Genomic DNA, 57,671 nt, shown 5'->3' with positions numbered 1-57,671 from the left:
TAACATTAATTTTGATCATAACTTACACTGAAAAGAGTAATTTTAAAACAAAATTGATAAAAAATATCTGAAATGTAGATGAGTTAGATTGCATAACAGGTCATATTTTTTATATTTAATAATATGATTTGTTATGGTTTAAAAGTGGGATATTGAATGAAGGTGATTATTGGTGTTGAGCTAAATAAGCCTTCATTTGTTGTTGTGAATGTTTAAGGCCGACTAGCAAATAAGCAAGGAAACCAACAAACATGAAATTAAACCCTACATAGTAGATTATATGAATGAAATCGATGTGTGTTTGATTACCTAGGTTATCTTTCATTTCAATTGGCATACTTGAGAACATGCCATAATTACCGAGAATCACCAGCCCAAAGCAGAGTAAGGATGCAAAACCACTCATTTTAATTAAGGCTGAAAGAGATTGGGTATTCATAATAATTATTCCAAAATAAATATAGCTGAAATTTACTTTTTTTTGCTTATTTTAGGAATAGAGAAAAATGGAATATAGGTGTGCGAAATCTGTTTTATAGTCAATCCAAATTACTTTCAGTGTACTGAAAAAGCACAATTTCATATTTTAATGGGCAAAGGCGTTTTTTTTTCGTCCAAACTTACTGTTTTATTACGATTCAATTTGGATTTAGACGCTGCTTTCTTTAGTATGTATCGTTATGCGATTTTATATCTCCCTTAAGGACGCCACCTGTGGGTGGATGAGGATACGATGCAACATCTAGACGAGATTATTGCCAACGCAACGGCAGCTATTGAGCAGGCTGATTCATCAGTTGCTCTGGACGAAGTTCGAGTTCAATTTCTAGGCAAGAAGGGTCATTTAACTCTTCAACTACAAGCCCTAGGTAAATTACCACCAGAAGAGCGTCGCACTGCTGGTCAAGAAATCAATAAAGCGAAGCAAGTAGTACAAACATTACTTGTTGAGCGTAAAGATGGTCTACAACGAGCAGAGCTTGAAGCAAAGCTTGCCGCTGAGACTGTTGATGTTTCTTTACCAGGTCGTCGTATTGAAAACGGTGGTCTTCACCCAGTGACTCGTACCATTGAACGCATTGAAAGTTTCTTTGGTGAGCTTGGCTTTACAACTGAAGCTGGCCCTGAAATTGAAGATGCTTTCCATAACTTTGATGCGCTAAACATTGCTGAAGATCATCCAGCACGTACCGATCACGATACGTTCTTCTTTAACCCAGATCTTATGCTACGTACGCACACTTCTGGTGTTCAGATCCGTACAATGGAAAGCGGCAAACCGCCATTCCGTTTCATTGCACCAGGTCGTGTTTACCGTAATGACTACGATCAAACTCACACGCCAATGTTCCACCAAGTGGAAGGTATGTTAGTTGATGAAAACGTAAACTTTGCTCAGCTTAAAGGTATTCTTCACGATTTCCTTTGTAACTTCTTTGAAGAAGAAGTTGAAGTTCGTTTCCGTCCTTCTTTCTTCCCATTCACAGAACCTTCAGCTGAAGTTGACGTGAAAGGCAAGAACGGTAAGTGGTTAGAAGTACTAGGCTGTGGCATGGTACACCCTAATGTTCTACGTTCAGTTAACATCGATCCTGAGAAATACTCAGGCTTTGCATTTGGTATGGGCGTTGAGCGTCTAACTATGCTTCGTTACGGCGTTAACGATTTACGTGCGTTCTTTGAGAACGACTTACGTTTCCTAAAACAGTTTAAGTAAGCACTAGGGGCTAGAAATCTATGAAATTCTCTGAATCTTGGCTACGCGAGTGGGTTAATCCTGCAGTAAACAGCGAAGAACTAGCTCACCAGATCACAATGGCGGGTCTGGAAGTTGACGGTATTGATGCGGTTGCTGGTGAATTCACTGGCGTTAAAGTCGGCCAAGTTGTTGAGTGCGCTCAACACCCAGACGCAGACAAACTACGCGTAACAAAAGTAGATGTTGGCGCTGAAGAGCTACTAGACATCGTTTGTGGCGCATCTAACTGTCGTCAAGGTATCAAGGTTGCGGTGGCAACTGTTGGTGCTGTTCTGCCTGGTGATTTCAAAATCAAGAAGGCAAAACTACGTGGTCAACCTTCGCACGGTATGCTTTGTTCTTTCACAGAACTTGGTATTGATATTGAATCTGATGGCATCATGGAATTAGCAGCAGACGCTGTTCTTGGTACTGATTTCCGTGAGTTCCTAGGTCTTGACGATGTTATTATCGATGTAGACCTAACGGCTAACCGTGCTGACTGTCTAAGCATTGCTGGTCTTGCTCGTGAAGTTGGCGTATTGAACCGCGCTGAAGTGACTGAGCCTCAGTTTGATATTGTTGCGCCAACAGCGGCTGATACGATTTCAATCGAAGTTAAAGCACCTGTTGCATGTCCACGTTACCTTGGCCGTATTGTTCGTAATGTTAATGCGCAAGCTGAAACACCATTATGGATGCAAGAAAAACTACGCCGTTGTGGTACTCGCTCAATTGATGCAATCGTAGATATTACTAACTACGTATTGCTTGAAATGGGTCAGCCAATGCATGCTTTCGATCTTGCTAAGATTGATGGTGGTATTGTGGTTCGTATGGCAGAGCAGGGCGAAAAGCTTACTCTTCTTGACGGCAACGAAGCGGAGTTAAACGACAATACACTAGTGATTGCTGACAACAAGCAAGCACTAGCGATTGCGGGTATTTTCGGTGGTCAATTCTCTGGCGTTAATGCTGAGACTAAAGACGTACTACTTGAGTGTGCATTCTTTGCACCTGACGCAATCCGTGGTCGTGCTCGTAGCTACGGTCTACACACTGATTCTTCTCATCGCTTTGAGCGTGGTGTTGATGCAACACTACAAATGAAAGCAATGGAGCGTGCAACTGCACTTCTTGTTGAAATTTGTGATGGTGAAGTAGCACCAATCGTTGAAGCTGAATCAGAAGCTGATTTACCTAAAGCTGCAACAATTGAATTACGTCGTTCTAAATTAGATCGTCTATTAGGTCATGCTATTGCTTCTGAAGAAGTAGTAGAAATCCTAACGCGTCTTGGCTGTGATGTTGAAACAACAGATGCTGGCTGGAAAGCAACGGCACCCGCATGGCGTTTTGACATGGCAATTGAAGAAGATTTAGTGGAAGAAGTGGGTCGTATTTTCGGCTACAACAATATCCCTAATCAATCGCCTGTTGCTGCACTTAGCATGAACTTACATAAAGAAGCGAATTTACCGCTTAAACGTGTACGTGATTTGCTTGTTGGCCGTGGTTTCCAAGAAGCTATTACTTACAGCTTTGTAGAGCCTGAGCAACAAAAACTTATCGTGCCTGAAATTGAGCCATTGATTCTGCCATTCCCAATTTCTGCGGACATGTCAGCAATGCGTTTAAGCCTATGGACTGGCCTACTAAATACAGTAGTGTTCAATCAGAAGCGTCAACAGTCACGTGTACGTTTGTTTGAAGCTGGTTTACGTTTTGTACCAGAGCAAAATGCTGAAAACGGTATGCGTCAAGATATGATGCTTGCCGGTGTTATTGCTGGTACGCGTAGTGATGAGCATTGGGACATTGAAACTAATACTGTTGATTTCTTTGATCTTAAAGGTGATTTAGAAGCCATTCTTGAGCTAACAGCAAAAGATAGTTATAGCTTTAAAGCTGCTAAACACCCAGCACTTCACCCAGGTCAAACAGCAGCGATTGTTGTTGATGCTGGTCTTGAAACTGAGCGTGAAGTTGGCTTTATTGGTACTGTTCACCCTGAGCTTGAGCGTAAGTTTGGTCTTAATGGCCGTACTATTGCGTTTGAAGTTGAGTGGGATGCTATTAATAAGCGTGACTTACCAGAAGCAGTAGCACTGTCTAAGTTCCCTGCTAACCGTCGTGATATTGCTGTTGTTGTTAATAATGACGTAGCTGCGAATGATATTATTGCAGCATGTCGTGATAACGGTGGCGAGTTATTAAGAGCGGTTAATCTGTTTGACGTTTACACCGGCAAAGGTGTTGATGACGGTCAGAAGAGTCTTGCAATTGCGTTAACGTTACAATCAGCTGAACGTACATTAGAAGAAGCCGATATTGCAGCGGCAGTAGAAAGTATAGTTAATGCATTGGCTGAAAAATTTGATGCATCACTTCGTGATTAAAAAAACATCATAATTAATTTTAAGTCTTTGTTTTCGAAAAGCAGTCCTTACGGGCTGCTTTTTTTTGATCTAGATCTAAAAAATAATAACAGTTTGATAAATAGTTATATTTTCTAATTGTACGCAATGAATTAGAGTTTTAAACTACGCATTGCTTATTTTTTAGTGATTTAACACTGTTGAGTATAAAAACAAGATCAACTAGATGCATTGTTATAGTAAAGTTTAGCGACTAAAGTGGAGTTATTTGACATGAAGTTAACGTAAAAAAGTTGGCGAAAATCAGCGAGTTGGCTTAGACTGAGTCTAGTTAATAGTGAGAGGGATAATATAGTCCCGTAGTTTTGAATGTTTTAAATTACATCTCTAATTAACATATACCTTATTCACAGTGGCATACTTTTTATATTGTAGGTATGAACACTATCTATTCAACATAGTCTTGAGGGAGTTATCTATGGCGCTCACAAAAGCCGATTTGGCTGAGAACCTGTTTGAAAATGTTGGATTAAGCAAACGGGACGCCAAGGATACGGTGGAAGTCTTCTTTGAAGAAGTTAGGAAGGCTCTAGAAAATGGTGAGCAAGTTAAATTATCTGGTTTTGGTAATTTTGATTTGCGTGACAAAAATGAGAGACCTGGAAGAAACCCTAAAACAGGGGAAGATATTCCTATCTCAGCCCGCCGTGTCGTTACATTCCGTCCTGGTCAGAAGCTTAAGGCGCGTGTCGAAAGTTTAGAAGTTAATAAATAAATCTTTCGCAAGTTTGCTGATCCGAACCGAAACCCAAGTAGATGTATTTTTACTTGGGTTTTTTATTATCTTATTTTTACGATTGTGTTGACTTTGCCACTATATTTTAAAAATAGAGGCGATATTATTTTTATAATCAGGATGACATAAGAGTAAATACTGAGGATTACTTAAATAATTAACATGGAGGTAGTGATGACATTAATTGAGCAGATCAAACGAGGGCGATTTCTTGATGCGGCGTGTGATTTCTCGCAACCGTTTATAGCTGACGAATGGACTTTAGATTCTGGACTACATTGTCAGCTATTGTACCGTGGTGTATTACAGATCACGCCAAGAGAGCTATCTTGTGATGCAAAAGACATTATTTTGTCTTCTGGTATCCACGGTGATGAGACATCACCAATAGAACTTATTCAGCAAGTTGCCTCAAGCATATTACTTGGCCATATTCAGCCAATACACCGATTATTGTTAATTATTGCTCACCCTGAGGCTGTTAATTATCAGCAACGTTTCATGACTGAAAATATGAATCGTTTGTTCCAAGTAAGAAATCCTGAACGCAATAATGAATGTTGCATTGCAAATGCGTTACAGTTGGCCATTAATAGTTTCTATGGTGCTTCTATTGCCATAAAGCCTGAGCGATGGCATCTTGACCTGCATTGCGCTATTCGCCCTTCACAACACGATACCTTTGCTATTAGCCCTTATACCGATAAACAGACCCGCAGTAATAAATTATTTAGTTTCATTCATCATGCAAAACTCGATGCGGTATTGTTATCTAATACGCCGTCACCAACTTTTGCTTGGTACAGTGCTGAATATCATGGCGCACAGGCACTTACAGTAGAACTCGGGCGAGTGGGTAAAATTGGGCATAATGATTTTACGTTATTAGTACCTTTTAGAGATGCAATGCTGCAATTAATTACTGGTGCTGCTTTACCTATTATTTGGACAAGTGAAGTTGAGGTGTATCAAGTCAGTCGCACTATTATTAAACATCGCGATGATTTCTCTTTTACCTTTAATGACGATGTCGCCAATTTTACTTTTTTTGCAGAAGGTGATGACTTTGCAATTGAAGGGGATCAAACTTATAGTGCCAGCATTGGTGGTGAGGCGGTCGTTTTTCCTAATCGACATGTGATTCTTGGGCAACGAGCTGCATTAATGGTTAAGAAAGCGAATTTAATCTTTGATGAGCAAGTTCGAGTTTGTACTAGAACTAACGCATCATATTGATAATTAAATTTAATGTTTCTATTTTTCCTGTGTTTGTTTGCATTATAATATTGGCAATGTATGGTATTTAGCCTAATTCTTTGAGCGTAATAAGTATTGATGTTGTTAAATGAATTATTATCTCGGCAACAGCAAAGGTGGCGTACTTGTTTGATTGTTGCGTCTTTATTGTTAGTGGTTATTTGTGTGTTTGCTGTTGCAGTCGGTGAAGTCTGGATTTTACCGTGGGCACCGAATGGCGCACTTGAGCAACAATTATTATTACAATTACGAATACCACGCGTATTAGCCGCCTTAATTGTTGGTGCGGCATTGGCAAGTTCAGGGGCGGTATTACAAGTATTATTAGGTAATCCATTAGCAGAACCTGGTGTGTTAGGTATTTCGGGTGGTGCCAGCCTGGCCGTAGTGCTATTACTTTTTGTGACCGCTATTACACCAACGCCTTTTATTACCATGATGGCAGCGATGGCTGGTGCATTATTATTTACTCTTATTCTCGTTGGCTTTTCTCGGCGCCAAAAAGTCTCTATGGCACGCTTATTATTAATTGGTGTTGCGCTTGGTATTTTATCGGGGGCAGTGGTGACATGGGCGTTTTATTTCAGTGATGATTTAAGTATGCGCCAATTGATGTATTGGTTGATGGGCAGTGTCGGTGGTGTGAGTTGGGAGCAATTGTCACTCTTATTTGTGATTGTGCCAGTATTGGTCGTGCTTTGTATGCAAGGTAAATCATTGGATGTGATGATGCTGGGTGATGTGGCTGCGCGGCAATTAGGCGTCGATGTTAGGCGTATTCGATGGTTATTGATTTTGATGATCTCGTTATTGGTGGGCTGTTCGGTGGCACTCGCTGGGGTGATCGGATTTGTTGGTTTAGTTGTCCCGCACTTATTACGGTTACAGTTTGGTACTGAAAATCGGTATTTACTGCCTCTTTCTGCTATTTGTGGCGGCATATTATTAGTATTAGCTGACACCTTATCACGAGTATTATTAGCTGACGCAGATTTACCTATTGGAGTAGTGACAACGTCACTAGGCGCGCCCGTGTTTATTTGGATGCTGATGCGTTCGCAGTTGGATTAAATTATGGCAACAAAATTGGATAATGACGTGAGCTCGACATCAATGACTGTCGTTTTAACTGCTCAAAATATCGCTTTTGTGCCACGGTTGTTACCGTTGTCATTAACTCTTTATTCTGGGCAAATCACGCATGTTATAGGGCCTAATGGTAGCGGTAAGAGTACAGTACTTTCTATTTTATCAGGATTATTTGATTATAGTGGTCGTATTAAATTACTGAATATTGATTTTGCGGATTATGATTTGCCATCGTTAGCACATGTTCGCAGTTATTTATCACAGCAAGATAAACCCAGTTTTTCTATTCCTGTATTTCAATATTTATCTTTGGCGGTTTCTGCTTTGCAGAATGTTGGCATGACGCAATTGCAACTGGCATTAGATGAGATATGTCAGCGTCTAGATCTTCAAGATAAGTTATCACGCAATATTCAACAATTATCTGGTGGTGAGTGGCAACGAGTACGACTTGCTGCTGCATGTTTACAAGTTTGGCCAACGATTAACCCCCAAGCAACGTTGTTATTGCTTGATGAACCTGCTGCCGCTTTAGATATTGGTCAAGAAGTGGCGATGTATCAATTAGTTCGAAAAATGTCACAGCAGGGGATTACAGTTGTTATGGTGAATCATGATCTCAACCGAACCTTACGCGAAGCGGATAATGTGATGTTGCTAGATCAGGGACGATGTGTTGCGTTTGGTGGTGTTGAGCAGGTTATGACTGTTGAGAGTTTACAAGCGGTGTTTAAAACCGATATTGATAAAATAGATCATAATGGAAGGCCATGTCTGGTGTTTATTGATTAACTGAAGTTATCTAATGATGTGATATTTTTCTGGAATAAGTAACAGCCATTATCGTCTGAATACTAACGATAATGGCTGTTTTTTGTTATCCAATCCAGAGTAGGATAGCCAGTATTTGCGGTGATAAAATACGTAAACACATAACGAGTGGATAAACGGTAGCATAAGAAAGTGCCGCAGCACCATTACTAGGATGCAGTCCATTTGCAAATGCTAGTGCTGGTGGATCTGTCATTGATCCGGCTAACATGCCACACATAGAAAGGTAGTTAAGTTCACCAAATATGCGCGCAATACAGCCTGTAATGATTAAAGGAATGAAAGTGATTAAGGCACCATAAGCCATCCAACTAAAACCATCACCATTGACCAAAGTGTCAATGAAACCACTGCCTGATTTTAATCCCACCACCGCCAAGAATAAGACAATACCTATTTCACGTAATGCTAAGTTAGCGCTAGGTGGCATAAACCAATAAAGTTTACCAATACTACCAATACGAGCCAGTATTAAGGCAATAATTAAAGGACCACCGGCAAGACCAAGCTTGAGTGCGGCAGGAAATCCTGGCAGATACAAAGGAATTGAACCTAATAAGATACCTAAGCCGATACCAATAAAGATAGGTAGCATTTGGACGTGTTGGAGTTTTTGTTCGGCATTACCCACCATGCCGCTTACGGCGGCAATAGCATCTTTACTACCAACAAGGTTAAGAATATCACCAAATTGAAGTGATGTTTGGCTATTAGGCACCAATTCAACACCGGCTCGGTTAAGCCGAGAAATCACAACATCATATTTTTCTTTTAATTCCAATTCACGAATTTTTTTGCCTAATACAATTTCATTCGTGACCACTAAACGTTCAACTTGTAAATCAGTACCTTTTGTTGAAAGGGAGATATCAACAATATCACCAATCACTAATCGTGCTTTCTCAAGTGCTACTTTTGTCCCCACTAAATGTAATACATCGTTGAGTTCAATCGTGGTTGATTCTTTAGGTATCGACAGTTGATTACCTCGTTTTAAGCGTGAACAAATAATAGCGCCTTCGGTGATCGCTGGAATTTGAACAAAGGTAAGGCCATTTAAATTAGGATTGCGAACGGCAACGTTGAGCGTTTGTAAGCCTTCTTTTTTGTCACCACTGTTAGAGTTGTAAACCATTGCTTCTTTATCAATATTAACTTTAAAAATTAATCGTAATAGCCACATTGTGATGAGGATGCCACAAATACCAAAAGGATAAGCGACGGCATAGCCCATACCGGTTATATCTAATAAATCAGTAGAAACACCAAGCTCTGATAGAATTTGTTGCCCTGCACCTAATGCTGGCGTATTTGTGACAGCACCAGAATAGATACCCAATAAAATGGGGAGTGGTACATCAAAAACAATATAAAGCATGATTGCGACGACACAGCCTAATAATACGACCAGTGCTGCAAAACCATTGAGTTTTAAACCAGAACTTCGTAAAGATGCAAAAAAGCCAGGTCCGACTTGAATACCAATAGTGTAGACAAATAAAATCAAACCGAATTCTTGAATAAAATGTAAAGTATGTGCATTTAAAGTGATGCCCATTGTTTCGGTATAATGCCCGACAATAATTCCGCCAAATAATACGCCACCGATACCTAGACCCACGCCTTTAATGCGCCAGTTTCCCATCCATAAACCGAGTACGGCTACCAGTGATAATATACTGATAGATAAAGCAATATCACTCATAACAAGCACCTCCTTGTTAATGTTAAAAATCCATTTGTAGCTATTTATAATAAGTGGCTATTTTGTACGACAAATTGAACGTGAGTGTTATCGTTTTTTTATTGAAATGGGGCGGAGTATGAAGAATTAACTGCAAATACAATGATGGTGTAATATTTGAAAGATATTGATAGCGAGAGCGTTGATATTGGAGTAGGTGGTTTTGAACGTAATAATACTTTTATTCGTTATTGTTATTTATTTGTTTTTGAATAAAAAAATACCTGCCAATGACAGGTATTTATAACAGAACATTTATATGATTATTGTTTGTTTTTTAGATAATCAATGGTAGCTGCTAAATCTTGTAGGTTCTTATGCGCGCTGGTATTTACAAGATATTTGCCATTGATTAGGAAGGCAGGCACTGACTCTAGTGCTGCATTACGGACAATCTCTTCTGACTGTTGGAACATCTTAAAGACTTCTTTTTGTTGAGCTTCTGTTAGCTCATAAGGGCTTTTTAGTTTGTTGTCATGGAAGATTTTATCAATAGCCGTTTTACGTTGCTCTACACTCATGTCTTTAGGTGAGTCTTGTACAAACGCAAATAATTGCTCAACTAATGCATGGTTTGGGTTGTTATCTGTTTGTACCATTGCTGCATAGAAAATAAAGGCAGCTTTTTGAGCGCTTTCATTAAAAATAACGTGCACTTGCTTAATATTGCTATTCGTTAATTTCTTTATTTCCGGGAGGATGCTTTCCATTTTACGACAATGGCCACAAGAAAGAGAAAAAATTTCAGTGATCCCCTTCATTTCAGGCATAGGCGTTGGGATCACTGAGTATTGATCACCTTCTTGTGGTGTTTTTGAATCAGAACAGCCAGATAATGCAAACACTGTAAAGAGTAGAACAAAAAAAGCTTGATAAATACGTTTCATGTTTCGGTACTTTTATAAATAATAATTATTCCATTATGTCGATAATTTATGATAAATGCATCGACAAAATGATAAAAACTCATAAAAAATGTGCCACTTAATTAATTTGTGTACGAATGTTAAATATTTATCAGTGCTGATAGGTTATCTAATTTTAAGCGTGAATATCTCCGTGTGTTAGACCTTATAATCAGCTATTATTAGCGGCTTTTTTGCCGCATGTGAGTGTTAATCGATGTACATTGGATTTGATTATGGGACCGCGAATTGTTCGGTTGCAGTGATGGAAGATAATAAACCTAAACTTTTACCGCTAGAGAACAATAATCAATATATTCCGTCGACCTTATGTGCACCAACCCGAGAAGCAGTGTCTGAATACCTGTATCGTTTTATGGGAATTTCACCCTCAGACAGTGTTGGGGAGCAAGTACTACGTCGCGCAATGGCTTTTAATCGAGAAGAAGATATTGAGGTTGTTGCTGGCGATCTGCAATTTGGTCAGGCTGCGCTTGATCTATACCTTGGTGATCCTGAAGAAGTCTATTACGTAAAATCACCAAAATCATTTTTGGGTGCGAACGGTTTACGTGATGGTCAGATCAGTTTTTTTGAAGATCTTGTTTGCGCAATGATGGTTAACATTAAACGTACGGCAGAACAAAGCTTACAACAAGATATCACTAGTACTGTTATTGGACGTCCAGTAAACTTTCAGGGGATCGGTGGTGAAAGTGCTAACCAGCAGGCGGAAGGTATTTTATCACAGGCCGCTAAACGAGCAGGTTTTAAAAATGTATGCTTTCAATTTGAACCCGTTGCCGCAGGGCTTGAATATGAATCAACCTTAACTGCAGATAAAACTGTGCTGGTGGTTGATATCGGTGGTGGTACAACTGACTGCTCATTAATTCAGATGGGACCTAGTTTTCGTCATTTAACCGATCGTAGTTCAAGTTTATTGGCGCATAGTGGTCAACGTATTGGTGGTAATGACCTTGATATCCATTTAGCGTTTAAACAACTTATGCCTCAATTTGGTTTAGGTAGTAAAACGGTACGTGGTATTGATATGCCGTTTAATCAGTTTTGGAACCCGATTGCGATTAATAACGTTGCAGCACAGACTGAATTTTATGGTGATGCTAATTTACGTGCGTTAGAAAAGCTGCGTCATGATGCTGCTGATCCTCAATTATTGTCACGATTAATACATGTTTACCATGAGACATTAGGTTACCAGATTATTCGTCATGCAGAAGAAGCAAAAATTGCATTATCGAGCCAAGCTTACCACACGGTGAATATGGCATTGATGCAAGATTTATTTCATGTGGATATTTCGACACAGCAATTAGCAGAAGCAATTGAAACACCAAAAGAAAAAATGCGCGAGCTTGTTGTTGAAGCAATGGCTCAAAGTCAAATTAAGCCAGATGTTATCTTTATGACGGGGGGTACCGCTCGTTCACCTATTTTACGCCAATGCATAGAGCAACAGTTACCGAATATTCCTATCGTAAGCGGGAGCTACTTTGGTTCTGTAACGGCGGGATTAGCGCGTTGGGGTGAGCGTTGTTACCGTTAACAAATAATGGTAATGATATAAATGCCTGCGCTATAACGCAGGCATTTTAAAATGTGGAAGAGAAATAATACTTATGTAGGTTTTGATGCATAAGTTGAACATCAGCCGTGATATTGTCGGTCTTATCAGGAAGTAAGGTACAAGGCTGCCAGTGATTATTATTGGTATTATTACGAATTAATAAGCATTTTTTATATGGCTGGTTCTTAACTTTGGAATGATTAACATATTTTAGTACGGTTACTTGTGGTTATTTTCTTCAAAATGAGGAAGTTCGCTACACATGCTGGATGTATAATAAATTTATTATCTGCGGTTAATCCAATAATACCGCTTACAGTAAATTGCATAAAACGTCCCCATCAAAGTATTGCTCGTATAATACCTACTTTATTCTTTATATTGAATATATATGTTGAGATGTAGTTAATAAAAGTAAAAATAAGTAACGTAATTATTTTAACAATATGCTCAATGTGCTTGTTTTTAAATAATAATATGAAGAGATAAAATAGTTTAAAAAATAGGCTATTTTAATAGGTAAAGTCTCAATAATAATTATTATCATTGATGATTATTGTATCTAAAGAAATGACAATATATTAGGACAATATTCGAATGATGTTTTTAATGACGTAATTGTATGTTTATAAAGGGTTAATGAGTACATTACATTGATGGTATGTAATATTCCATTTTCGGTGTCTTTATTTATTGTTTTATTTCAGTCTTAATGTAAGAAAATGCATAACTATAATTTGTAGCTGCTTTTTACTTTATATTCATTACTAATAAAACGGTATAGCGTCATTATTGTTGTTATTTCACATTGGGGCGAAATAACATTAAGAAATATACGTGTTTAGATTAGTTTTACCTGAAATCTTTCAAGGAACAGCATATGTCTGACGGGAACGTATTTAAACAACCAAAACCGTTCTATTTGATATTTTCAATTGAATTCTGGGAACGCTTTGGCTTCTACGGTATGCAAGCAATTTTAACTGTTTATATGGTTAAAATTCTTGGCATGTCAGAAACCGCTTCTTTTACTTTATTTGGCGCTTTTTCAGCATTGGTATATGGTTCTGTTGCTATCGGAGGCTGGGTAGGGGATAAAGTTCTCGGAACAAAAAGAACCATTCGATTAGGCGCGATGGTACTTGTTGTTGGTTATGCTTTATTAGGTTTATCTGCAACCAGTGGTTACGGTGGTTCAGATCTTATCTATATAGCAATGGGCTTTATTACCATGGGTAATGGCTTATTTAAGGCAAACCCTTCAAGTTTACTAGCAAAAGTTTATGGTAAAGATGATCCTCGCCTAGATGGTGCATTTACCATGTACTATATGGCTATCAACCTAGGTTCGTTTTTCTCAATGTTATTATCACCATGGATCGCAGAGAGATTTGGTTATGATTTTGCCTTTGGTGTAAGTGCTGCTGGCCTAGTTATTACTCTTATTAACTTCTTTATTAGTGGTCATATTGTTAAAACTATCGGTTCTAAGCCGGACATGAAGTCTGTTAACAAAACATATTATCTTGGTGTTGTTATCGGTACTATCGCATTAAGTTTTGTTAGCTCAGTATTATTACAGCACCTATTTTATGCACATGCTATTTTAATTGTTGTTGGTTGTACTATTGTTGGTTTGTACTTTAAAGAGCTATTCTCAACATCAGGTATTGAACGTGCAAAAATGTTCGTTGCCTTTATATTAATGCTACAAGGTGTAGTGTTCTTTGTTCTTTATTTCCAAATGCCGACATCACTGAACTTCTTTGCTATCCATAATATTTCTCATGATTTATTTGGTATCAGTGTTGCGCCTGAACAGTTCCAAGCACTTAACCCATTATGGATCATGATTGCCAGTCCAGTACTTGCGATGATTTACAATAAATATGGCGATCGTTTCTCTATGCCATTTAAATTTGCATTGGGCATGGTGCTATGTAGCTTGTCATTCTTAGTGTTAGTACTTGGTGCACATTTTGCCAATAGCGATGGTATTGTTGATTCAAACTGGCTTATTGTTTCTTATGGATTCCAATCTATCGGTGAGTTATTCGTATCGGGTCTTGGTTTAGCAATGGTAGCTCAACTTGTACCACAACGTATGATGGGCTTTGCAATGGGTATGTGGTTCCTAACATCAGCAACTGCTGCGGTTGTTGCGGGTTGGGTTGCGACGCTAACTGCGGCGCCTGCAAACGTTATTGAACCGCATCAAACACTAATGTTATATAGCCATGTGTTTGGCATTATTGGTTACTCTACTGCTGGTATTGCTATTTTCACTATGCTTATTGCACCAAAACTAACGCGTGTTATGCGTGGTGAAGATACACCTACAGAGGTAACAGCTGCATAATCATAATTATTGATTAAAGCTGTATTGCTAAATAAAACGGATGCCAACGTTCAGCGTTGTTGGCATCCGTTTTTGTTTATGAATAATATGATGTATAGCAGGAAGAGCAGGAAGAGCAGGAAGAGCAGGAAGAGCAGGAAGAGCAGGAAGAGCAGGGTATGTGTTATTGTGTAGATTATATCAAATATAGAAGAGTCACATTCATCTGTATTGATGTTGGCAACATGGTAATGATTAGCTTGTTAATGGTGTTACTGTTGAAGAGCCTAAGGATGTGATAGAGATCGATGGTAATTAAGAGGGGCGTTAGAGCTGAGCGAGATGATGATGGTCTGCTTATGGCAAGCGAGAGACGGTTTAATAAGTAATAGGATTAATAAGAAGCAAAAAAGCCTCAGTATCACGTTGCAGTGATGAACTGAGGCTTTTTATTGTGAGCTAAGGTTAATTAGCTTACTGAGATTGGATCGCTATTTTTGCGCTGTGACTTTAGGTTTATGAAGTATTGCTGAGTTTCCGCAATAACAACATGGCGCAATACCACTAAGCCAATCAGGTTTGGAATAGCCATTAAGCCATTAACAATATCAGCAATAACCCAAATCATATCAAGTTGCATGAAAGCGCCACTTGCGATGAGGACTAAGAAAACTAACTTGTATGGCATGATTGCTTTTACGCCAAATAAATACGTAATACAGCGTTCACCATAGTAGTTCCAGCCTAAAATAGTAGTAAAGGCAAAGAACATTAGGCCAACAGAGACCATTAAAGGGCCATAGTATTCAGAATTCAAACCAGTAGCAAAGGCATGCGTTGTCATGGTTGCACCAGCGAAATCGCCTGCCCATGCACCTGTTACCACAAGCGTTAAACCTGTCATAGTACAGATGATAATCGTATCAAAGAACGTACCTGTCATTGAGACTAAGCCTTGGCGTACACATGAATTTGTCTGTGCCGCAGCAGCAGCAATAGGCGCGCTGCCCAATCCTGACTCATTAGAGAATACGCCTCGCGCAATACCTGATTGAATTGCAAGCATCATTCCAGCACCCACAAAGCCACCAGTAGCAGCATGACCCGTAAAGGCAGATTGAATAACGGTTTCAATAGCAGCGGGTAGCGCATGGAAGTTGGTACCTAAAACGATTAGGCAAGCTATAATATAAAAGCCAGCCATCAATGGTACAACCGTACTTGCTACTTTAGAAATGGATTGAATACCGCCTAATGTTACCGTTGCAACCAATAGCGTTAATATAACAACCGTGATTTCTTTAGGTGCGCTAAATGAAATATGTGCTGCTTCTACTATAGCGTTTGCTTGTGGAAAGGTACCAATACCAAAGCAGGCAACACCCACAGCAAAAATTGCAAACAGTTTAGCAAGCCATTTACTGCCAACCCCTTTTTCAAGGTAGTACATTGGGCCACCAAGAATTTGACCATTCGCATCAATTTCACGGTATTTAACGGCTAATAAGCACTCTGCATATTTTGTTGCCATGCCAAATAAAGCAGCAAGCCACATCCAAAATAGTGCGCCGGGACCACCGAGTTTAATTGCGGTTGCAACACCAACAATATTACCTGTACCAATTGTTGCAGATAAAGCAGTACATAAAGCAGCAAAGCTTGAAACATCACCTTCGCCACGACTATCTGGATCTTTTTTACCACCAAAAACATACTGTAATGCCAGTGGTAGGTAACGGATCTGGATAAAACCAAGTCGAATAGTGAGATATAAACCTGTACCTACTAATAAAATTAATAGGGGAGGTCCCCAAACAAAGCTATCTAACGTGCGTAGAAAATTAAAAATTGTGTCATGTAGTGGATTCATTATTCCTCCTTCAACGTACAAAGGAAGAGATACAGAACAACAGGTAAATGTTAGTTACAGAATGGCTTCTGGTTGCTGCTCTTATCTCCTCTGTCCTTTTGCCTGAGAGTTTCACCGCTATATTGCAACGGTTTGCTCCTTCGGCGCTCGATTTAACGAGTCTCTCCAGAGGCTCCTCCAATAACAGTCCATACCTATTGCATTACTGCAACCTGGTGCCTGAAAGATTTACGAGTGACAACCTGATGGGATCATGTTGTTTTTCGCTTACTTCTTCGGCGGGCCGACGTATTATGCCATAATGGCAGTCGTCAATGGCCGCTCTCCTGCTATCTTCATCGGAACTCATTTCGTCCGCAATGTTAGGGGATAAAAATGTGATTGTCAGCAAAAAAGTAAAAAAAAAGGCGCTAGCGAAATAAAATAAGCGCCTGATGGTAATAAAAGGAATATTCCGTATAAAAATAAATCAGCTAAAGAGCTATCAGTTATGCTAGCGCAATTGATATTAATAGTAAGTTATACTTGATAATTAAGGATTTAAATTATTATCGAGTATGGTGACCAGTTCATTATTCGCGTCAGATGTGACTTCCCAACCAAACACGCCGCCAAGTTTATGTTTCTTTGCATAATCAGCTTTAGCTTTGAGGGAACGTTTATCTTCAAAACTAATATATTCTTTGTTTTTTTGATTATAGAGTACAGCAGCCTCAGCATACTGGTCATAGTAATAACGGTATCCTAATTTAGGGTTGTTAATAAAATATTTACTGATATCACTGTAAGTAAAATACCCAGGATCTTTAATGTCAGAGCCTTTACGTAATCCACCTTGGCTCTGTAAATTTTCAAGTTTGTCGGGGGATATAAGATCAACACCTTGCCACCCTCTGCCATAAAAAGAACTCCCAATAATGATCTTATGCGGATCAACCTGTTTTGCTATCAGTGTTTTTACTAGATTATCCACAGAATTATTATTGGGTGTATTGGCAGTACTGTATAGATTGCTGTGATGGCCAACGACGCTACTCCAGTTGCCTAAGAAATCAAAACTCATTAAATAGATCTGATCTAAATGATTAGCAACATGGGCCCAGTTGATACCAGGTAATGTTTTTTTATCGGCATTGATCGCCGCTGAAAGTTGGTAATGACGGTTATTCTTATTTCCTAAGCTATCTAATTTATGTCGTAATTCCGCAATCAAAAGGCTATAGGCTTCTCGCTCTTGAGAGACTTGTTCTTTTCCTTTTCCTGATAATCCATGACCGCCAGGATATTCCCAGTCAATTTGGATACCATCAAAAAAATCATATTTCGTGATTAAATCTATTGCAGAGTTTACAAATATCTGACGATAAATAGGATCAATCGCAAAGGTATGAAAGGGCTCTGAAAGGGTCCAGCCCCCAAAACTTGGAAGGATATTTAAGTGAGGGTATTTTTCTGATAGTAGTTTTAATTGGCCAAAATTACCTTTATAACTGACATTCTTGGCAGTTTCACCCGCAAGTTTTATTTGTAATGCGGCATATTCATCTAAAATAATGGCAGTGCCAATAGGTTTATCTTTACATTGGGTTTTAATTATTTTTTTGATGTTATCAGGAGATGAATCGACAGGACCACAGGCTGCCAGAAAAGCATAGATAAGATGAGTTAATTTCTCTGCAGGGATCATGCTTGCAGAATACGGATTGTTAGGGGTATAAACTTTCCAATCAGGATAATAAGCTGCAACCGTATAGGGACGATCATGTTCAGCAGCATGCGTAATATTTATTTGGAATAATAAGCTACAGGCTAAAAGTGAGTATACAGAAATGGATCGAGTTGTGGCTAAAAAAGAAGTCATTTACGTTTAATCAAGATATAAGAACTGCTGTTATTATTGACTGTATCTATAATATCCCGATAACCGTTTGTTATTGTTATTAGATATGCATCACAAAACAAGGACTCATTCAAATCGCTGACATGAGTCAGGCAACGCTATAATCTGTTGAATATTCTTTTTAATTATCATTTTATTTTTCATTGGTATATTGAAGTAATAGTGCTGAAATCTAATATTTGGAACAGCAGAATTAAGAAGATTAAATTATTTTATTAATAGCATGTAATTATTTTATTATTTAAAGGTATAAATGAATTTTATATTAAAGGCGTAATGTTGGATAACTTAGTACACTAATTGTGGTGTTCGGGGGTAATATGATCTGGGTTAATTGCTGCCATAAAGAAAAATATACCAATGTTAAAAATAATCTTGTTAAAAATCATAATGTTTTAGAAATATCACCTTATGAACTATTATTAACGATGACTGGGTATGAATTAATTTTTATTGAACTTGAAAATTCACATTCTAATGGTTTTAAATTATTAAGAATTATCAAACAGCATTATCCTATTGTGAAAATCGTGATTGTTTATCATGATTTAGATTCTGAGTTAGCGGTTGTTGCACTGCGTGCAGGTGCTGAGGATATCTTAGTTGCTAGTGCAAAGAGACAAAAAATTGATAGTTGTTTAAGTCGGTTACATACTCATAAAGAAGAGAGTGTTGTTGATAATGATATATCACAACGTGAACGTTCAATATTACCTGCGTTATCTATTATTGATGATGATATTAGTGCGCCATTACGTGAAGAAGAATTAGCGAAAGCGTGTGATTTTTCAGCTACTTATTTTTCTCGATTATTTCATACTACGATGGGTGTAACATTAAAGCAGTATATTATTCAAAAACGATTAGATTTAGCTTGTGGATTATTAAGTTCTGATCGTGAAAAAATCGCATCAGTGGCGGTTTCTGCAGGCTTTAAAGATGTGTCTTATTTTTCCCGAGTATTTAAGAAACACATCGGGTGTTCGCCTGGAAAGTTTAGGTCAAATAATTATAAAAAATCATAGTCGGTTGATGATCATTTACAGATTATGGAGGAGTTGTTTATAACTTAATTATACTTCTTTTGATTATCTGATAAATGATAACATTTCATGAATTACTTGTTGCTAGTAAATTACGTCACTTTGATGATATTAAGCATAAGGGTAATTTTATTCCCGACACATTTTCTGTATTGCAACAATAAAAAAGCGAATAAACGTATATCAGTCTGGATAGGGTGTTACCGTCATCACTGCATATACCGCCAGAATGGATTGTTATCGAGTCAGAAATGGTGTGGTGAATTTATGGCGTTTTAATCCTAAGGTTTAGCCTTTTAAATAAATACGTTATGCTAGTGGTGTTTTTTTACTTATTAGTGATGTCATAATGACTAAAGCTTCATCGCACAACGGCAACCAACATTCACTCTCTGAAACCCGCTTTTGGATTCAACGTTTAAGCAAAACATCTATTCGTGCACTACATATCTTAGGTGTTGCTATATCGAGTGGCGGCTTTATTTTCGGCCTTGATAAAACGCTATGGCTCAATTGGTGGTTGTTAGCTATATTTAGTGGCCTCTTAATGATGGTACAAGAAGTTTATCGTTCAAAGTTGTGGTTAATTCAACTTAAAGGCGTATTGACCTTTGTTAAACTGGCCTTACTGGCTTCAATTACGTTAGTGCCTCAGCAACAACCCCATATTTATGTTACCGTTTTATTACTTTCAGTCTTTATTGCTCATGGTCCTGCGGGATTACGCCATTATTCAATTTGGCATCGACGCGTTCTTCATGAGCCAAAAGGTGGAAGAAAAAAGAATCTGAATGGATAGTCCGATTATTAACGTTGATCCCGTTTTTTTATGTTTTTATTACAACCGAGTCAGCAAAATTCTATCACAGTTAGTACACTAAAAAAGGATAAGTGGATTGGGATATCGGCATGATTAAATATTGGGTGTTATATTTATTGTTTGCAGTTGTGTTTGTTGGTGTTGTGCGAATAGTAGACCGAATTCATAATGATCACTTATTGATGCAGACGAAAGACTCGGTGTATTTAGATAATGATAAAGAACGTGCACAATTTGTCTCGGAAATTGTACATAAATATATATTAAAGCCCGATCAATCTTTATCGGTAAGTGAAGATGGCTTATCTCCTTATATTTATGGCTATGCAGATTTAAATAATAACGGTAGTGATGAAGTCTTTATCCTTATGCAAAATGAAGAGTATTGTACTGAAAAAGGCTGTCAGGGGTTTTTATTTAGCCATGTTCAAAAAAAATTAGCACAATGGAAAAACATTTATCAACCAATTTTAGTGGCAGATGAATCACATAATGGGTGGCGTGATATTTTAGTTGCTGATGATAATAAAATGTACCGTCTTGAATATAATACAGGTCATTACCTTACCGATGTAAATAAAGCGCCTGAGTTTAATAATCACCAGCAAGCATTAGTGGCGGTAGGATTAGCATTAGATAGCCAATATTACCGTAACGGTGGTAGTAATTTAGCGCTCAATTATTCACAACCTATTTTCGACTGCCAGCAGTGTTTCTTATTTAGCTTTAATCGTTATGAAGAATCAGATAAAAATTATTATTTATCTGTTAATACTGATGATAAAACAGTAATGCCATATCCTTAATCTAATTACACAATATAATAAGTGGCATGATTTCAATATAAAGAGTGTATCTATTTGTTACAAAGGGTAATAGTGTAATGCATTGATTTTAAGGAAGTTATAATATAAAGGATTTCTTTTTAGATTTGCTTATTTATCTCATTATAGCTATTGCTTATAAAGATAACTCAATATATATACGGCTGATATTTATAATAAAAATAATTGATTAGGTGTATATTGTGGCAAATAAAAAGTTGATTGCGTTGGCTATATCATCAGCTCTTTTGATGGGGTGTAATGGCAGTAGTGATTCAAGTGATCCTATTCCACCACCACCGGTTGTTGATCCTGAAACCCCTGAAATTATTCCACCGCCAGTGGTTGATCCTGAAGAACCTGAGGTTATTCCAGCGGCAACAGGTGTTTTTTCGCTTAATGGTGCCATCAATTTTGGTGCGAGTGTACTTTGTAATGGTGCTCCTGCGACTGAGTTCATCGTTAATGATGGTGAGACGATTGTTTGTTCATTGGAAAACGTTGAATTAGCGACATTTAGCGATGTTCAATTACAAGCAACGAAAACTGGCGTAAAAGAAAAAATCAAGCAATTGACACTGGCAGAGTCTGATCGGTTTGTAGCTTTTGCTAATGATGCTCGTGTTAATGCCATTGCGAATACACAAGCATTGCTCAATAAAATGGCCGTTGTAAGCGATAAGATTATTGATTTTAAATTATCAGCAACGGATCTATTACGGTTTGATAATTTCTATAATTCTGATGATTTATTATTACCAAGTGCTGAATTTAATGCGTTGATTAGCGATAAATTAGAAGAAAGTACAGAAACTGACAATAAACCATCTACGCATGAACCTGAATCTCATCCTGTTGTTACACCAGGAACGAGTGATGATTTAAACAGCGGTTTTGTTAGTGCAAATGCAGAGCAAAATTTAACTTATCAGCCAACAAAAATGATCTTAACTGATGGTTTTTTACGTGATCTTGATGGCCAACCTATTGTTGGCGTTGATTATTACAGTTCATCTGGGCGTGGACAAACTGATGCTGACGGTAAATTTAGCTTTAGCTGGGGCGAAAGTGTTGCCTTTGGTATTGATACCTTTGAGCTAGGTGAACTTAAAGCTAATAAAACACAATTTACAGTAAACGACCTAGCCGAAGGGTATGCTGGACGTAATATTGCACGTTTATTACAACGTTATTCTGCATCAACTGATCATATTGAGATTACCGATCAGGTTCATAATGTGTTTGCACAATACCCAAATGTGATTAATGAAGCGTTAAATATTGAGCTTTCTGAATCTGTTCAGTTAGACAATTTGAATCAGGTTTAGCACAACTGATCGATAGTGCTATTTGTGGTAATAATTGCCAAGCCAATGTGCTTTTTTCACCGTTATCATTTCCGCGTACTGCAGCAGTAATGGACAAGAATATCCAAACTGATATTAATAAGCTTTGGGGGGCGAGTTCTGACGCGGTGAAGAATGGTTGGAAGCCTGTTACTAAATTTCACGTATTTACTGATGAAACGTGGTTCTATGGCAGTTCTGGTAATGCGCGCGGTCAAAGTGCAATTAATATATCTAATAGTGCTTTTCCAATTCTAATGTCACGTAATGATAATAATTATTGGATCAAGTTTGGTGATAAAAAAGCATGGGATGAAAAAAGCCTAGCTTATATTACTGAAGCACCGTCAACGGTCGTTCCTGAAAATGTGACAGCTGATACTGCAACCTTTAACTTACCATTTATTAGTATCGGTGAATTAGGGGCAGGTAAAGTTATGATGGTCGGTAATAATCGTTATAACAGTATTTTAGTATGTCCTGATAGTTATAGTTGGAATGACGGTGTTGATAACAATGGCGTATGTTGGCAGCGTAAAGATCGTGCGAATGATAGTGAAGATATGGGAAATTTCTTTGCAAATACTTTCCGTTATTTATTAGGTGATAGCTATATTAATACTACAGCACCGATTACGGTTGGCACCAATATATCACATGTTTATTTTCGTCAAGCTGGGCATCAACAGATCGGCCGTTCGGCAGAGTTTAAAGCAGATAAGCGCTTTAATCTAAATATAGAGCAAGTTACCGATTTCAGTTCAGTTGATCCTGAGATAATGCCATTAGTGATTTTAAACGGTTATGAGTTCTCAACTATTACGGGCAGTTATACAGTACCAACTGTTGCGGATATTAATAAGCCTAAACTAACAGAGCAAGATGTTTCTGGATTGCTGAGTTATGTTGAGCGTGGCGGTAATATTCTAATAATGGAAAGTATTGCTTCGCAACCGAAAGATGAGTTTGCACGTTTATTGGATGGTGCAGGCATAGCATTAAATGGACATTCAGTTATCGCTAATGGTCCAAGTTTTGGCTATCCCGATCGTGTACGTGCACAACGTGAACATGGTTTTTGGGTTATTGAACGTTATGAGTCAGCAAAAGATGAAGTCAGTGGCGAGATAAAGCCACCATACACGATTAAAGATGGCATCGTTATTTGGGATTTCATTGCTAATAATAAACCCGATGATAAGCCAACGTTAGAAGTTGCAAAGAAAGTTATCACTAATAATACAGGCGAAAACGAAACGATAGTGGCATTTATTGATACATATAACAAAAAACCGTCAGAGATCGAGGCTGAAAAACAAAAATTATTAGCCATATTTAGTGATGGAGAATTTGGTTATCAAGAATGTCGCCTGAGTGATTATCACTATGAGGTTAATTGCTTAGAGTATCGACCTGGTACAGGAATTGGAACGGATGGAGGGATGTATACTCCACGTTACCAAGAGTTAGATCTTAATGAAGCGACAGCTAAAGCGATGGTAAAAGCTGCCGATCTTGGAACCAATATCGAGCGTTTATATCTGCATGAATTGTATTTCCGTACAAAAGGAAAACAAGGTGAGCGTTTAACCAGTGTTGATCTAAATCGTATTTATCAAAATATGACAGTATGGCTGTGGAATAATCTTGATTACCGTTATGAGCCCGGTGTTAATAATGATGAATTGGGCTTTAAGCGTTTCACCGAATTTTTAAATTGCTATGGTGATCAAGCGCCAAGTCAAACTGCGTGTAGTGATGAATTAAGCCAGAGTCTTATTGATAACAACATGATTTATGGTGCTAGTAGTAATGTTAATGCTGACTATCAAGGTTGGATGAACCCAAGCTACCCACTGAACTATATGGAAAAACCATTAACGCGTTTAATGTTGGGTCGTTCATATTTTGATTTAGATATTAAAGCCGATATTCGTCAATACCCAGGGGAAGCGAAAGGTTCATCAGCAGCAAATGTCGATGTTGATTTATCAAATAATACCGTTGCATGGTACGCGGGCAATCGTCAATCAACTGGTCAATGGGCTGTGGCACATCAGCCATTTACTATTTCAGTACAAGGAAACAGTAATCCAGTGACAATCACGGTGGCTTTAGCTGACGATCTAACTGGACGTGAAAAACATGAGTTGGGTTTACAGCGTCCTCCGCGTATTTCTAAATCATTTACATTACCAGCAGGTGGTTCAACAGAATTTACTGCGCCATACGGTGGTTTGATTTATGTATCAGGCAATGAAACAGGGAAGGTTAGTGTTAGCTTAAACGGAACGGTTGATGCGCCATGGTACAAAAATAATGCATGGGTAAATAATATAGATTCAGTGGCTCCAATTGGTGAAATTGAATCAAATAGCTTTATTTATACTGCGGTAGCAAAAAATCTACAAGCGAGTAATTATGGCGGTAGCCCACAGCAATTTGCGCAAGAGTTAGATGTTTTTGCTGAAGGTTTAAATGATTTTTATGCGCGTGATGAAATTAATGGTGAAGGTACAGGACGTCATAAAAAAGTAACCGACACGACATTGCCGAATAATAAGCATCATGTGGTTAACGACGTTGCTATTTCAATTGGTGCCGCACACTCAGGCTATCCTGTTATGAATATCAGTTTTGATACTAACAGCAGTGATATTAAAATGTCACCATTAAATAGCTGGTTGTTATGGCATGAAGTTGGCCATAACGCAGCTGAAGCACCATTTAATGTTGAAGGTTCTACTGAGGTTGTAAACAATATTCTAGCTCTTTATATGCAGGATAAACATCTGGGTAAAATGGCGCGTGTTGAGCAAGATATTCGTATGGCACCTGCTTTTGCTAAATTAGATTATGCTTGGGCTGCTGGTGGTAATGGCGAACGATTAGTGATGTTTGCTCAATTAAAAGAGTGGGCTGAAATTGAGTTTGATATTACTAAAGCAGTTAAAGGTAAGCTACCGAGTTATTATGTTACTGATGTTGATGGCATGAAGGGCTGGAACTTATTTAAACTAATGCACCGCCTAACGCGGGGTGGCTTAGAAGATAATATGCAATTACCAATGCCTAATGCCTGCCAATCTACTCAAGGTTTGAGTAAAGGTGATCAATTAATGGTATGTGCCTCTTATGCAGCACAAGCTGATTTAAGTGGCTTCTTTAGTGCTTGGTCACCAGGCTCTAAAGCTTATATGATCCCTGGCGCGACAGAACCTTCTTATGAAGGGGGAGTTACACCTGCTGGACATGCGGCAGTCAAAGCATTAAAGCTTGATGAACCAAAGCATGATCCATTACAAATTAATTCAGTAACAGTACGTCAAATGAATTAAATAACGTAAATATAGATGGTGTGAAAAATAAAACCGCGTATCTGAATGATGCGCGGTTTTTATTTATCAGTAATAAATGTATGAATTTAACCGACAACAAAAGCCCGTTGATAAAGCATCCATGCAGTAAGCTGTTGAATGTCTTTTTCGATTAATGCACATAACATATCTTCAGGGATAGGCGTTGTTTCTGTATAAAATGGAGGCATCTCGCCATGTTTACAACGATCAGGAAATGTCTGTTTTATCCATTGTAATTGGTTGACCCAGTGAGAGGTTGATTGTGGTTTATCGGATTGGATACCTAATTTGGTTGCTAATAATAATGCATCATTTAAATGTTGAATTAATACTAATAAACTTAGCCAGTCTTGTGATGTACGAGGGCTTAAGTTAGGCTCTTTGAGTAAATTCATAACCTCGCCGTTTAGCGCATAATAACGTTGCTGGCTTTGGTATAAATTGATTTTTTGTTCCCATTGCGGTTTGTTTAATACAGCCACATATAATATTTGAGACTTTATCATGCTAGCTGTGTGGCGATCTAGCCATGTCATCGTCCAACTTGGCGCAATAAAATAATTCACCGAAAATGCGATAGTTACTCCAAATAATGTATCGATAATGCGATAAAAAGACACATAAGTATTATCAGGAGATAACAAACTGATCGCGAATACAATCATTGATGTTAACCAAAATACATGGATGTCATAACGCTCTTTGTGATAAGACGTAAAAGAGAAAAAGACCGAAATACTGGTTAATAATAAAACGTATTGTGGCGGCACAAAATATAAACAAACAAAGCAATAAATTCCCCCTAAAGCCGTACCAGAAAAACGATTCCAAATGCGGTGATTAGTGATTGCCATTGATGAGGTCAGCAACACAATAAAGGCTGTTAGTGAGATCCAATAACCTTGTGGTAAATGATAAAATTCAGTTAAAAATTGCGTTACAGCTAATGTTACCGCAATTTTTCCAGCATGACGCCACTCTTTAGAATTAAATTTAAGAGCAAGGCGAAAATCACTAATAAATGCTTCACTGTCATTGGTAAATAAATAGATATTTTTACTATTATCGGGTGATGAAAAAGTATCAAAATTATAACAACGTTTAAAGTTTTCTATTATATCAATAATATAAACTGTATTTTTGTATTCATTAGTTGCAAATGTTGCAGTGATTTGTTGTTTTTTTCTTAATTGGTCGGTGGCTTTTTCTATCCAACCAAATAGTTTAATTCGTGTGGTTGTATGAATATCAAAGCTGAGTACCCGCTCTAAACAAATAATATACTCAGACATTTCTAATAAACGTTGCAGTTCTATTTTTATTTGTAGGGCACGCTTAGACGATGAAACAGAATTGCTGTAATACGCTAAATTGTGGGCACTTTGATAAAAGAATTGTCGTCTTGCCGCTAACTGTGTTTCATCATTAGATAATCGTAATTCATCAAGCCAGTCAGCCAATGCATTGTGCACTGTTACTGTGTGTTGATGCAAAATACGTCCTTTAAAAAAAGGCCATAGCATTAAAGATGAGAGCATGACACATAAGCCAGCAAAGATATTCGCCATCAGCACAATAGTTAAACTATCGCCTACAGAGGCAAAATGAATCGCCATAATGTAGATAAAACCAAAGTTATAGCCAAATAAGCGAATATGAGGGCGTTGATTAGACATTAAGCCATAAATAATGGCGATTGAACATAATGTAATAGCACTTAACCACATATAGCTAAAGACTAAAAACGCCAAATAAGTTGCAACAACGGTGATTATGATGGAAATAGACAGTATTTGTAATCGTTTTAAATAGGGTAGATTGCGAGCTTGAACGCCAAGTAACCATGCTGTAATCAAGCCTGATATACCGGCACTAGTAAAACCTAAGCTATAAAACACACCTAGACTGACTAACATTGGAATGGTTATACGAATAGAGTCGGGAATATCTGCTGCATTGGAAAACCAGCGGCTAAACATAGTCGTTAACGTTGTTATTTTCATGATGGCGGCTTGTTAATAATAAAACATGCTGATACGTCAAAATATAGCGATAAAATAAGCTAAAATGAGGCGTAGAATATAATAAATAATGCAATACAAGTAATGCGTTATTGGTAATGTTACAGAATGGTATTAGTTAAAAAATAAGCAGTGCATCATACGAAGCACTACTTATTTATAAATTTATGCTGATTTTATTAATAGCTGACCAAGGTAATTCATTGCAAAAGCTGCATCTTGTGCCGCGGTATTCACTTTAGTAATTAATTGTTGTGCACGTTCATCGTCATCTTTTAAGCTGATGCTTATCTTTTTAACTAGCTGCTCAGCCATTTCTGTTTTTTGTTTACAGTCATTAAATAATGCAGAAATAACGGCAATATCTATTTCACCACCTTTTGCAAACAAATTAGCAGCAATGCTATACACAGTGTGAAATTGGTTCGCTGTGTCTTTTTTTCCAGCTTCAACATCTTTAGCCCACTCCGTAGACCATGTTTTAAAAATAACGGCAAGTTGTGGGTTAGGTTGCACTTGTATTGGTTGCATTATGTTGTCCTTGAAGTGGTTATACCTAGCATAGTAATGCAGCTTATAACGGGTTTAAAGTGCAATTTTTAGAAAGTGATATCATCGAGTGAATTTAATAATAGTTGGCTATTTTTACCGCATAAAATGGTTGCCAACTGTACAATAGTGGGGTGGGTGTCACATAATTTAGTTATATCTATCATTTTACATCAAGATCTTTGAGAAATTGCTTGCATGAGACACTGTAACGTTTTACGTTAAATTTAGCCCTTGGCAGTAGTGATAGCCAAATAGGTGCTAAGGAGAAACTCATGATTAATGTGAACTTCGAATTGGCAAAACAAGCATATGCTAAAGTGCTAATGTATCCTTATGGTGGTGATATTGAACAGCATGAATATACAGCACTACGTGTCTTCCGTTGGGATTTGGCACGAGTTGGCAAGCCAATTGATAAAGCCTTTGATTTAAGACTGCAAGCTAGTGGTTATCGAAAAATAGCAACACAGCCTGCAAAAGCCCATCGTCCACTTCCTGCGTGTGTTTTAGCGCAAATGAGTGAAAGCTGGAAAAGCCAACATGGTTACCTATAATGTTTAAATATGCCTAAGGCTAAAGAATTTATTTCTTTAGCCTTTTTTATTTTTATCTAAATATTATTAATGCTTAAAATAAAGATAAAAAAAACCAGCCATTACTGACTGGTTTCAATATAGAGATACTATCTGATTATTTTATTTATCAAACGTGTTGCCATTTGCTTCACGTGCTTCTGCAATAGTATCAGGGTGCCACGCCCCTTCAATATCTTTTAGTTCTTTAAACTTAGAGCGATCAAATTCTGGTGTTTTACCTGCTTTAAGCTGTTCTTCATAATCTTTGATGACTTTAATTGCTAACCCCGAAAGGAAGATTAAGGCAACAATATTAACCAGTGCCATTAAGCCCATAGAAACGTCTGCTAGACTCCAAACAACAGGAAGTGAAGCTACAGCACCAAACATTACCATGCCTAATACCGCAAGACGGAACAGGAATAAGCCTTTTTTGGTATTGCCGTTTAAGAACATAATGTTTGTTTCTGCATAGGTGTAGTTTGCAATAATCGATGAGAAACAAAATAGTAATATAGCTGAAGTAATGAAATAGGTCGTCCAATCACCTAATTGATTACTCAACGCTTGCTGAAGCAAGCCAATACCAGTAGCTGCATCTGGTGAGTTCATTACGCCTGATAGCATGATCATCGCTGCCGATGCTGTACAGATCACAATAGTATCAACAAACACACCTAGCATTTGTACAAAGCCTTGTGAAGCCGGATGATTAGGGTTTGGTGTTGCACTTGCCGCTACGTTAGCCGCTGAACCCATGCCTGCTTCATTTGAAAATAGACCACGAGCAATACCACTTTGCATTGCTTGTGAAGCGGTAAATGCTACACCACCTGCAACTGCTTCATGCCAACCAAAGGCACTTTTCACAATAAGAGCAAGTACGGCTGGTAGTTCAGTAATGTTCATTGCAACGATAACTAATGCAATCGCTAAATAGCCAACCGCCATTATTGGAACAATTTTTGTTGATGCGGTCGCAACACGGCGTAAGCCACCCATAATAAAGAAGGCAGTAAAGACAACAATAACGATGCCTTGTGTTGTTTCATCCCACCCAAAAGAGTGGTGCAGTGCGTCTGTGATGGTATTTGCTTGGACGGCATTGAAGACAAAGCCGAAAGCTATAATAAGACAAATTGAAAAAAGAGTACCCATCCAGCGTTTGCCAAGACCTTGCTCCATATAATAAGCGGGGCCACCACGGTATTGACCGTCAACGTCTTTTACTTTGTAAACTTGTGCTAAGGTTGATTCAATAAACGCTGTTGCCATACCAAAGATAGCAATCAACCACATCCAAAAAATCGCACCAGGGCCACCAATGGTTAATGCAACCGCAACGCCTGCCATATTACCGGTGCCAACACGAGCTGCCATTGATGTACAAAAAACTTGATAAGAGCTAATGCCATTTTCTATTTCACGGCCGCTTTTTAATACATCGATTGAATGACGGAATTGACGTATTTGGATAAAACCAAGACGGACACTGAAATAAACTCCTACACCAACTAATAAATAAACAAGAAGTTGGCCCCATAAAACGCCGTTTACTGAACCAATAATTGCCATCAAGGTGTCATTGATTGAGTTCAGTATATTTCCATTCGTAGAAATCATATTTTTTCCTGTTAATAAAACTATGTAATCTTGAAGGACTACTTAGTGAAGAGGGACATTCGTTACTTGTGAGTGCTCTTGCTATCGGTTTCTATAATAGGTTTTTTATTGCTTATAATTTGTAATATACAGGGGTATTATTTATTACAATTATTAAACATGTAACCGATTTCATTGTGATCTAAGGCGATGCAAGGTAGCACAAAAAATCAAAAATCCAAGGAGACTTATATCACAAAAAAAGAATTATTACCATGTAACACGTTACATCGATAGTGTGGCGTCGTGTTTTTATTCTTTTTAATCAATATGTTGAAAAGAAGCACGGTTGGAGTTATAGGGATGCTATTGTACGATGTGCATTATCGTATGTTGAGATTTGACCATTAAAAAAAGTCGGCGCTATATTTTTATTTATCATCTTATTTATTCGTTTGATCATCGTTTTACGAGATAAATTATAGCAATTAAGGCGTCTGGTATAGAAAGTTAGGCATTATAGATAATAAGAGAGTGATAGAATTAATTACTCTCTTATTATCGTGAAAATTCAAATATGAGAATGTTTACTTACCTGCAGCCTCAATATGTATTTTCTTATGACAATTACCGTAGAAGGGACGACCTTTAGGACCTGATTCAAGTAACGATTGAACACTATTGTTAACATTAAATGATTTACCAATGTTCAATCTAACTTCATTCAGATACTTACCTTGGCTACAGGATAAACTGATACGATCAACGGCATCTGCACCGAAATGAGAGATCAGATTCTTTTTAAAGCTAGCCGTTGAGACATTATTACCAATATTTTCTTTGATAAATTGACCAATTGCTGAAGCATCGACTTTCTCAACGAGCTTAGTTGCTGTTAAAAAGTAGTCATTAGCATCGAGGTTTTGACAAACACCATGTTTTTTCCACTCATATTCACCAAATTTTGTTTGGTAGTAAAAATTTGGCATCCATGGTGATATTTCTTTGATTGTCGATGCTGAAAGATCGAGACGAGAATAACGATCACAATAACCATATTTTGTGCCACAGCTGGCTTTATTTGGCCATAATCCATGTAGGGTTAAATTAGTGATGCTTAATTTACCGTCATTAATGGCTGTACATTCAGGCTTATTACCTCTGTAGTTAACATGTTCACAAAATCCAGGTTGCCATGTTAATGCTAATACATATGAATCAAAGTCGTTGCGGGTGTCACAACTTTTTGATGATGCTTTTAATGAAGTAGAAGTAGAAGTAGAAGTAGAAGTAGAAGATTTAGAGAGATCATCACTATTAAACTGTGCTGTACCACATGATTTACTGACCCAACGCATAGCAGGAGATGCGTTGGGAATAAGTATTTGGATCCAATCAAATTCTTTTTCATTAATAGCTTTGATTGCATATTGCTTGTTGTTAACAAGTTGAGTGTTATCTGGGTTGGTTTGCTTACGAAAAGACTGGTATGCCTCACAAGTGCCATTTGAGGTAAAGCTACCTGATGATTGAATTGATGCATTTGCAGCAAAACTAGATAAAGAAATGATATTACCGACAATAACGGTAATTAAAAGAGAATGAGAACGCACAGTTTGCCTATTATGAAATGATAAATTTGGGCTAACTATAGTTGATTATTCCTCTTTTATTAAGAGGAATTAGATACAGTATTGGATAATAATATGTGATGTTGTACGAGAAACCGAGTCAAAAAGGACATATATTCAATTTAGAGTGAATAAATTGACGATTTTTTTTAAATTAGTGTTCACAATAAAGCTAAGTCAGAGTAATATTCACGGAAGTAGCGTCCCCTGTTACACGAAAATGAAAAGATCAATTATAATAAAAGAGTCTTTAATGTGAAAATATCACTTTAAAGTGTGTTGGTGGGAAAACACCAATCTCATTTATTCATCTGAGGTTATTAATTTCATTTAGCTAAATATAGAGCAATGTTAAATTTTCATATTAAGGTTGTTCATTTTATCAATGCATGCTTTGCAATTTCATGTTCAAAGCAAATTTGTATTATTATCCGAGGTTATTAATGGACAGTTTCGCAGCTGCAGAAAAAGCGCTCAGTGCGATGTTAAAAAGTGTAGAAGCAACAGGTGAGGCAAAGGAAGCTCGTGTTGACTATCGTCAAATTTTAATTGATTTTGCTGATGAAGTACCAGGTCGCCAAAAAGCAGTAATCAAGCGTATCCCCCTACAAAAAATAAATAACCTGATTGCTGTTCTACATGAGTTTAAACAAGAATCACGTCATTCCCGTATGATTGAGATTTTAGCGATGATGGAAAAAGATGATGTGTCACCACACGATCTTGTTATTGAAAATTTACCTAATCAAGCTGAATAGCGATATAAATCAATGATTAAACTTAAATGTTTAGTTATTGCAATATAATTATGTTTATACTGCCAATGTTTTAATACTATATTTATTGGTAATTTCGATTACAGCCTTCTTATTTTAATATAGTAAGTTACATTTTTATATTAACCACTTATTCAGTATACAGAGCTAGTTATAGTAGTTCTGTATACTCTCGCCTTATTTTTCATTATTAAGCTCGTATTATTGTCGTTTATTGGTGCCTTATAATTAAACGTTGTTTTATTTTAAAGGTGCTATTTTGTAAGCCATCAATTTATAAAGCAATTTGTTTGTGTTATTAATAAATATTATTTCAATTTAGTGGCTACTAAGGATTCCATGTGAGTAATATAAACTGTGATGAACCTTTTATTAAAGCTCAACACATTACTAAGTCTTATCATGATAAAAAAGCATTAGAAAACATTAGCTTTAGTTTATCTAGTGGGCAAGTCCTTGGTTTACTTGGCCATAATGGTGCAGGTAAATCAACCTTAATTAAAACTTTGCTGGGTATGCATAGTTGTACCGGCGCATTGAGTATTTTTAATTTATCGCCTGAAAAAAATCGCGACAAAATAGTTAAACATCTTGCTTATATTTCTGATGCTGAGTCTTTACCTGAATGGATGACAGTAAAGCAATTAATGGCATATACCATGGGTGTCCATCCGCGTTTTGAACAACAAAAGATGGTTCAGTATTTAGCGCAAACTAAGATTAAGCTTAATAGTAAAATAAAAGCCTTATCAAAAGGTATGAAAGTGCAGTTACATTTGGCGTTGGTGATGGCAACGAACGTCAATGTGCTTATTTTAGATGAACCGACATTAGGGCTTGATCTTATGTATCGTTCGACATTTTATCGTACCTTGATGGCATGGTTTGCAGAAGGTGAGCGAGCATTAATCATAGCGAGCCATGAAGTGAATGAGATTGCACATTTGCTGACAGATGTTTTAGTACTTAAAAATGGCCAAGCGGTATTACAAGCGCCACTATCTTCATTAGCGAGCGAATTTACTATTTTATCGGTGAATGATGAACATATTACCGCTGCCAAACAACTCAACCCACTAACGGTTAATTGTCAATTAGGCCAATATCGATTGTTATTTGAAGATGCTGATATTTCTCAATTGGCATTGTTAGGTGATATTAGCCAACCCAGCCTTGCTGATATATTTTTAGCGAAACAGCAGGAGACCGTACAATGAAACAGAGTTATACCTTAGTAAGAAATGAATTATTAGAGCATAAAATAATTATACGGTTACCCCTATTTTTAGCGTTATTTGCAACGCTATTAGTGGTTATGGTTTTAAGTAATATTAATGATTTCTCTTTTAATATTCAGATGAATAATATTGATGGTTGGCAACCGCCAATTGTCGCCTCATCATTTGCAGGTGTTGTCGGATCGGTCTCTTTTTTCATTGCTGGTATTATTTCATTGCTGAGTTTTTTTACTTATTCAGCGCGAGCGCTTGCAAAAGAACGTAAAGAAGGCACGTTGGCTTTTTGGCATTCAATGCCCGTGAGTGATAGTAAAGCAATAGCGATTAAGTTATTGGTCGCACTTGTCGTTATTCCATTACTTTCATCATTATTCTTATTGTTTGTGGATGTTGCTGTATGGCTTGTTGCTATGTGGATGATGCCTGCAGATATGCTGGCTGAGAATTCACTTTCTTTTGTTGCTATTGTATTGCACTGGAGTCAGTTTATCTCAATGATGGCGGCAATGAGTTTAGCGTTATTGCCGATTGCCTGCATAATTTTTTGTGCTTCTCAGTTAACAGAGCACCCATTGTTAGTGTTGTTTGTTGCAATAACACTCATTAAGTTCATTAGTTACATGTTGTTTGATTCAATGGCAATAGGGGGGTGGTTAAACAGCGTCAGTAATTTGGCATTTAATATTTTAACCAGTGATCAGCCTTGGCATACATTAGTAAGTATAGGAACGATAACATTATTAGGGTTATTAATTGCTGCGGTAGGTCTATTTAAGACAAGTGTTTATTTAAGAAGCGGTGATTAAATTTGAAATATTATTATTAATGTTATTAAAAAAGAGAATGTAGAGCTACATTCTCTTTTATTTAACTTATAACTGAGGATGATTATTTTATTTTATATATACCTAAGTATATTGGAACAGTTATAAATAATATATTTAACAATTAAGCTGCAGAAACAGACTCAATGTATTGTACTTCATTTTTATATTTACGAACGTTGCGAGATAGTGTGCCTTTTGGTAGCTCATAACGCTTCTCTGCTTCGTAGCTTGATAGCCCATCAAACACGACTGCAGCAACAGCAACGCGTTGGTTTTCTGATTTAAAGATACGTTGTGCGATTAAATCATATTGTGTATTTGTCATAGTCTTGCCTATTTTAATTTTTAAGAGCGGGATAATGGTCTTTCCAATTCGTCCACTCAATGCTTGAAAAACGGTCGACTTGTTAGATATATAACAAGTAAACAAATGCTGTTAGCAAGACAATAGCAATGTGAACCTTAACAGAAGATTAATAGAATTATTATTATGGTTTAATTTCGCATTAAAAATAGAAACTTAAAATAAAAAGCTTCTGTTTTTAATCAAAAAGTAGTTAATTTCATCTTGTTTTTAAATAAGGAATATTAGATTGAATATATGCAGTAAAATAAAGGGAGGCTGAACCTCCCTTTATTGTATTGTTTTAAGTTAATTACCCAATAAGGCGTAATCCATTGGGCAACGCATCACCAAATACGCGTTTGGTTTCTGCTTCTGTCAATATTTTGACCTCAGATACCATTTCGATCCAACTATCAGGGGCTTTGCTTTGTTTTAACTTAGTAATGACTTGTTGGCGTAGTTCATCGCTAATGTCTAGTGTGCGATCGCCTGTCATACGCGTCATCATTACTGCAGCAAAACCAATGTATGACTCTTTACGCCAATCATAATTCATTAGTTCTGGTAAGCAGTAAGAGACATGCTCAGCTGACAATAGGTTATGAACACTGCCATAGAAAGGTGAACGTGTTGCAATGCGGCCAATAGCCCACCAATGTGCTTGTGCATATTGGGTTTTCTGTAAACGACCAAATAACCACTCAATCAGCTGTAGCTTCTTATCAAACGGTAAGTGCTCTAAAGAAGCCGCTAAGCGTACCATGTCTTCGTAGCTACGTTCTTGGAGCTCTTTATTAAGCTTAGCGTTACGACTTGCGCCAGGCGTAATGTATTTAGCGATGTCTTTATAGATAACAAGCTGTTGTTCTTGCGATAAGCCACCAGCGACACGACGCCAGAATATCCACCAATCACACCAAGTTTGAGTATTGGTATCAAATTGAATCCCGTGTTGATATAACTGCCAGATCTGCTCCATACGATATTCATCCGCAGGATAGCCAAAGCCTGGACGCATAGTAAAGCCCGTAAGTTTTAACCAATTACGTTCATGAAGATCAGAGCGTCGACGACGTTTCTTACTATCAAGTAACGCATTTGCTAGTTCACGTAAACATGGCGTTTCCCATGCGTCACGTTTGCCCAAGATTTTATCAAGATCATTACGTAATGTTTTTACTGCTTTATTATCTGCGGCTTTAGTGCCACCAAAGACTTTTTTAATCGCATCAATGGCATCAGGCATGCGTGCTGGAAGTTCACTTTCTGCAAGCGTGCTATCACTGTCATTGTTAGTACGATTTAATCGGGCTAAGTCTTTACGAATAGCAAATTCAACTTTCCAACGTTTGCCATTATCATTAAGGCTAACTGCTTCAATTTGCAGGGTGCCTACTTCAGTTAGCTGGCAAGCTAGGGTTACTTCTTCACGATCTTTTTGGTTCGCAGCCAGTAGGTCACGATCACGATCACTGTCTAAGGTTGCAATGAACGGCGGCAGGCTAATATAACCATCACCGACGATTTCAATCAGTTCACCAACATCGTGATGCTTATCATTCGTTGAGGAAACTAAGTTAAATCGTACTGGCTCACCTAATGTTAATGCAAATTTACGGTGAGTTAGCGTAATTTCGACACCTTCTTCAATTCCCTTTGGTAATAAACAAATTCCTTGCTTGGTACCTTTGTTTTCACCAATAGTGAGGAAAAATGAACGGGCAGAACCACCACCAATTTTGAGTTGTGCGCCATGACGTGCTTTGGCATAAGCAACAGCGCCAAAGGCAACCGCTAAATCAGGGTGGAGGTTTTTAAGTTCAGTAACTGGAGCACCGCGCCAGCGAGAAATAATATCTAGCGTACGTGCTGACAGTAGGGGGCTGTTAAACACACCACCATTGAGCAGTACGGCAACTGGAATTGCAGGTTGATCATCACTAATAATGATTGAATCAGGGTGATGCAGGTTAAAATCATTAAACGCTTCACGACAGACATTGTCATGCAGATCAATAAATTGTGCTACATGCTTACTGATAGCTGGATCCGCTGCATAGGGAAGTCCAAACTCAACCATCGCTGCTTGACGTTGGTTCGGTTGATCTGTAAATGCGGTGATAGGGAAAAAGCCATCAAGGGCGATGCTATGCACTTCTTCACGGTTTAGCTCAATACTTTTAGCACCACCAATCAAACGTGAGCCACTGCCTAGCATGGTTACTTTGGCGTTATCTGGCGCATTACCTGATAATAACTTTTCTTTCACTTTTCGCGTTTGCTGAATTAGCTTTGATAACGCGGCAGGGCTGAGTTTTTTAGATTCGCCATGTAATCGTTGTTCGGCAACGTGTGCTAATGCTAAATCGAGATTATCGCCGCCTAACATTAAGTGATCGCCAACCCCAATACGATCAAGGGTCAATTTACCTTCATCAGTGCCGACTTTGATTAAACTTAAATCGGTAGTACCACCGCCGACATCGCACACCATCAATAATGGAATGTCTTTTAATAATTCATCAGCTTGTTGACGGTTTTGGGCATACCAGTCGTAACACACCGCTTGTGGCTCTTCCAGTAGTAATACTTTCTTTAATCCTGCCAATTCTGCAGCTTCTAGTGTCAGTGCGCGTGCTGACTCATCAAAAGAGGCCGGAACGGTAATGACCACTTCTTGTTGGGCAAGTTTGTCATTTTTATGATGATAGTCCCACGCTTGGCGGACATGATTAAGGTAACTTGCACTAGCAATAACGGGCGAGACTTTCTTTACATCAGACGTTGAGGCCGTTGATGACCAAGGTAATATTGCTTCATTACGATCAACATGTTGATGTGATAACCAACTTTTCGCACTGACAACTTGGCGACCTTCAACTTTTGCACCTAACTCACGCGCAAATTCACCAATAATGACACTTGGAATTTCACCGTTTACAGGCTCAGCATTCCAAGGTAATACTAATTGAGTGGCGTCCATTTCACCTTCCGCTGGATGATAACGGAATGAGGGCAAGAGAGGCTTACGTGCAACTTCGCCTGGAGCTATTAATTGGTCGATGTCAAAAATATGCATTGGGCTTGTTTCTAACGCATCCGTGATTTCACAATAAGCGACAACGGTGTGTGTTGTACCAAGATCAATACCAACAAGGTAACGTGGGGAAGATGAAGGCATGCTGACTCCATAAAATAATTGCAATGAGAAAATAGCCTGATGGGAAACGATTGATGTGTCAGTTTTTTCGGGTGAAAATTAGAAGAATATAGCCCGCTGACATGTTTCATTGGCCAGATAAATAAACGGCGCACTATAAAGTGCGCCGCTGTATAAGTTATTACGCTTCGCGAACGTCAAATTCGACTTGCCATTTTTGACCATTATCGGTCGCGATAGCTTCAAGGCATAACATACCCAGTTCAGTAACATGCGAGGCAAGTTTAACCGGAACAACCTCACCAGCGCTACGACCTTCAGAGACAGGTAATGTCATTTGAATTGTCGGTAATTGTTCCATTTCTTCTGGTTGCCACCAATCAAGGTGTGTACCTGCAACATCATCACGACGTACCGTTGAACCAAAGAATTTAAATTGTACTGGCTGGCCGATAATCAAACCAAACTCTTGGCTTGGTACATCAGCTTGACTGCCTTCTTCCATACCAAAAGGAGCAACACATAGTGCTTCTAATGGCGGTTCCATTCCTGGAATTGCTGGCATTGCACTTTCAATACCAACGTAGTAACTACTAGCGATACCACCACGAATACGTACACCTTTACCACGACGTACAGAGCCGTAATATGACGCACCACTTGCTACCGCCAGATCAAGATCAAGACCTGAAAGTAGTTTCGCTTCAGTTGAACCAGCCGTTGTTAACCACCTATTGATGGTTGATAACAAGCGATCTGATAGTAATGAAGATTTAAGTACGCCACCGTTAAACAAAATAGCCGTCGGGCGAATAAAGCCTTCATGCTGTTGTTCATATTGTGCAAATAACTCTTCAACAGCTTGGTTTTGACGGCTTAAAAAACCTGCAACATGGCGTGATACCGCAGCATCTTGTGCATATGGCAGACCCATTTGGGTTAATGCACCACGGGCTGTTTGTACTGGTAGTTCTTCAATTGCTGTTTGAGGGAAGAAACCTTCAACTAGCGTTTGTTGCACTTCTTCTTGGGTCAGTTCAGTTTGTAACGTACCGCCCAATAGTTTAGAGCCACGGCTAGGAACAACAATCGGCATTGATTGTAACTCTGCATCGTTCAGTAATGCTTCTTTAGCGTCGCGACATGCATGAGTAATGGCGAGTACTTGCCATGGCTGTAATTGTTTGTCTTCTTGCGCAAGCTTCATCTTTAAGCGATAAGCGAGAGCAAGATCCATGTTATCACCACCCAGAAGGATGTGATCGCCAACAGCAACACGGTTAAGGGTTAAATTACCATCTTCTTCAGTAACAGCAACTAACGATAAATCTGTTGTACCACCACCGATATCGATCACTAGAATGATATCGCCAACAGCAACTTGGTCACGCCAGTTTTCGTCGTTATTTTTGATCCAGCTATAAACTGCCGCTTGTGGTTCTTCAAGCAAGGTTAGGTGCTTAAAGCCAACATTGCGTGCTGCTTCTGCGGTCAATTCACGTGCAGCTGGATCAAATGATGCAGGTACTGTGATTGTGACGTCTTGATCACAAATAGGCGTTTCAGGATATTGGAAATTCCACGCATCAGCCATGTGCTCAAGGTACTTTTGTGTTGCTTCTAATGGCGATACTTTAACGACTTCTTCTGGGCTATTGAGTGGCAAAAATGCTTCGCGACGGTTTACACCACCATGACAAAGCCAACTTTTTGCACTGGAAATAAGACGAATAGGAGTCTTACTACCTAAATTTCGCGCCATCGCACCAACAATAGCATTGGGTTTTGCATTCCAAGGAAGTGCCGTATCACCTTCAGCTAATTCTGATTCATGGGCTTGGTACATAAATGACGGTAATTGGTTTTTATCTTCCACATTACCAGGCGTGGTTAATTGTGGAATAGCCATTACTGTCACATCAGCGTTTTCATTTTCAAGATCGATATAAGACAACACACAATGTGTTGTGCCTAAGTCAATACCCACGCTGTAGCGATGTTGCTGTGTTTCTTGCATTATAGTTCTACCTCAGCGGCTGCGATGATATGTACATCATGGCCTTCTGCCAATTTAGGCAATTTAACATTTGTCACTTTCCAACCGCGATGGATTAAAGTGCCATTAAATGGTGCTTCACCAACTACGTTACCCGTTAAGCGTACTTCAGATGCGTTAAAACCTTGAGGTAGGGTAATACGTGATTCTTCTTCTTCAGTACGAACAGGTGCGAAACTAAAGTATTCGTTAAGTACTTTCTGACCACCTTCATGAATAACACGAGCAGCGGCACCAATATCAGCATCGGCAAAGCCTTTAAGATCTTCTTGCATAAAATCAATAAAGCGCGCGTCTTGTTGTAAAAGTGACAGTAGCTGGAGAGCTGAATCGGGTGTTGATGTTTTAAGTTTAGGTTCAACTTCTACTTCAACGATTTTCTCAACAATTTTTTCTACTTCAACAATTTTTTCAACAGGTTTCTCGACGATCTTCTCAATGATTATCTCGACGGGTTTTTCAATCTCAACGATTTTTTCTACTTCAATCTCTTTTTCAACAATTTTTTCGATCTCAACAGGTTTACCTTTTTTCATTAGATACATTAACAAAAAGATCACTGCTAATGCGCCTAAGATCGCGTGCCCCATGTCGATACTCGTTGGCATCGCCGACAAATCTACGTGCATCGCTGATAATTCAGTGAGCATATTGGAAAAATCAAAAGCCATAATTTGTTTACTCTTAGCGGTTAAAGGTCGATTCGTGAAACGTTCTGTTAGAATCAGCTTCAAATAATTGAATGAATCTTAGCATAGACCTTTTAAAAACGTGTTATCTATACAAGGTTTTATCTTCTAAAATCTCGAATAAAAGGTCTCTTCGCTTAAATTACAGTCAAAATATTAAGTTAAATACAATGAATTTCTGTGTGATTTTTAACGGAAAAGATTGCCTATTCTATATATGGAGGCACTTAAAAACGATTTCAAGCTAACTGTTTGTATTAAAAGATCAACCTAGATTAAAATGTGATAGATAACAGAAGAGCTGAAACTTTACTTGAAATTTGTTGTTCGGTGATGGTTCAATACGGCCATTGGCAGAGAGTTGCCTAAACGGCTAGAGAGACTAGCGGTTTATTTCTTTATAAAATAGGTCAAGATATGTCATCTGATTATACTGGTACTAGTGCTGCTTATGCTCGCCAAGAAGCGGGCTACCGTGAAAAAGCATTAAAAATATATCCTTGGGTGTGTGGCCGTTGTTCGCGTGAGTTTGTTTATTCAAATCTACGTGAGTTAACTGTTCACCACGTCGATCATGATCATACTAATAACCCTCAAGATGGTAGTAATTGGGAGTTGTTATGCTTATTTTGTCATGATCATGAGCATGAGAAATACACCGATGCTGATAATGGTCAAGGCAGTGTAATTCGTGCGGGTGAAGATGATCACCAAGCTGCGACATTTAACCCATTTGCAGATCTTAAAGCGATGATGGAAAAGAAAAAATAATCTAACACGCGAATAAGATTAGATGCTGTTATTGATTATAACAGCCAAGAAAAGCCAGCAATTATTATTCGAATGCTGGCTTTTTTATTGTTATTTTTTGTCGTGTTGATCTATATGGTTAAGCCAATATAATTAAGTGCCTAAAATTTGTAGCGGCAAGCTAAGTAAGCTGTCACCTAGGCTCGCAAAGTAGGCAATAATACCGATAAAGGCAGCAACAAGACTGACATACCATACGGTTGAGAATATTTGACCGTAACGATCTAGTGGCAATAAATGACTTTGATGACGCTGTTTCCATTCAAAAATAATCTCTAAACTGCCCATAATCAATAGGAAGCCAAATAGAGTCAGCCCTAAACGGTAGCTTAAAATTACCCCAGCAACTGCCGCCAATGCACAAGCAATAATGCCAATTTTACTGTTCATCGAAAAACTAATGCTTTTTAGAACATGACCGCCATCGAGAGGTAGAATAGGTAATAAATTAAATAAATTTAACAGTGCATTAAAAACGGCTAAGCCCGCAAAAAACATTTCGCCAGTGATCCAATAAGCGATCATGCTGGCTAATGACATGATTAAACCAAATGCCGGCCCCATAATTGAAATCACTACATCCTGCCAACGGGTGTTAATTTTTTCATCACTTAATGCTAAACCGCCAAGAAAAGGAATTAAATAAATGCCTTTGGTTTTCATGCCAAAATATTTCATGGCACGAATATGCCCATATTCATGGAAAACTAAACAAGCCAGTAACGCTAATGCAAATTGAATTGAGAATAGCCATGAATAAGCAGCAAGGCTCGCAGAGGCAAGTACGACCTTAATTAATTTAGCACTTTTGAGGGCTTTCATGCCTAAAGACACTAATCCAATCAGGCTGAATTTTTTCTCTGGTTTTATCGGTTGCTGAGGGTGTTGACGTTCAATATCTTTAACATCCCGCTTGCCTTGCGCAATCATTTGGTTATTAGCTGTCGCGTGATATTGGATCAGAAAAGGCTGCCAACTCAAGCTACCGTTCAGTTGGCATTGAATGGTTTGTTCATTATTTGAAAGCTCAAACTGATGTATAAACTGATCTGTATCGGTTGGTGCAGCGGCAATTTGAGAGACGAGGGTGTTGTCCCAAAATAATTGTTGCCATCCTGCCATTGAACCTTCAAGTCGTAACGGCTTACCTAAAAAATCGATTACCAATAATTCCAATGCATGATCCACAGAGTAAAGAAAGATAGGACAATTATACGGAAAAATGCGTATTGAACGAGCCTCTGTTACGGGTTGTTACATATTACTCGTTAAGTAAGAGGAGAAAGTCGATATAAGTGATAAATAACAATTTGATAATAAAAAGATTTAGATATCTTTAATATTTCATTGTGGTTGTTTTTTATACAGAATATCCGCATATTAAACAGATTTTTATTTATTTTTATTGGAAAGTTTGTATTGGGTCAATTTTCATCACAAATAGACGAGTTTTTCTGTTTACTATTATGGTTAGGCCTTATTATGGAGGCCTATCTAATTATTATATTTTTTGTGTTTTTTAGGATAAAAAATAACGAAAAAATAGGTCACAATATCGCATGAGTTTTAAAAATAAGCCTGTATTTACACGATCATTACTTCACCCTCGTTACTGGGGTACATTAGCATTAGTGGGATTAATGTATTCACTGAGTTTATTACCCTATTCGGTGCAACATTTTTTAGGAAAACATATTGGCCGTTTAGCGATTAAGTTAATGAAAAAGCGTCGTCATACAATTTGTCGTAATCTAGAGTTGTGCTTTCCTCTGATGAGTGAAAATGAACGAGAAAATTTAATTAAAGAAAATATTGATAACACGGGATTAGCACTATTTGAAACTGGAATGGCATGGTTTTGGTCTGATGCTCGCGTTTGTCGTCACGTTACGATTAACGGAATGGAGCATATGGAGCAACTTGAGCGCGAGGGCAGAGGTGCATTAATGGTTGCGGTACATTCAATGAATCTAGAACTTGGTGCGCGAGCTTTTGGCATTAAAAAAACAGGTATGGGTGTTTATCGTCCCAATAATAATCCGTGTTTTGATTTCTTCCAATATCAAGGTCGTTCACGATCTAATCGTACATTAATCGATCGTAAAGATGTGAAGGGTATGCTGCGAGCGCTAAAATCAGGTGAACGAGTATGGTATGCGCCTGATCATGACTATGGTCTTCGACGTTCAACATTTGCCCCTTTGTTTGCGGTTGAACAAGCATGTACTACAACCGGTACAAGTTTGTTAGTTGATGCGACAGATTGTGCTGTCGTGCCATTTACTATGGTACGGGATAATGATTCTGGTCATTATACGTTAACGATATGCCAGCCTGTTGAGGGCTTCCCGCATAAAGCTCCTGATGCTGCGGCTGGATTTATTAATAAGATTGTAGAGCAATCAATCATGGCAGCCCCAAGCCAATATATGTGGTTACACCGTCGTTTTAAAAATCGTCCAGAAGGGCAGCCAAGTCTTTATTAATTAAAGCGACATCATGAATAATACTGTGAAAGCTCACTTTTTAAGTGGGCTTTTTTATTTTATATAATAGCCAATAATTAACGTTGATTTATTAACCAAATAATAACTAAACTTAATCTTTGCTGTATAGCAACTATTGCGATATTGCATTGACTTGCATTCAATAAAGTATTTTACATAATATAATGGCACGATTAGTTATGTGAGTTTTTTAAGAGACTGTTAAGAATACGTATTCTTAAAATATGAGCAGAGGAACCCTGTATTTTATTATGAGTAGATTTACTGAGCCAGCATTTCGTAAAGCTTTCTTACATCCGCGTTATTGGCCTGTTTTAATATTAATAGGAATAATGTATCTGCTAAGTTGGTTGCCTTATTTTATTCAGTTTCGTTTAGGGCAATGTATTGGCCGATTAGTCATGACGATGATGTCTGGTCGCCGCGATACAATCCAGCAAAATATCGCTCTGTGTTTTCCCTTTATGGCGGAAGAAGAGCAACAACATATAATGAAGCAGAATATAGATAACGCTGGGCTGGCCTTATTTGAAACGGCAATGGCGTGGTTTTGGCCTGATATTCGTGTAGAAAGGCATGTTGAGGTCGAAGGATTAGAGCACGTAGAACAGTTACAACAGCAAGGAAAGGGCATTTTACTAATAGCGGTACACTCTATGAACTTAGAATTAGGTGCACGTGCTTTTGGTTTAAAGACGCCGGGTGTTGGTGTATATAGACCGAATAATAACCCCTGTTTTGATTATTTCCAGTTTAAAGGTCGTGTACGCTCTAATAAATATATGCTTGATCGTAAAAATGTTAAAGGCATGCTTAGAGGCTTAAAGAACGGTGAGATATTATGGTATGCCCCTGATCAAGATTATGGGCATGGCCGTAACTCAACCTTTGCTCCTTTGTTTGCAGTGAAAGAGGCTTGTACAACAACCGGAACCAGTTTGTTGGTTGATGCTTCAGGTGCGGTGCCTTTGGCTTTTGCGATGATTCGTAATAGTAACAGTGGTAAATATACATTAAAAATATTTCCGCCATTAACTGAGTTTCCACATAAGGATCCTGATGCTGCTGCGGTGTATATCAATAAAGCAGTAGAACGTTCAATTATGGCGGCACCAAGTCAATATATGTGGTTGCACCGCCGTTTTAAAACCCGTCCTGAGGGTAAACCAAGTCTATATCATTCGCGAGTAAATGATTGATATTTTTACTTGAAGAACGTCGACATTCACTACAAAAAAACCGAGCTTTTAGGGCTCGGTTTTTTGTATTATGGCGTGTAATATTACTGTGCTAATGAGTAGAAAATAGCAGAGATAGATATTAAACCAATAACGGTAACAAAAATATTACTGATTGAACCCGCATATTTTTTCATCGCTGGCACTTTCTTAATTGCATACATTGGCATGATAAACAACAACATCGCAATAACAGGTCCGCCTAAGTTCTCAATCAGACCTAAAATACTTGGGTTTAATGTTGCAACTGCCCAAGTGGTAAGCAGCATAAACAAAGCAGTGAAGCTGTTAAGTTTTTTGTCTGAAAGTGTCTTGTTATTATCACGAGCAACTTTATGAATAATACCATTCAAACCTTCGCTTGCACCTAAGTAGTGGCCTAAGAATGATTTTGTGATAGCAATAATTGCCACAATCGGCGCAGCATAAGCGATCACTGGTGTATCAAAATGATTCGCTAGGTAAGTCAAAATAGAAGCATTTTGTGCTTTAGCTTCGATGAGGTTAGCTGGCGTTAAACTTAACACGCAACTACAAACAAAAAACATCACCGTAATAACCATCATAATATGGGCGCGTAATAAAATACGAGAACCTTGACGCTCTGCGTTAGCACCATATTCTTTTTCTTTAGCAACAGCGAATGAAGAAATAACCGGTGAGTGGTTAAATGAAAACACCATTACAGGCAAGATTAGCCATACTGCCATGATGACGGTATTACTGCCGCCGCCTTGAGGAATAATATCAGTGAAAATAGCCCCATTCCAATGCGGAACAAGGTATAACGCAAGCATCAGCAGAACCGCAACAAAGGGAAATACTAGAATACTCATCGCTTTTACGATCAGTTGCTCACCTAAACGAACAATGGCCATTAACACAAGAATCAAAACTAAAGCTAAGATTGCCCGTGCTGGTGGCTCAATACCTAACTGAAACTTCATAAAGCTTTCAACGGTATTAGTTAAAGCCACACTATAAACAAGCAAAATAGGGTAGATAGCAAAGAAATATAAGATAGTAATAATCTTACCCATATTTTTACCAAAGTGCTCTTCAACTACCTCTGTAATATCAGCACCAGGGTTAGCACTTGATAGTACAAAACGCATCATCGCTCGGTGAGCAAAAAAGGTCATTGGCAACGCTAGAATCATCATTACGATAAGGGGAATTAAACCGCCAACGCCAGCGTTGATCGGTAAAAATAAAGTGCCGGCACCAACTGCTGTGCCATATAAACCTAGCATCCATACGGTATCACTTTTACTCCAGCCGAGCTTTTGGGTATTTTCGGTTGTTGCAGTTGTTTTCTGTTGTGCGGTGCCCATTATGGACATCTCCTTTATTTTCTTTTCAGTCACTGCATACCGAGATAAGTGAAGCCGTACAAGCAAGCAAATAGATAGTGATATACAACAAGGGTAATTGTTGTAAGAGGTGAGCGTTCCATGATCGTAATAAGCATTCCGTGCTAGTTATCGTTGCTGTTGTTATTACCTACTTATGTTAGTTACAGAGAATGAAAAATAATTAACCATTATTGAAGTGCGTGAATTATAGGGTATAAGCATGCTCCGCAACAATTTTTGCAAATAAAAAAAATTCGTTTGCTTAAAAAGTATTCTAAGGTGTGATTTTTATGTTACGGCTGTTATTTATGCGTTTTTAAGGTGGTTTTTTTGATAAATTGATGTTTGTATCGTGTGTTAATTTATATTTGTATGACGTATTTGCGCATAACAGTAAAGTATAATATTAATAATCATAGTTTAAATATTATTAATTTTTTTAAATTTACTCAAAAAAAGTTTAATGTTTTGATCAAAAAAAGGAAGCATATAAACGCTTCCTTCTCAATATTTGCTGTGATTAATCGCGGAAATTATCAAATTGGAATGGCTGCCCCAGTTCTTGAGAACGAACAAGTGCCATTGTTGCTTGTAGATCATCACGCTTTTTAGCGGTAACGCGGAGTTTTTCACCTTGAATAGACACTTGAACTTTTAGCTTTGCGTCTTTAATTGCTTTAACCAGCTTCTTAGCATTGGTTGTTTCGACACCTTGCTTAAATTCAATATTTTGTGATGCTGTTTTACCAGAAAACGTCACTGTTTTACGCTCAAGGGCATTGGCATCAACGCCACGTTTAGCCAGATTACCACGTAAAATAGCAACGATTTGATCAACTTGGAATTCTGATTCTGACGTGATCTTGACGATTTCTTTATTTAATTCTACGTTGGCTTCAACACCACGAAAATCAAAACGAGTACTAATTTCTCGGATTGAATTATCTACCGCATTTTTAATTTCTACGGTAACTACTTCAGAAATGATATCAAAAGATGGCATGTTATTGGCCTCTAACCTAAATATGGGAAATTTATCCCGTTATGAATTAATGAGTACATTATACTGTTAATTTAATACGAGGAAAGGAGCAACAATATGTTGGTGCTCCTTTTATTGTATTAAAATAGTAAAGCAAATTTATGCGTTGGCATCTTTAATTGCATAGGCCAGCATATCAAGCATCACTAATGTATCTTTCCAATCAACACAGGGATCTGTTATTGATTGACCATAAACAAGTTCGCTTTCTTTACCGCAGATAACCGCTTGATTACCTTCTTTGATAAAGCTTTCAGCCATAATGCCTGCAATTGACTGGCTACCATTACGAATTTGCTCACAAATATCAGCCGTTACATCAAGCTGACGTTTGTGTTGTTTTTGGCAATTTCCATGACTGAAGTCGACAATTAGCTTTGGCGCTAATTCAAATTCAGCCAATGTTTCGCAAGCCGTTGCAATATCTTGTTGGTGGTAATTTGGCATTTTGCCACCACGAAGAATGATATGGCCATATGGATTGCCAGCGGTACGATAAATGGTCATTTGACCGTTCTTATCGGGTGAGCAAAACAAATGAGATGCGCGCGTGGCACGAATAGCATCAATCGCAATTTTAATATTGCCATCGGTACCATTTTTAAAGCCAACCGGGCAAGAAAGTGCTGAGGCCATTTCACGATGGATTTGAGATTCAGTGGTGCGGGCACCAATGGCTCCCCATGTGATAAGATCAGCAATATATTGCCCAGTGATCATATCTAAAAACTCAGTCGCAGTGGGTAGCCCTAGCGCATTAATATCAATTAATAGTTTACGCGCTTTATGCAAGCCAGTAGCCAGATCAAGGCTGCCATCTAAATGTGGATCTGAGATTAAACCTTTCCAACCAACAACAGTACGCGGCTTTTCAAAATAAGTACGCATAACGATAAATAGTTGGTCTTTATATGTTTCTTGTACAGCAACAAGGCGTTTCGCATAATCCATAGCAGCATTGGTGTCATGAATTGAACATGGCCCTACAATTACCAAAAGACGAGAATCTTTACCTGATAAGATCGCCTCTACTTGCTTACGCGCACTATCAACATGCACTGCAATAGCATCTGTCATTGGTGAGGCTGTTTCTACTTCTGCTGGGGTCGGCATTAGACCGAGACTTATTGTGCGAAGTTCATCTGTTTTCATTGGCATAATAGTTTGCCTACCTTGGTATTCCTGTAATAACCCCGTTAAGATAGCCCAAATCAGCACTGGAATAAACCAAACTTGTGATAACAAATAGGTTTTTAATGAGTAATTGTGGATATTGTTAGCTGAAAGGGTGATTTTACATGCAATTATGTATCAAAATAAACTTGGTGGCATATGATCGGTAAGTTGAATAATTGTTATCAAATAACGTTTTATTCTTGCTTGCAAATTAAACACACAGTAAGGTCAATAACGGTCTATTTCATTGGTGTAAATGGATAGATATTGGTTTATTTAACATGGAGGTACAGGTTGAGTATGACAACACAAACTGAATTAATGCTGGCAACAACAGCGGTATTACACAACGCACAACAATTAGCGACGCTAGAGCATAAAGGTATTGGGCTAGTTTCTTTAGATGATATTATTGCCACCGAGGTTGGTATTCATCCGTTAGTTTTTACCCAACAAAATCTTTTATCTGATGCTACTCAACAAGCGCTACAACAAAAAATAGCGGATCAGTATGGACAACAGAGTGTCTCATTAGCTGAATATTATGTCGCTCTACTGACTGAGTTATTAGTTGCTTCTGCAAGACAACAAGGTAACGCTCCATTAAAAGTACAACTAGCAGGGGCGAATGCTGAATGTCGCTATCAACTTCTTGGTGCTGAACTTGAAAGTGCCGAAGTTAATCCACTGTTAGGCTTACGCGGTGCGAGTCTTTATACCGATATTCATTATAAAACCAGTTTTGCTTTGCAATGCGAGGCCATTAAGCGTGCTCGTGTAGTCGTGGGAGGCGATACAATTGAATTGGTGGTGCCGTTTGTACGTACTTTTAGTGAAGCTGCAACCATGATTGATTTGTTGGCTGAACAAGGTTTATGTCGAGGAGCAAACGGCTTAAAAGTGCATATGCTTTGTTCTGTGCCTGCAAATGCATTGCTAGCGGATACTTTTATTCATTATTTTGATGGTTTTGTCGCAGATGTCGCGCAATTAGCACAATTGACGTTAGGACAAGATTTTGCCAATACCAAGCTTCATTACCAGGTTGATACTCAAAATGATGCGGTGATACAGCTATTAAAAATGTTGTTAGCAGTTGCGGGCAATGCATCTAAAGAGTGCGATATTTATTATGATGCTATTTCACAAGCTCCGCGTTTACAACGGTGGCTGATGGATCATGAAGTTAGCACTGTTATTTGTTAACTATCGGCTATTTAATAAAAAAATAAACCAGCGACTATTGATTTTAATAGTGCTGGCTTTTTATTATTGATTGTTCACTACTGATTAATAATACGTAATTGAATAATCAACGCTTCTAGGCGACCAATAAATTGACGTGTTAGCCAAAAATAGCCATAAATACCCAACGCATTAGCCGCATCCGTCGGGGAAATCTCTTCAGCCATCGTTGATAACAAATCAATATCAGGTAACGGATCAATATGTGATAAATCCGCATGCGGCGTTGATGCTTGCTCTAACTGGCTTAGAATCGTAATAATATGCTGCTGATAGACTTTTAAATCATTCTGAGCCAGTAATTGACGGCGGCTAATATCTGAACTCCAATGAGTTTCAATTAATTGTTCAGTAACACTAATTAATGAACGTTGCACGGTAATGATTGTTCGATAATGGCCTGCGAGTTTATGCCTTTCTTTTTGTACATTAGGTAATAGAATGATCATCTTCATGTGGCGTTCTAATACTTCACGTTTCATGGCATTAAGCTGTTTAATACTTAGCATGTGGGCTGAAGCGTGCGCTTGATAAAGCTGACGTAATGCACGTAAATTTTGATTAAACAGGGTATTCCAACTTGTTATTGCACGAATAGGTAATAGCAACGAAAAAGCAATGGCAATCAAACTACCAATTAAGATATTGGCCACACGCCATAATGCGACGCTAACCTCTAACGCAGTGTCTCCTTGATAAGAAACAATGATGAGCGTCATCACGGCTAAAAAGTAGAAATAAATATTCTTACCGTAAGATTTCAATGACAGTAAAAAGACCCATGCCAGCATCCACACCGGAATAAGATAATTAAGTTTATCGGGGAACAGGACGGTTAATAGCCCTAACATTGCACCGAGTAATGTGCCACCAATACGCTGAAAACCTTTATAAACAATGGCTCCTGCATAAGGCTGCATCATAACCACAACCACGGTGACAGGCCCCCACATTGAATGTGGAACGTGGACAACGGCATAAAAGGCAAGCGTAAAAGCAATCGCCAATGTTACCCGTAAAGCATGAGAAAATTGTGCATGCGATATTAATAATGCTTTAAGACGTATATACATGGTGAAGCCTATAGCAACCTAATAGAAAGAGAGAGAATAATGCGTCATCGAGTATTTTTTCATTATTGCTATTATTCCGCAATAGAATAATAGCAATATCATTTAACGATGAATGACTTGGCGCGGAATGACCTCAATATTTGGCTCATAACTTCCTTTTATCGCTTTTAGTGCCAATGTAAGCGCATGATCAGCTATAACTTCAAATTGTTGTGGTAATGACTGTATTTTATTGGGTAAAAAATCCAATAGGCGGTTATCACCAAATGTTGCGAGATAAGTACGACTCATCAGTTGTGGATTTTTAAGTAAACAATCCAGAACGCCTTCAAACAGGGTATAGGATGTCGCTAATATCGCATCAGGAAAACAATCATCATCAATCCATTGTTGAACCATCGATTGCCCATTTTGCTGACTAAAATGTTCCCCATAACTGATAATAGTCGTCATCGGCTGTGAATGGCGGTTAATCGCTGCGGTAAAGCCTTGCTGGCGTTCTTTCGATACTCCTAAATCAGCAACCGCGCCAATAAGGCCAATACTGTTAATTGGCTTACTCAACAATGATTGTGTCAGTTGATAAGCGCCTTCTAAATCTTCACTGATCACGGAGATAAAAAACTCATCGTCTAATGCTCGGTCAATGGCAATCACTGGTACACCATTGGCTTGAATCTTTCGATAAAACGCGTTGTCAGAAGCAAGGGCACTGGCGACAATTAACGCGTCAGTTCGACGGCTTAATAGCATGTCGGCAACTTTCATTTCGGTTGTTGGATCATCATCAGAGCAAGAGATGATCATTTGATAACCCGCTTTGCGCGCGTCACGTTCTAATAACTTAGCAATTTTGGCATAACTGCTGTTTTCTAAATCAGGAATAATCAGCCCGAGTGAATGGCTGTTTCCAACTCGAAGCGAGGTCGCAGCATGATCGGGGCGATAGTTATGTTCTTCAACAACGGCCATGACCTTATGTTGGGTTTTTTCACTGATACGATATTGTTTCGCTTTACCGTTAATAACATAACTTGCCGTTGTTCGAGACACGCCTGCTAGTTTTGCGATTTCATCCAATGTCATTATTGTTATCCGTTGTGAATTCATTCTAGGGAAAGCATCAGAGATCTAATCGGGATGATTATTATTTTCTAAATATAAGTTTGTGCGCTTGATCATATATTCACTTAATGCATACTTATCAGCGTTTGCAATTCTAGCTGAAACGATTCAGTATGCAAGCTGAAAGGTTTCAGCTGGGTGTTGTTGAACAATAAATACCCGTTGTAAACATTTTTTATTTCCCGCTTTGCTGAAACGATTCAGCTATTGATAAGCACATACTGCTCAGAAGTGATTAGGGCTTATCAATAGCTTAATGAACAGCACTATAAATAGCGACGATCTCACAAAGTATTGAATCGGAGAGTTACATGTTATCACTGTCTAAAAATGATATTGCGATGCAGCAAACGGCATCGAACAAACAAGACGCCATTAAAGCGTTGGCGGCTGATCTTGAAGCTACAGGATTAGTACAGACAGGGTATGTCAATGGCATGCTTGCCCGAGAGCAACAAAATTCAACGTATTTAGGTAACGGTATTGCGATTCCACATGGTACGACTGAAACCCGTGATTTAGTTAACCATACCGGAGTGAAAATTCATCACTTTCCACAAGGTGTGCCATGGGGCAATGATAATACGGCTTACATTGCGATAGGGATTGCGGCTCAATCCGATGAGCATTTAGGCATTCTAAAACAGTTAACCAAAGTGTTATCTGCTGATGGTATTGAAGAAAAATTACGCCATTGTGAGTCTGAGCAAGCGATCATTACCTTACTCAGTGGTGATGAGCAGCAAGAGGCTGAATGTAATGCTGAGCTTATTTTGAAGCAATTTCCTGCGCAAGATTTATTACAGTTAACTGCTGTTGCTGCGGGATTAATTAAATACCAAGGATTTGCAGAAATCGCGACGGTGACTGATGCGATTAATCAAGGTCCGACTTATTTAGGTCAAGGGCTATGGCTGGTTAAAAGTAATAAACAAGTGCAACGTACCGCGATTGCAGTGGTAACACCCCAAGTACCATTTGAAGAGCTAGGTCATCCTGTTGCTGGCATGGTCATGGTTGCTGCGAATAATATGTCCCATAAAGCGAACCTTGAATACTTAATGTCATTGATCTATCAAGGTAAAATTGCGCAATGGTTAGCATCATCAGCACAAGAAATGGTAACCGCACTGACGCAAGTGGCCTTAGAAGGTAATCAAGCAATCTTTAAGATTCGTAATCCTCATGGTTTACATGCTCGCCCTGGTGCAATGTTAGTTAATACCACCAAGAAATTCGATGCAGATATTCAAGTGGTTAATATCACCAGCGACAGTAAGCCCGTTAATGCGAAAAGTTTAATGAAAGTGATTGGCCTTGGTGTGAAATGCGGTAATGAACTGCAATTTACCGCACATGGTAGTGATGCAGACGCGGCATTAACGGCAATCGGTCAAGCTATTGCTGATGGCTTAGGCGAAAAACTATAAGGATCGCAGCAATGACAATTTCAACCTTACAGACAGAGACACAAGCCATGCCCCATGTTGTTAAACCCAAAGTTGTCGCGGTAACACTCAATCCAGCATTAGATCTTACTGGCAGTTTAGCGGCCATTTCGCTAGGCGGCGTCAATGTGGTTGATAGCGGAAGTCTTCATCCTGCGGGCAAAGGCGTGAACGTTGCTAAAGTTTTAGCAGAGCTTGGTGCCGATGTAACAGTAACGGGTTTATTAGGTGCTGATAACCAAGAACCTTTTTGCCAATTGTTTGAGCAAATCGGCGCAACAGATAAGTTTATTCGCGTGGCGGGTGCAAGCCGAATTAACGTTAAATTAGTCGAAAAAAATGGTCAAGTAAGTGACATTAATTTCCCTGGTGTTGCGGTTACTGCAGCTAATATTTTAGCCTTTGAAAAGACATTATTTGAATTAGCAACAACTCATGATGTGTTTGTGATTGCAGGTAGCTTGCCACAAGGTATTACTCCTAACATGTGTGCCAATTGGTTAGAAAAATTGCATCAATTGGGCAAAAAAGTATTGTTTGATAGCAGTAAGTCAGCATTGGAAGCAGGTTTAGAAGCCCATCCGTGGCTTGTTAAACCGAATGATGAAGAACTGGCTGAATGGGCAGGACAAGCACTAGAAACGCAACAACAATGTATGGACGTTGCAGAACAAATTGCAGCTAAAGGGATCACGAATGTTGTGGTATCACTCGGTGCAAAAGGGGTGATGTGGCTTAACCATGAAGGCTGGTTACATGCTCAACCGCCTAAAATGGACGTCGTGAGCACCGTTGGCGCAGGCGATACTTTAGTCGCTGGTTTATGTTGGGGTGAACTTAATCAACATTCAAAAGCGCAGTCATTACAATTTGCGACGGCATTATCAGCAGTAGCGGTGACACAAGTGGGTGTCGGTGTTGATAATATCAATAAAGTTAATGATATTGCTAAACATGTCATTGTAACTCAATAGCTTAAGTACATAGAGCTTAATCACATCATTGCTTAACGACAGAAGAACATGTGAAGCAACATTGACCAAGGTGTAAATATGAAAATAGCATTAGTAACAGCTTGTCCTAGCGGCATCGCAACCACCATTATCGCAGCGGGTTTATTAGAAAAAGCCGCCGCAGAACTACAATGGCAAGCAAGCATTGAATGCCAAACTGCATTTAATCCAACCAAAGAACTGACTCAACAACAGATTGATGACGCTGAAGTGATCATCATTGCGACGGGCACAGCGATTGATAACTCACGCTTTGTGGGTAAAAAAGTTTATCAAGCCGATATCACAGCTTGTTTTGAAAATACCAAAGCATGGCTAACAGACGCTGTCACACAAGCACAATTATTAACAGCAGCCAGCACTCAACTTGTCGCTGATGAAATCGATAATGCGGTTAAGAAAATTGTCGCGATCACCGCTTGCCCAACGGGTGTTGCTCATACCTTTATGGCAGCAGAAGCATTGACAGAAGAAGGTCAGCGTCAGGGTTATGAGATTAAAGTTGAAACCCGTGGCTCAGTTGGCGCTAAAAACCAATTAACAGATGCGGAGATTGCAGCCGCAGATTTAGTGATTATCGCTGCCGATATTGAAGTAGACTTAGCCCGATTTAATGGCAAAAAGCTTTACAAAACCAGCACAGGGTTAGCACTTAAGAAAACTAAACCAGAAATTGAAAAAGCCTTTGTAACCGCTACAGTATATCAACATTCTGGAAATACTAACGCTCAAACGGCGGACACCAAAGCAGAAAAAGCAGGGCCGTATAAACACCTAATGACGGGTGTATCTTACATGTTGCCATTAGTGGTAGCTGGTGGTTTATCCATTGCCTTATCGTTTGTATTTGGTATCGAAGCCTTTAAACAAGAAGGCACGTTAGCCGCAGCCCTAATGACCATCGGTGGTGGCTCAGCATTTGCGTTAATGGTGCCAGTATTGGCAGGTTTCATTGCATTCTCAATTGCTGATCGCCCAGGTTTAGCACCGGGTTTAATTGGCGGTATGTTAGCCAGTACCACGGGTGCTGGTTTCTTAGGTGGTATCGTTGCCGGTTTCCTTGCGGGTTACAGTGCTAAATTCTTGGTTGAAAAAATCAAATTGCCACAATCAATGGAAGCGCTAAAACCGATTTTGATTGTGCCATTATTAGCAAGTTTAATTACCGGCTTGGTAATGATTTACATCGTTGGTGGTCCAGTATCAGCAGCAATGGCAGGTTTAACCACATTCTTAAACAACATGGGTTCAGCCAACGCGGTATTACTGGGTATTATTCTTGGTTGTATGATGTGTTTCGACTTAGGTGGCCCTGTAAACAAAGCCGCTTACACCTTTGGTGTTGGCTTGTTAGCGTCACAAACCTACGCCCCAATGGCAGCAGTAATGGCTGCGGGTATGGTGCCAGCAATGGGTATGGGTTTAGCAACATTCCTTGCAAAACGTAAGTTTTCAGCTAGCGAAAATGAAGCAGGTAAAGCCTCGTTTGTACTAGGTATGTGCTTTATTACTGAAGGCGCAATCCCATTCGCAGCGCGCGATCCAATGCGTGTTATTCCAAGCTGTATGATTGGTGGCGCATTAACAGGTGCATTATCAATGTTGTTTGGCGCAAAATTAATGGCTCCACATGGTGGCTTGTTTGTTCTGCTAATTCCAAACGCAATTTCACCAGCATTGCTTTACTTAGTCGCCATTGCTGCGGGTACGGTAGTAACAGGTGTGATGTACGCATTCTTAAAGCGTCCAGAAGAAGGCTCTGTTGCGGCTGAAGCGGCACAAGCTAACGCGTAATTAATAGCGAATAGATTATTTATTATTTAAAGCCGACTTAATTGTCGGCTTTTTTTGGGGGGAGAAAGGGGATAGGAAACAGGTTATTAGGGACGAGGGTTTAGGAACAGCGCATGTTGTTATATTAAAGCCACAAAACAACAACCCGTCATTCCCTACAGTGAGGTTACGAACGCGGTAGGGAATCTATTTATAGCGTGTTGAAGTGTTATTATTTTTTGATATTTTTAAACGCTCACTGAAAATTCCAATTATAAATATAAAACCCACCCCGTCATTCCCTACAGTGAGGTTACGAACGAGATAGGGAATCTATTTGCTGCGCGTTGTAGTGTTATTGTTTTTTGATATTTTTAAACGCTCACTAAAAATTCTGAGAGTGAATATAAAACTCACTTCGTCATTCCCTACAGTGAGATTACGAACGAGATATAGAATCTATTTTCAGCGTGTTGTAGTGTTATTATTTTTTGATATTTTTAAACGCTCACTGAAAATTCCAAGAATAAATACAAAACCCACCCCGTCATTCCCTACAGTGAG

General features: G+C 38.5%; 43 protein-coding genes and 2 riboswitches. Of the genes, 24 read left to right on the top strand and 19 right to left on the bottom strand.

From position 1 onward, the window contains the following. Positions 1–166 precede the first annotated feature (166 nt). Positions 167–439, bottom strand: coding sequence for a hypothetical protein (locus Q0V26_RS06785; protein WP_297479696.1), 273 nt, complete (start codon positions 437–439; stop codon positions 167–169). Between the two features lie 294 nt (positions 440–733). Between Q0V26_RS06785 and pheS the strand changes: the two genes are divergently transcribed. The 6 genes from pheS to btuD all read left to right on the top strand — a co-directional run bounded on the left by pheS (position 734) and on the right by btuD (position 8,050). Next, a complete protein-coding gene (pheS, locus tag Q0V26_RS06780) occupies positions 734–1,717 on the top strand; it encodes a phenylalanine--tRNA ligase subunit alpha (protein ID WP_297479693.1) in 984 nt (327 codons plus the stop codon). A gap of 20 nt (positions 1,718–1,737) precedes the next feature. Further along, positions 1,738–4,137, top strand: a complete 2,400-nt coding sequence (pheT, locus tag Q0V26_RS06775) for a phenylalanine--tRNA ligase subunit beta (protein ID WP_297479691.1) — start codon at positions 1,738–1,740, stop codon at positions 4,135–4,137. 457 nt (positions 4,138–4,594) lie between these two features. After that, the gene (ihfA, locus tag Q0V26_RS06770) at positions 4,595–4,891 is read left to right on the top strand and encodes an integration host factor subunit alpha (protein ID WP_036795089.1); all 297 of its coding nucleotides are present in this window, start codon (positions 4,595–4,597) and stop codon (positions 4,889–4,891) included. Between the two features lie 195 nt (positions 4,892–5,086). Next, entirely contained in the window at positions 5,087–6,148 is a 1,062-nt protein-coding gene (locus Q0V26_RS06765) for a succinylglutamate desuccinylase (RefSeq protein WP_297479680.1), read from the top strand. A gap of 99 nt (positions 6,149–6,247) precedes the next feature. Further along, a complete protein-coding gene (gene btuC / locus Q0V26_RS06760) occupies positions 6,248–7,240 on the top strand; it encodes a vitamin B12 ABC transporter permease BtuC (RefSeq protein WP_297479677.1) in 993 nt (330 codons plus the stop codon). Positions 7,241–7,282: 42 nt separating this feature from the next. Then, positions 7,283–8,050: a vitamin B12 ABC transporter ATP-binding protein BtuD gene (btuD, locus tag Q0V26_RS06755; RefSeq protein WP_297479786.1), complete on the top strand. Its 768-nt coding sequence runs from the start codon at positions 7,283–7,285 to the stop codon at positions 8,048–8,050. Positions 8,051–8,135: 85 nt separating this feature from the next. Here the strand turns inward: btuD and Q0V26_RS06750 are convergent, their stop codons facing one another. Together Q0V26_RS06750 and Q0V26_RS06745 are read right to left on the bottom strand one after the other, a co-directional pair. After that, positions 8,136–9,794, bottom strand: coding sequence for a putative transporter (locus Q0V26_RS06750; protein WP_297479674.1), 1,659 nt, complete (start codon positions 9,792–9,794; stop codon positions 8,136–8,138). A gap of 302 nt (positions 9,795–10,096) precedes the next feature. Further along, a complete protein-coding gene (locus Q0V26_RS06745; protein WP_297479671.1) occupies positions 10,097–10,720 on the bottom strand; it encodes a thiol:disulfide interchange protein DsbA/DsbL in 624 nt (207 codons plus the stop codon). Positions 10,721–10,955: 235 nt separating this feature from the next. Between Q0V26_RS06745 and yegD the strand changes: the two genes are divergently transcribed. Together yegD and dtpA are read left to right on the top strand one after the other, a co-directional pair. Continuing rightward, a complete protein-coding gene (yegD, locus tag Q0V26_RS06740; protein WP_297479668.1) occupies positions 10,956–12,308 on the top strand; it encodes a molecular chaperone in 1,353 nt (450 codons plus the stop codon). 901 nt (positions 12,309–13,209) lie between these two features. After that, the gene (dtpA, locus tag Q0V26_RS06735) at positions 13,210–14,688 is read left to right on the top strand and encodes a dipeptide/tripeptide permease DtpA (protein WP_297479665.1); all 1,479 of its coding nucleotides are present in this window, start codon (positions 13,210–13,212) and stop codon (positions 14,686–14,688) included. Positions 14,689–15,136: 448 nt separating this feature from the next. Here the strand turns inward: dtpA and Q0V26_RS06730 are convergent, their stop codons facing one another. Both Q0V26_RS06730 and Q0V26_RS06725 read right to left on the bottom strand, forming a co-directional pair. After that, positions 15,137–16,537, bottom strand: a complete 1,401-nt coding sequence (locus Q0V26_RS06730) for a sodium:alanine symporter family protein (protein ID WP_297479662.1) — start codon at positions 16,535–16,537, stop codon at positions 15,137–15,139. 80 nt (positions 16,538–16,617) lie between these two features. Beyond that, a riboswitch (glycine riboswitch) is annotated at positions 16,618–16,716 on the bottom strand. Between the two features lie 19 nt (positions 16,717–16,735). Beyond that, positions 16,736–16,876: riboswitch (glycine riboswitch) on the bottom strand. Positions 16,877–17,069: 193 nt separating this feature from the next. Then, a complete protein-coding gene (locus tag Q0V26_RS06725) occupies positions 17,070–18,398 on the bottom strand; it encodes a glycoside hydrolase family 18 protein (RefSeq protein WP_297479660.1) in 1,329 nt (442 codons plus the stop codon). 359 nt (positions 18,399–18,757) lie between these two features. On the opposite strand from Q0V26_RS06725, the gene Q0V26_RS06720 reads away from it, so the two are divergent. The 5 genes from Q0V26_RS06720 to Q0V26_RS06705 all read left to right on the top strand — a co-directional run bounded on the left by Q0V26_RS06720 (position 18,758) and on the right by Q0V26_RS06705 (position 25,808). Continuing rightward, on the top strand, positions 18,758–19,462 hold the full coding sequence (locus tag Q0V26_RS06720; RefSeq protein WP_297479657.1) for a DNA-binding response regulator: 705 nt from the start codon (positions 18,758–18,760) through the stop codon (positions 19,460–19,462). A gap of 367 nt (positions 19,463–19,829) precedes the next feature. After that, entirely contained in the window at positions 19,830–20,279 is a 450-nt protein-coding gene (locus Q0V26_RS06715) for a hypothetical protein (protein WP_297479654.1), read from the top strand. A gap of 110 nt (positions 20,280–20,389) precedes the next feature. Next, on the top strand, positions 20,390–21,106 hold the full coding sequence (locus tag Q0V26_RS06710) for a hypothetical protein (RefSeq protein ID WP_297479652.1): 717 nt from the start codon (positions 20,390–20,392) through the stop codon (positions 21,104–21,106). 221 nt (positions 21,107–21,327) lie between these two features. Beyond that, positions 21,328–22,452 carry a hypothetical protein gene (locus Q0V26_RS17875; protein WP_363316461.1) on the top strand — a complete coding sequence of 375 codons (1,125 nt, stop codon included), beginning with the start codon at positions 21,328–21,330 and terminating at the stop codon, positions 22,450–22,452. Beyond that, entirely contained in the window at positions 22,419–25,808 is a 3,390-nt protein-coding gene (locus Q0V26_RS06705; RefSeq protein ID WP_363316462.1) for an SslE/AcfD family lipoprotein zinc metalloprotease, read from the top strand. The genes Q0V26_RS17875 and Q0V26_RS06705 overlap by 34 nt, the downstream gene beginning before the upstream one ends. 86 nt (positions 25,809–25,894) lie before the next feature. Here the strand turns inward: Q0V26_RS06705 and Q0V26_RS06700 are convergent, their stop codons facing one another. After that, a complete protein-coding gene (locus tag Q0V26_RS06700; protein ID WP_297479649.1) occupies positions 25,895–27,832 on the bottom strand; it encodes an FUSC family protein in 1,938 nt (645 codons plus the stop codon). A gap of 183 nt (positions 27,833–28,015) precedes the next feature. Next, positions 28,016–28,381: a hypothetical protein gene (locus tag Q0V26_RS06695; protein ID WP_080157203.1), complete on the bottom strand. Its 366-nt coding sequence runs from the start codon at positions 28,379–28,381 to the stop codon at positions 28,016–28,018. 293 nt (positions 28,382–28,674) lie between these two features. On the opposite strand from Q0V26_RS06695, the gene Q0V26_RS06690 reads away from it, so the two are divergent. Next, positions 28,675–28,956 (top strand): hypothetical protein, encoded by a 282-nt coding sequence (locus Q0V26_RS06690; RefSeq protein WP_297479645.1) that lies wholly within the window; start codon positions 28,675–28,677, stop codon positions 28,954–28,956. A gap of 141 nt (positions 28,957–29,097) precedes the next feature. On the opposite strand, the gene Q0V26_RS06685 is transcribed toward Q0V26_RS06690, so the two are convergent. Next, a complete protein-coding gene (locus Q0V26_RS06685; protein WP_297479642.1) occupies positions 29,098–30,600 on the bottom strand; it encodes an alanine/glycine:cation symporter family protein in 1,503 nt (500 codons plus the stop codon). Between the two features lie 566 nt (positions 30,601–31,166). Beyond that, on the bottom strand, positions 31,167–32,192 hold the full coding sequence (locus Q0V26_RS06680; protein WP_297479641.1) for a ribonuclease: 1,026 nt from the start codon (positions 32,190–32,192) through the stop codon (positions 31,167–31,169). Between the two features lie 461 nt (positions 32,193–32,653). Between Q0V26_RS06680 and Q0V26_RS06675 the strand changes: the two genes are divergently transcribed. The 3 genes from Q0V26_RS06675 (at position 32,654) to Q0V26_RS06665 (ending at position 35,030) form a co-directional block, all read left to right on the top strand. After that, positions 32,654–32,968 (top strand): hypothetical protein, encoded by a 315-nt coding sequence (locus Q0V26_RS06675; RefSeq protein ID WP_297479639.1) that lies wholly within the window; start codon positions 32,654–32,656, stop codon positions 32,966–32,968. Between the two features lie 368 nt (positions 32,969–33,336). Beyond that, entirely contained in the window at positions 33,337–34,203 is an 867-nt protein-coding gene (locus tag Q0V26_RS06670; RefSeq protein WP_297479783.1) for an ABC transporter ATP-binding protein, read from the top strand. Further along, entirely contained in the window at positions 34,200–35,030 is an 831-nt protein-coding gene (locus Q0V26_RS06665) for an ABC transporter (protein ID WP_297479638.1), read from the top strand. Before Q0V26_RS06670 ends, Q0V26_RS06665 begins: the two co-directional genes overlap by 4 nt. Positions 35,031–35,172: 142 nt before the next feature. Here Q0V26_RS06665 and Q0V26_RS06660 read toward each other — a convergent pair whose 3' ends face one another. The 4 genes from Q0V26_RS06660 to Q0V26_RS06645 form a co-directional block, all read right to left on the bottom strand. Further along, positions 35,173–35,376 carry a hypothetical protein gene (locus Q0V26_RS06660; protein ID WP_036795050.1) on the bottom strand — a complete coding sequence of 68 codons (204 nt, stop codon included), beginning with the start codon at positions 35,374–35,376 and terminating at the stop codon, positions 35,173–35,175. Between the two features lie 331 nt (positions 35,377–35,707). Continuing rightward, positions 35,708–38,578, bottom strand: coding sequence for an Hsp70 family protein (locus tag Q0V26_RS06655; protein ID WP_297479611.1), 2,871 nt, complete (start codon positions 38,576–38,578; stop codon positions 35,708–35,710). A gap of 160 nt (positions 38,579–38,738) precedes the next feature. Beyond that, positions 38,739–40,574, bottom strand: a complete 1,836-nt coding sequence (locus Q0V26_RS06650; RefSeq protein ID WP_297479608.1) for an Hsp70 family protein — start codon at positions 40,572–40,574, stop codon at positions 38,739–38,741. Further along, on the bottom strand, positions 40,574–41,242 hold the full coding sequence (locus Q0V26_RS06645) for a DUF2760 domain-containing protein (RefSeq protein WP_297479781.1): 669 nt from the start codon (positions 41,240–41,242) through the stop codon (positions 40,574–40,576). Before Q0V26_RS06645 ends, Q0V26_RS06650 begins: the two co-directional genes overlap by 1 nt. Before the next feature lie 477 nt (positions 41,243–41,719). On the opposite strand from Q0V26_RS06645, the gene Q0V26_RS06640 reads away from it, so the two are divergent. Next, positions 41,720–42,073 carry a YajD family HNH nuclease gene (locus tag Q0V26_RS06640; RefSeq protein ID WP_045036123.1) on the top strand — a complete coding sequence of 118 codons (354 nt, stop codon included), beginning with the start codon at positions 41,720–41,722 and terminating at the stop codon, positions 42,071–42,073. Between the two features lie 132 nt (positions 42,074–42,205). Here the strand turns inward: Q0V26_RS06640 and Q0V26_RS06635 are convergent, their stop codons facing one another. Then, positions 42,206–43,288, bottom strand: coding sequence for a site-2 protease family protein (locus tag Q0V26_RS06635; protein WP_297479602.1), 1,083 nt, complete (start codon positions 43,286–43,288; stop codon positions 42,206–42,208). 383 nt (positions 43,289–43,671) lie between these two features. Here Q0V26_RS06635 and Q0V26_RS06630 point away from each other — a divergent pair, with 383 nt between their 5' ends. Both Q0V26_RS06630 and lpxL read left to right on the top strand, forming a co-directional pair. Beyond that, a complete protein-coding gene (locus Q0V26_RS06630; RefSeq protein ID WP_297479599.1) occupies positions 43,672–44,598 on the top strand; it encodes an LpxL/LpxP family Kdo(2)-lipid IV(A) lauroyl/palmitoleoyl acyltransferase in 927 nt (308 codons plus the stop codon). Between the two features lie 272 nt (positions 44,599–44,870). After that, the gene (lpxL, locus tag Q0V26_RS06625) at positions 44,871–45,818 is read left to right on the top strand and encodes an LpxL/LpxP family Kdo(2)-lipid IV(A) lauroyl/palmitoleoyl acyltransferase (RefSeq protein WP_297479595.1); all 948 of its coding nucleotides are present in this window, start codon (positions 44,871–44,873) and stop codon (positions 45,816–45,818) included. An 83-nt stretch (positions 45,819–45,901) separates the two neighbouring features. On the opposite strand, the gene Q0V26_RS06620 is transcribed toward lpxL, so the two are convergent. The 3 genes from Q0V26_RS06620 to Q0V26_RS06610 all read right to left on the bottom strand — a co-directional run bounded on the left by Q0V26_RS06620 (position 45,902) and on the right by Q0V26_RS06610 (position 49,412). Then, positions 45,902–47,191: a serine/threonine transporter gene (locus Q0V26_RS06620; protein ID WP_297479592.1), complete on the bottom strand. Its 1,290-nt coding sequence runs from the start codon at positions 47,189–47,191 to the stop codon at positions 45,902–45,904. 541 nt (positions 47,192–47,732) lie between these two features. After that, positions 47,733–48,215 carry a YajQ family cyclic di-GMP-binding protein gene (locus Q0V26_RS06615; RefSeq protein ID WP_297479590.1) on the bottom strand — a complete coding sequence of 161 codons (483 nt, stop codon included), beginning with the start codon at positions 48,213–48,215 and terminating at the stop codon, positions 47,733–47,735. Between the two features lie 138 nt (positions 48,216–48,353). Then, positions 48,354–49,412 carry a 3-deoxy-7-phosphoheptulonate synthase gene (locus Q0V26_RS06610; protein ID WP_297479588.1) on the bottom strand — a complete coding sequence of 353 codons (1,059 nt, stop codon included), beginning with the start codon at positions 49,410–49,412 and terminating at the stop codon, positions 48,354–48,356. 318 nt (positions 49,413–49,730) lie between these two features. Between Q0V26_RS06610 and Q0V26_RS06605 the strand changes: the two genes are divergently transcribed. Continuing rightward, positions 49,731–50,636 carry a putative PEP-binding protein gene (locus Q0V26_RS06605; RefSeq protein WP_297479585.1) on the top strand — a complete coding sequence of 302 codons (906 nt, stop codon included), beginning with the start codon at positions 49,731–49,733 and terminating at the stop codon, positions 50,634–50,636. 77 nt (positions 50,637–50,713) lie between these two features. Here Q0V26_RS06605 and Q0V26_RS06600 read toward each other — a convergent pair whose 3' ends face one another. After that, positions 50,714–51,748 carry an FUSC family protein gene (locus Q0V26_RS06600; RefSeq protein WP_297479582.1) on the bottom strand — a complete coding sequence of 345 codons (1,035 nt, stop codon included), beginning with the start codon at positions 51,746–51,748 and terminating at the stop codon, positions 50,714–50,716. A 102-nt stretch (positions 51,749–51,850) separates the two neighbouring features. Continuing rightward, positions 51,851–52,834, bottom strand: a complete 984-nt coding sequence (cra, locus tag Q0V26_RS06595) for a catabolite repressor/activator (protein WP_297479580.1) — start codon at positions 52,832–52,834, stop codon at positions 51,851–51,853. Positions 52,835–53,184: 350 nt separating this feature from the next. On the opposite strand from cra, the gene fruB reads away from it, so the two are divergent. The 3 genes from fruB (at position 53,185) to fruA (ending at position 57,128) form a co-directional block, all read left to right on the top strand. Further along, positions 53,185–54,303, top strand: a complete 1,119-nt coding sequence (fruB, locus tag Q0V26_RS06590; protein WP_297479577.1) for a fused PTS fructose transporter subunit IIA/HPr protein — start codon at positions 53,185–53,187, stop codon at positions 54,301–54,303. Between the two features lie 47 nt (positions 54,304–54,350). Continuing rightward, positions 54,351–55,295: a 1-phosphofructokinase gene (gene pfkB / locus Q0V26_RS06585; RefSeq protein ID WP_297479779.1), complete on the top strand. Its 945-nt coding sequence runs from the start codon at positions 54,351–54,353 to the stop codon at positions 55,293–55,295. Between the two features lie 78 nt (positions 55,296–55,373). Further along, positions 55,374–57,128 (top strand): PTS fructose transporter subunit IIBC, encoded by a 1,755-nt coding sequence (fruA, locus tag Q0V26_RS06580; RefSeq protein WP_297479575.1) that lies wholly within the window; start codon positions 55,374–55,376, stop codon positions 57,126–57,128. Positions 57,129–57,671: the final 543 nt, after the last annotated feature.

It is taken from the genome of uncultured Photobacterium sp., assembly GCF_947039875.1.
In the GTDB taxonomy this organism is placed as follows: Bacteria; Pseudomonadota; Gammaproteobacteria; order Enterobacterales; family Vibrionaceae; genus Photobacterium.
Note: the sequence above shows the minus strand (reverse complement) of the source record. Positions and strands in the feature narration are given on the sequence as shown.

Bases quoted from the DNA above. Each gene is read 5' to 3' on its own strand.
- Q0V26_RS06785 (WP_297479696.1), bottom strand. From the start codon at position 439: ATGAATACCCAATCTCTTTCAGCCTTAATTAAAATGAGTGGTTTTGCA.
- pheS (WP_297479693.1), top strand. From the start codon at position 734: ATGCAACATCTAGACGAGATTATTGCCAACGCAACGGCAGCTATTGAG.
- pheT (WP_297479691.1), top strand. From the start codon at position 1,738: ATGAAATTCTCTGAATCTTGGCTACGCGAGTGGGTTAATCCTGCAGTA.
- ihfA (WP_036795089.1), top strand. From the start codon at position 4,595: ATGGCGCTCACAAAAGCCGATTTGGCTGAGAACCTGTTTGAAAATGTT.
- Q0V26_RS06765 (WP_297479680.1), top strand. From the start codon at position 5,087: ATGACATTAATTGAGCAGATCAAACGAGGGCGATTTCTTGATGCGGCG.
- btuC (WP_297479677.1), top strand. From the start codon at position 6,248: ATGTTGTTAAATGAATTATTATCTCGGCAACAGCAAAGGTGGCGTACT.
- btuD (WP_297479786.1), top strand. From the start codon at position 7,283: ATGACTGTCGTTTTAACTGCTCAAAATATCGCTTTTGTGCCACGGTTG.
- Q0V26_RS06750 (WP_297479674.1), bottom strand. From the start codon at position 9,794: ATGAGTGATATTGCTTTATCTATCAGTATATTATCACTGGTAGCCGTA.
- Q0V26_RS06745 (WP_297479671.1), bottom strand. From the start codon at position 10,720: ATGAAACGTATTTATCAAGCTTTTTTTGTTCTACTCTTTACAGTGTTT.
- yegD (WP_297479668.1), top strand. From the start codon at position 10,956: ATGTACATTGGATTTGATTATGGGACCGCGAATTGTTCGGTTGCAGTG.
- dtpA (WP_297479665.1), top strand. From the start codon at position 13,210: ATGTCTGACGGGAACGTATTTAAACAACCAAAACCGTTCTATTTGATA.
- Q0V26_RS06730 (WP_297479662.1), bottom strand. From the start codon at position 16,537: ATGAATCCACTACATGACACAATTTTTAATTTTCTACGCACGTTAGAT.
- Q0V26_RS06725 (WP_297479660.1), bottom strand. From the start codon at position 18,398: ATGACTTCTTTTTTAGCCACAACTCGATCCATTTCTGTATACTCACTT.
- Q0V26_RS06720 (WP_297479657.1), top strand. From the start codon at position 18,758: ATGATCTGGGTTAATTGCTGCCATAAAGAAAAATATACCAATGTTAAA.
- Q0V26_RS06715 (WP_297479654.1), top strand. From the start codon at position 19,830: ATGACTAAAGCTTCATCGCACAACGGCAACCAACATTCACTCTCTGAA.
- Q0V26_RS06710 (WP_297479652.1), top strand. From the start codon at position 20,390: ATGATTAAATATTGGGTGTTATATTTATTGTTTGCAGTTGTGTTTGTT.
- Q0V26_RS06700 (WP_297479649.1), bottom strand. From the start codon at position 27,832: ATGAAAATAACAACGTTAACGACTATGTTTAGCCGCTGGTTTTCCAAT.
- Q0V26_RS06695 (WP_080157203.1), bottom strand. From the start codon at position 28,381: ATGCAACCAATACAAGTGCAACCTAACCCACAACTTGCCGTTATTTTT.
- Q0V26_RS06690 (WP_297479645.1), top strand. From the start codon at position 28,675: ATGATTAATGTGAACTTCGAATTGGCAAAACAAGCATATGCTAAAGTG.
- Q0V26_RS06685 (WP_297479642.1), bottom strand. From the start codon at position 30,600: ATGATTTCTACGAATGGAAATATACTGAACTCAATCAATGACACCTTG.
- Q0V26_RS06675 (WP_297479639.1), top strand. From the start codon at position 32,654: ATGGACAGTTTCGCAGCTGCAGAAAAAGCGCTCAGTGCGATGTTAAAA.
- Q0V26_RS06665 (WP_297479638.1), top strand. From the start codon at position 34,200: ATGAAACAGAGTTATACCTTAGTAAGAAATGAATTATTAGAGCATAAA.
- Q0V26_RS06660 (WP_036795050.1), bottom strand. From the start codon at position 35,376: ATGACAAATACACAATATGATTTAATCGCACAACGTATCTTTAAATCA.
- Q0V26_RS06655 (WP_297479611.1), bottom strand. From the start codon at position 38,578: ATGCCTTCATCTTCCCCACGTTACCTTGTTGGTATTGATCTTGGTACA.
- Q0V26_RS06650 (WP_297479608.1), bottom strand. From the start codon at position 40,574: ATGCAAGAAACACAGCAACATCGCTACAGCGTGGGTATTGACTTAGGC.
- Q0V26_RS06645 (WP_297479781.1), bottom strand. From the start codon at position 41,242: ATGCACGTAGATTTGTCGGCGATGCCAACGAGTATCGACATGGGGCAC.
- Q0V26_RS06640 (WP_045036123.1), top strand. From the start codon at position 41,720: ATGTCATCTGATTATACTGGTACTAGTGCTGCTTATGCTCGCCAAGAA.
- Q0V26_RS06630 (WP_297479599.1), top strand. From the start codon at position 43,672: ATGAGTTTTAAAAATAAGCCTGTATTTACACGATCATTACTTCACCCT.
- lpxL (WP_297479595.1), top strand. From the start codon at position 44,871: ATGAGTAGATTTACTGAGCCAGCATTTCGTAAAGCTTTCTTACATCCG.
- Q0V26_RS06620 (WP_297479592.1), bottom strand. From the start codon at position 47,191: ATGGGCACCGCACAACAGAAAACAACTGCAACAACCGAAAATACCCAA.
- Q0V26_RS06615 (WP_297479590.1), bottom strand. From the start codon at position 48,215: ATGCCATCTTTTGATATCATTTCTGAAGTAGTTACCGTAGAAATTAAA.
- Q0V26_RS06610 (WP_297479588.1), bottom strand. From the start codon at position 49,412: ATGCCAATGAAAACAGATGAACTTCGCACAATAAGTCTCGGTCTAATG.
- Q0V26_RS06605 (WP_297479585.1), top strand. From the start codon at position 49,731: ATGACAACACAAACTGAATTAATGCTGGCAACAACAGCGGTATTACAC.
- Q0V26_RS06600 (WP_297479582.1), bottom strand. From the start codon at position 51,748: ATGTATATACGTCTTAAAGCATTATTAATATCGCATGCACAATTTTCT.
- cra (WP_297479580.1), bottom strand. From the start codon at position 52,834: ATGACATTGGATGAAATCGCAAAACTAGCAGGCGTGTCTCGAACAACG.
- fruB (WP_297479577.1), top strand. From the start codon at position 53,185: ATGTTATCACTGTCTAAAAATGATATTGCGATGCAGCAAACGGCATCG.
- pfkB (WP_297479779.1), top strand. From the start codon at position 54,351: ATGCCCCATGTTGTTAAACCCAAAGTTGTCGCGGTAACACTCAATCCA.
- fruA (WP_297479575.1), top strand. From the start codon at position 55,374: ATGAAAATAGCATTAGTAACAGCTTGTCCTAGCGGCATCGCAACCACC.